Origin of the sequence: Pseudomonas palleroniana (assembly GCF_003031675.1) — a bacterium.
Classification (GTDB): Bacteria; Pseudomonadota; Gammaproteobacteria; order Pseudomonadales; family Pseudomonadaceae; genus Aquipseudomonas; species Aquipseudomonas palleroniana.
Genome location: NZ_PYWX01000011.1, coordinates 1 through 57,671, shown reverse-complemented (window position 1 = coordinate 57,671; position 57,671 = coordinate 1). Strand labels below are relative to the sequence as shown.

52 protein-coding genes and 1 tRNA gene (1 of these 53 running past the window's edge) are annotated in these 57,671 nt (G+C 60.6%); 24 read left to right on the top strand and 29 right to left on the bottom strand.

What is annotated here, in order from left to right; all coding sequences use genetic code 11:
• The 6 genes in view from C9383_RS03125 to C9383_RS03100 are tightly spaced (at most 36 nt apart) and all read left to right on the top strand, a layout consistent with a single transcriptional unit that may run on beyond the window.
• Positions 1-1,442, top strand: partial view of a chemotaxis protein CheA gene (locus tag C9383_RS03125; RefSeq protein ID WP_090369682.1) — the 3' portion only. The gene continues 598 nt to the left of window position 1, outside the view; 1,442 of the gene's 2,040 nt are visible here — the last part of the coding sequence; its start codon lies beyond the left edge, outside the window; it ends in the stop codon at positions 1,440-1,442.
• 29 nt (positions 1,443-1,471) lie between these two features.
• Positions 1,472-3,130 (top strand): methyl-accepting chemotaxis protein, encoded by a 1,659-nt coding sequence (locus C9383_RS03120; protein ID WP_090369680.1) that lies wholly within the window; start codon positions 1,472-1,474, stop codon positions 3,128-3,130.
• Between the two features lie 36 nt (positions 3,131-3,166).
• Positions 3,167-3,706: a chemotaxis protein CheW gene (locus C9383_RS03115; RefSeq protein WP_060755841.1), complete on the top strand. Its 540-nt coding sequence runs from the start codon at positions 3,167-3,169 to the stop codon at positions 3,704-3,706.
• Positions 3,707-3,715: 9 nt separating this feature from the next.
• A complete protein-coding gene (locus C9383_RS03110) occupies positions 3,716-4,525 on the top strand; it encodes a CheR family methyltransferase (protein WP_060755842.1) in 810 nt (269 codons plus the stop codon).
• Positions 4,522-5,025, top strand: coding sequence for a chemoreceptor glutamine deamidase CheD (cheD, locus tag C9383_RS03105; protein ID WP_090369678.1), 504 nt, complete (start codon positions 4,522-4,524; stop codon positions 5,023-5,025). Before C9383_RS03110 ends, cheD begins: the two co-directional genes overlap by 4 nt.
• Complete coding sequence (locus C9383_RS03100) at positions 5,018-6,100, top strand: protein-glutamate methylesterase/protein-glutamine glutaminase (RefSeq protein WP_060755844.1); 1,083 nt, start codon at positions 5,018-5,020, stop codon at positions 6,098-6,100. The genes cheD and C9383_RS03100 overlap by 8 nt, the downstream gene beginning before the upstream one ends.
• Positions 6,101-6,744: 644 nt before the next feature.
• Here the strand turns inward: C9383_RS03100 and C9383_RS03090 are convergent.
• The 6 genes from C9383_RS03090 to C9383_RS03065 form a co-directional block, all read right to left on the bottom strand.
• Positions 6,745-7,338, bottom strand: coding sequence for an RraA family protein (locus C9383_RS03090; RefSeq protein WP_235863233.1), 594 nt, complete (start codon positions 7,336-7,338; stop codon positions 6,745-6,747).
• An 86-nt stretch (positions 7,339-7,424) separates the two neighbouring features.
• Positions 7,425-8,480 (bottom strand): NAD(P)-dependent oxidoreductase, encoded by a 1,056-nt coding sequence (locus tag C9383_RS03085; protein WP_090369676.1) that lies wholly within the window; start codon positions 8,478-8,480, stop codon positions 7,425-7,427.
• A gap of 64 nt (positions 8,481-8,544) precedes the next feature.
• Positions 8,545-8,892, bottom strand: a complete 348-nt coding sequence (locus C9383_RS03080) for a hypothetical protein (RefSeq protein ID WP_143038198.1) — start codon at positions 8,890-8,892, stop codon at positions 8,545-8,547.
• The gene (locus C9383_RS03075; protein ID WP_235863229.1) at positions 8,828-9,397 is read right to left on the bottom strand and encodes a hypothetical protein; all 570 of its coding nucleotides are present in this window, start codon (positions 9,395-9,397) and stop codon (positions 8,828-8,830) included. The genes C9383_RS03080 and C9383_RS03075 overlap by 65 nt, the downstream gene beginning before the upstream one ends.
• A 649-nt stretch (positions 9,398-10,046) precedes the next feature.
• Positions 10,047-10,122, bottom strand: a tRNA-Asn gene (locus C9383_RS03070).
• Positions 10,123-10,207: 85 nt separating this feature from the next.
• Positions 10,208-11,092, bottom strand: a complete 885-nt coding sequence (locus tag C9383_RS03065) for a LysR family transcriptional regulator (protein WP_090369672.1) — start codon at positions 11,090-11,092, stop codon at positions 10,208-10,210.
• Positions 11,093-11,193: 101 nt separating this feature from the next.
• On the opposite strand from C9383_RS03065, the gene lldD reads away from it, so the two are divergent.
• Together lldD and C9383_RS03055 are read left to right on the top strand one after the other, a co-directional pair.
• Complete coding sequence (gene lldD / locus C9383_RS03060; protein WP_090369670.1) at positions 11,194-12,324, top strand: FMN-dependent L-lactate dehydrogenase LldD; 1,131 nt, start codon at positions 11,194-11,196, stop codon at positions 12,322-12,324.
• 303 nt (positions 12,325-12,627) lie between these two features.
• Positions 12,628-13,554, top strand: coding sequence for a GGDEF domain-containing protein (locus C9383_RS03055; protein ID WP_090369668.1), 927 nt, complete (start codon positions 12,628-12,630; stop codon positions 13,552-13,554).
• Between the two features lie 22 nt (positions 13,555-13,576).
• Here the strand turns inward: C9383_RS03055 and C9383_RS03050 are convergent, their stop codons facing one another.
• The 7 genes from C9383_RS03050 to C9383_RS03020 all read right to left on the bottom strand — a co-directional run bounded on the left by C9383_RS03050 (position 13,577) and on the right by C9383_RS03020 (position 21,293).
• Positions 13,577-14,350 (bottom strand): iron-containing redox enzyme family protein, encoded by a 774-nt coding sequence (locus tag C9383_RS03050; RefSeq protein ID WP_218580644.1) that lies wholly within the window; start codon positions 14,348-14,350, stop codon positions 13,577-13,579.
• Between the two features lie 78 nt (positions 14,351-14,428).
• Complete coding sequence (locus C9383_RS03045) at positions 14,429-16,891, bottom strand: EAL domain-containing protein (protein WP_090369666.1); 2,463 nt, start codon at positions 16,889-16,891, stop codon at positions 14,429-14,431.
• Positions 16,892-16,962: 71 nt separating this feature from the next.
• Complete coding sequence (locus C9383_RS03040; protein ID WP_060755928.1) at positions 16,963-18,780, bottom strand: ABC transporter ATP-binding protein; 1,818 nt, start codon at positions 18,778-18,780, stop codon at positions 16,963-16,965.
• Positions 18,773-19,375 (bottom strand): DsbA family protein, encoded by a 603-nt coding sequence (locus tag C9383_RS03035; RefSeq protein ID WP_174554057.1) that lies wholly within the window; start codon positions 19,373-19,375, stop codon positions 18,773-18,775. The genes C9383_RS03040 and C9383_RS03035 overlap by 8 nt, the downstream gene beginning before the upstream one ends.
• A 36-nt stretch (positions 19,376-19,411) precedes the next feature.
• Complete coding sequence (gene trhO / locus C9383_RS03030) at positions 19,412-20,353, bottom strand: oxygen-dependent tRNA uridine(34) hydroxylase TrhO (protein WP_090369661.1); 942 nt, start codon at positions 20,351-20,353, stop codon at positions 19,412-19,414.
• Positions 20,354-20,471: 118 nt separating this feature from the next.
• Positions 20,472-20,768: a BolA family protein gene (locus C9383_RS03025; RefSeq protein ID WP_060755931.1), complete on the bottom strand. Its 297-nt coding sequence runs from the start codon at positions 20,766-20,768 to the stop codon at positions 20,472-20,474.
• Positions 20,769-20,774: 6 nt separating this feature from the next.
• A complete protein-coding gene (locus tag C9383_RS03020; RefSeq protein ID WP_060755932.1) occupies positions 20,775-21,293 on the bottom strand; it encodes a DUF2059 domain-containing protein in 519 nt (172 codons plus the stop codon).
• 181 nt (positions 21,294-21,474) lie between these two features.
• Here C9383_RS03020 and C9383_RS03015 point away from each other — a divergent pair, with 181 nt between their 5' ends.
• Positions 21,475-22,857, top strand: a complete 1,383-nt coding sequence (locus C9383_RS03015) for a class II fumarate hydratase (protein WP_090369659.1) — start codon at positions 21,475-21,477, stop codon at positions 22,855-22,857.
• On the opposite strand, the gene C9383_RS03010 is transcribed toward C9383_RS03015, so the two are convergent.
• The 3 genes from C9383_RS03010 to pap form a co-directional block, all read right to left on the bottom strand.
• The gene (locus C9383_RS03010; RefSeq protein ID WP_090369657.1) at positions 22,854-23,810 is read right to left on the bottom strand and encodes a DMT family transporter; all 957 of its coding nucleotides are present in this window, start codon (positions 23,808-23,810) and stop codon (positions 22,854-22,856) included. The two genes, C9383_RS03015 and C9383_RS03010, sit on opposite strands and share 4 nt — an antisense overlap.
• Before the next feature lie 70 nt (positions 23,811-23,880).
• On the bottom strand, positions 23,881-25,065 hold the full coding sequence (locus C9383_RS03005) for a thiolase family protein (RefSeq protein WP_090369655.1): 1,185 nt from the start codon (positions 25,063-25,065) through the stop codon (positions 23,881-23,883).
• Positions 25,066-25,420: 355 nt separating this feature from the next.
• Entirely contained in the window at positions 25,421-26,929 is a 1,509-nt protein-coding gene (gene pap, locus C9383_RS03000; RefSeq protein ID WP_090369652.1) for a polyphosphate:AMP phosphotransferase, read from the bottom strand.
• 156 nt (positions 26,930-27,085) lie between these two features.
• Between pap and mnmC the strand changes: the two genes are divergently transcribed.
• Positions 27,086-29,062: a bifunctional tRNA (5-methylaminomethyl-2-thiouridine)(34)-methyltransferase MnmC2/FAD-dependent 5-carboxymethylaminomethyl-2-thiouridine(34) oxidoreductase MnmC1 gene (gene mnmC, locus C9383_RS02995; RefSeq protein ID WP_090369650.1), complete on the top strand. Its 1,977-nt coding sequence runs from the start codon at positions 27,086-27,088 to the stop codon at positions 29,060-29,062.
• A 7-nt stretch (positions 29,063-29,069) separates the two neighbouring features.
• Here mnmC and C9383_RS02990 read toward each other — a convergent pair whose 3' ends face one another.
• Complete coding sequence (locus C9383_RS02990) at positions 29,070-33,896, bottom strand: NEL-type E3 ubiquitin ligase domain-containing protein (protein ID WP_090369647.1); 4,827 nt, start codon at positions 33,894-33,896, stop codon at positions 29,070-29,072.
• A 309-nt stretch (positions 33,897-34,205) separates the two neighbouring features.
• Between C9383_RS02990 and C9383_RS02985 the strand changes: the two genes are divergently transcribed.
• From C9383_RS02985 to C9383_RS02970, 4 genes are all read left to right on the top strand, one after another.
• Positions 34,206-35,978, top strand: a complete 1,773-nt coding sequence (locus C9383_RS02985; RefSeq protein WP_090369645.1) for an N-acetylglutaminylglutamine amidotransferase — start codon at positions 34,206-34,208, stop codon at positions 35,976-35,978.
• A 3-nt stretch (positions 35,979-35,981) separates the two neighbouring features.
• The gene (ngg, locus tag C9383_RS02980; protein WP_060755939.1) at positions 35,982-37,715 is read left to right on the top strand and encodes an N-acetylglutaminylglutamine synthetase; all 1,734 of its coding nucleotides are present in this window, start codon (positions 35,982-35,984) and stop codon (positions 37,713-37,715) included.
• A gap of 23 nt (positions 37,716-37,738) precedes the next feature.
• Complete coding sequence (locus C9383_RS02975; RefSeq protein ID WP_090369643.1) at positions 37,739-38,923, top strand: osmoprotectant NAGGN system M42 family peptidase; 1,185 nt, start codon at positions 37,739-37,741, stop codon at positions 38,921-38,923.
• A gap of 62 nt (positions 38,924-38,985) precedes the next feature.
• Positions 38,986-39,213, top strand: a complete 228-nt coding sequence (locus C9383_RS02970; RefSeq protein WP_003192759.1) for a YheU family protein — start codon at positions 38,986-38,988, stop codon at positions 39,211-39,213.
• A gap of 7 nt (positions 39,214-39,220) precedes the next feature.
• Here the strand turns inward: C9383_RS02970 and csrA are convergent, their stop codons facing one another.
• On the bottom strand, positions 39,221-39,418 hold the full coding sequence (gene csrA / locus C9383_RS02965) for a carbon storage regulator CsrA (protein WP_060755941.1): 198 nt from the start codon (positions 39,416-39,418) through the stop codon (positions 39,221-39,223).
• Between the two features lie 127 nt (positions 39,419-39,545).
• Entirely contained in the window at positions 39,546-40,361 is an 816-nt protein-coding gene (locus tag C9383_RS02960; protein ID WP_090369641.1) for an SDR family oxidoreductase, read from the bottom strand.
• A 327-nt stretch (positions 40,362-40,688) separates the two neighbouring features.
• Between C9383_RS02960 and C9383_RS02955 the strand changes: the two genes are divergently transcribed.
• Complete coding sequence (locus tag C9383_RS02955) at positions 40,689-40,841, top strand: DUF3309 family protein (protein WP_015885095.1); 153 nt, start codon at positions 40,689-40,691, stop codon at positions 40,839-40,841.
• A 55-nt stretch (positions 40,842-40,896) separates the two neighbouring features.
• Here C9383_RS02955 and C9383_RS02950 read toward each other — a convergent pair whose 3' ends face one another.
• From C9383_RS02950 to C9383_RS02930, 5 genes are all read right to left on the bottom strand, one after another.
• Entirely contained in the window at positions 40,897-42,987 is a 2,091-nt protein-coding gene (locus C9383_RS02950) for an LTA synthase family protein (protein WP_090369638.1), read from the bottom strand.
• A gap of 381 nt (positions 42,988-43,368) precedes the next feature.
• Complete coding sequence (locus C9383_RS02945; protein WP_003172956.1) at positions 43,369-43,560, bottom strand: PLDc N-terminal domain-containing protein; 192 nt, start codon at positions 43,558-43,560, stop codon at positions 43,369-43,371.
• Positions 43,561-43,627: 67 nt separating this feature from the next.
• Positions 43,628-44,158 (bottom strand): hypothetical protein, encoded by a 531-nt coding sequence (locus tag C9383_RS02940; protein WP_090369635.1) that lies wholly within the window; start codon positions 44,156-44,158, stop codon positions 43,628-43,630.
• A 41-nt stretch (positions 44,159-44,199) separates the two neighbouring features.
• Positions 44,200-44,715, bottom strand: a complete 516-nt coding sequence (locus tag C9383_RS02935) for an ankyrin repeat domain-containing protein (RefSeq protein ID WP_090369632.1) — start codon at positions 44,713-44,715, stop codon at positions 44,200-44,202.
• A gap of 97 nt (positions 44,716-44,812) precedes the next feature.
• Positions 44,813-46,639 (bottom strand): long-chain-acyl-CoA synthetase, encoded by a 1,827-nt coding sequence (locus C9383_RS02930; protein WP_090369630.1) that lies wholly within the window; start codon positions 46,637-46,639, stop codon positions 44,813-44,815.
• Between the two features lie 393 nt (positions 46,640-47,032).
• Between C9383_RS02930 and C9383_RS02925 the strand changes: the two genes are divergently transcribed.
• Complete coding sequence (locus C9383_RS02925; protein WP_060755947.1) at positions 47,033-47,311, top strand: DUF3509 domain-containing protein; 279 nt, start codon at positions 47,033-47,035, stop codon at positions 47,309-47,311.
• A gap of 60 nt (positions 47,312-47,371) precedes the next feature.
• On the opposite strand, the gene C9383_RS02920 is transcribed toward C9383_RS02925, so the two are convergent.
• The 4 genes from C9383_RS02920 to aroC form a co-directional block, all read right to left on the bottom strand.
• Positions 47,372-47,641, bottom strand: a complete 270-nt coding sequence (locus C9383_RS02920) for a response regulator transcription factor (RefSeq protein ID WP_060755948.1) — start codon at positions 47,639-47,641, stop codon at positions 47,372-47,374.
• A 207-nt stretch (positions 47,642-47,848) separates the two neighbouring features.
• Positions 47,849-48,379, bottom strand: coding sequence for a 1,2-dihydroxy-3-keto-5-methylthiopentene dioxygenase (locus tag C9383_RS02915; RefSeq protein ID WP_090369628.1), 531 nt, complete (start codon positions 48,377-48,379; stop codon positions 47,849-47,851).
• A complete protein-coding gene (locus C9383_RS02910) occupies positions 48,376-49,539 on the bottom strand; it encodes an MFS transporter (protein WP_090369625.1) in 1,164 nt (387 codons plus the stop codon). Before C9383_RS02910 ends, C9383_RS02915 begins: the two co-directional genes overlap by 4 nt.
• A gap of 73 nt (positions 49,540-49,612) precedes the next feature.
• Complete coding sequence (aroC, locus tag C9383_RS02905) at positions 49,613-50,704, bottom strand: chorismate synthase (protein WP_060755951.1); 1,092 nt, start codon at positions 50,702-50,704, stop codon at positions 49,613-49,615.
• Positions 50,705-50,847: 143 nt separating this feature from the next.
• Here aroC and C9383_RS02900 point away from each other — a divergent pair, with 143 nt between their 5' ends.
• Together C9383_RS02900 and C9383_RS02895 are read left to right on the top strand one after the other, a co-directional pair.
• A complete protein-coding gene (locus tag C9383_RS02900; protein ID WP_090369623.1) occupies positions 50,848-51,810 on the top strand; it encodes an alpha/beta hydrolase in 963 nt (320 codons plus the stop codon).
• 99 nt (positions 51,811-51,909) lie between these two features.
• Complete coding sequence (locus tag C9383_RS02895) at positions 51,910-52,716, top strand: hypothetical protein (protein ID WP_090369621.1); 807 nt, start codon at positions 51,910-51,912, stop codon at positions 52,714-52,716.
• 74 nt (positions 52,717-52,790) lie between these two features.
• On the opposite strand, the gene prmB is transcribed toward C9383_RS02895, so the two are convergent.
• Positions 52,791-53,699 (bottom strand): 50S ribosomal protein L3 N(5)-glutamine methyltransferase, encoded by a 909-nt coding sequence (gene prmB, locus C9383_RS02890; RefSeq protein ID WP_060755954.1) that lies wholly within the window; start codon positions 53,697-53,699, stop codon positions 52,791-52,793.
• Positions 53,700-53,937: 238 nt separating this feature from the next.
• On the opposite strand from prmB, the gene C9383_RS02885 reads away from it, so the two are divergent.
• The 6 genes from C9383_RS02885 (at position 53,938) to C9383_RS02860 (ending at position 57,531) form a co-directional block, all read left to right on the top strand.
• The gene (locus C9383_RS02885; RefSeq protein ID WP_090369619.1) at positions 53,938-54,528 is read left to right on the top strand and encodes a cysteine hydrolase family protein; all 591 of its coding nucleotides are present in this window, start codon (positions 53,938-53,940) and stop codon (positions 54,526-54,528) included.
• A gap of 140 nt (positions 54,529-54,668) precedes the next feature.
• Positions 54,669-54,989 carry a hypothetical protein gene (locus C9383_RS02880; protein WP_090369617.1) on the top strand — a complete coding sequence of 107 codons (321 nt, stop codon included), beginning with the start codon at positions 54,669-54,671 and terminating at the stop codon, positions 54,987-54,989.
• Between the two features lie 75 nt (positions 54,990-55,064).
• Complete coding sequence (locus C9383_RS02875) at positions 55,065-55,622, top strand: Smr/MutS family protein (RefSeq protein ID WP_090369615.1); 558 nt, start codon at positions 55,065-55,067, stop codon at positions 55,620-55,622.
• Between the two features lie 205 nt (positions 55,623-55,827).
• Complete coding sequence (locus tag C9383_RS02870; protein WP_060755958.1) at positions 55,828-56,208, top strand: DUF1090 family protein; 381 nt, start codon at positions 55,828-55,830, stop codon at positions 56,206-56,208.
• 302 nt (positions 56,209-56,510) lie between these two features.
• Entirely contained in the window at positions 56,511-57,056 is a 546-nt protein-coding gene (gene folE, locus C9383_RS02865; protein WP_003175229.1) for a GTP cyclohydrolase I FolE, read from the top strand.
• Positions 57,057-57,159: 103 nt separating this feature from the next.
• Positions 57,160-57,531: a glutathione S-transferase N-terminal domain-containing protein gene (locus C9383_RS02860; RefSeq protein WP_060755959.1), complete on the top strand. Its 372-nt coding sequence runs from the start codon at positions 57,160-57,162 to the stop codon at positions 57,529-57,531.
• The last annotated feature ends 140 nt before the right edge of the window (positions 57,532-57,671 follow it).

Sequence of the window (57,671 nt, the reverse complement as noted above, 5' to 3'; positions counted from 1 at the left end):
CCTGGGACCCGGAAAGCTGCTACCTGGGCTTTGAAATCGACCTGCGTTCGAATGCCAGCCATGCCACCCTCAATGAAGTGTTCGACTTCGTACGCGATGACTGTGAGGTGCTCATCAGCGCCCTCGACGCGCCAGGCGACAGCAGCACCGCAGCCGGCACCGAGTTGGTCACCCAGACCCTTGCCAGCCCAGTGGCGACGACGCAACAGCGCGTCGCGACGACCAGCGACGTCAAGCCGCGGGATGGCAACTATGTACGGGTCAATGCCGACAAGCTCGATGAACTGATCAACCTGGTCGGTGAGCTGGTCATCGCCAGCGCCGGTGCCAGCCTGTTGGCGCGCTCCTGCAACAACGACCCGCTGGAAGAAGCCGCCTCGACCGTCTCCGGGCTGGTGGAAGAGATCCTCGATGGCGCGCTGCGCCTGCGCATGATCCCCATCGGCGATACCTTCAATCGTTTCCGCCGCGTGGTGCGCGATGTCAGTCAGGAACTGGGCAAGGATATCGACCTGATCATCAGCGGCGCGGAAACCGAGCTGGACAAGACCGTCGTCGAGAAAATCGGCGACCCGCTGATGCACTTGTTGCGCAATGCGATGGACCATGGCATCGAGAACGCCGAGGCCCGACGCGCCGCCGGTAAATCGACCAAGGGTCACCTGAGCCTGAATGCCTACCACGACTCGGGCAGCATCGTGATCGAAATCGCCGATGATGGCGCCGGACTCAACCGCGAACGTATCCTGGAAAAAGCCCAGGAACGCGGGCTGGTCGCCAGCGGTGCGGTGCTCAGCGACCAGGAAATCTACAACCTGATTTTCGAAGCCGGTTTCTCCACGGCCGAGGCGGTGACCAACCTTTCCGGACGCGGTGTCGGCATGGATGTGGTCAAACGAAATATCACCCTGTTGCGCGGCACCGTCGACCTCGACAGCCGCCCCGGCCAAGGCACCGTGGTGCGCATTCGCCTGCCGCTGACCCTGGCGATCATCAACGGATTCCTGGTCGGTATCGACCATTGCACCTACGTGATTCCGTTGGATATGGTCCAGGAATGCGTCGAGCTGGACGAACTCCAGCGCCAATCCAGCCGCGACCAGGGCTACCTGGATCTGCGCGGCGAGGTGCTGCCGCTGGTGCACCTGCGCGACCACTTCAACCATGAAGGCCCACCGGCCCGCCGCCAGAACGTGGTGGTGGTGCGCTATGCCGAACACAAGGCCGGGCTGGTGGTGGATGACCTGCTCGGCGAGTTCCAGACCGTCATCAAACCCTTGGGCAAGCTGTTCGGTGCGCTGCGCGGCATCAGCGGCTCGACCATTCTGGGCAGCGGCGCGGTGGCCCTGATCCTGGATATACCGGCGTTGCTCAACCAAATCGTACAACAGGAAGCCCGCACACCTCAGGCGCCCTCGTCGCCCACGGTCGGCGTGCGCTGACGCATTCGCAATTCCATGGAGGTTCCCCGATGAAATGGTTCTACGATCTTAAGATTTCCACCAAGTTGATCAGCGCATTCCTGGTGGTCCTGGCGCTCACGGCGGCCATGGGTGGGTTTGCAATCCTCCAGCTCGGTGCCGTCAACCAGGCAGCCCAGGAGATCAAGAGCGATTGGATGCCATCCATGCGCGCCGCAGCCGGCATGCGTTTTTTTGCAGCCAATTATCGCCTGAAGGAAAACCGCCACGTCACTACCGAGATCGCCGAAGAAAAGGCCCAGGCTGATCGCGAAGCCGATGAGACGCTGCAACAGTTCAATACCCGCATGGGCACCTACGAGCAATTGCTGTCGGGCGATGAAGAACGTCAGCTTCTGGTCGGTTTGAAAAGTGCCTGGTCCACCTACCTGGCGACCAGCAAGCAGTTACTCGACTTGTCCCGGCAGAACCAGGAAGCCGCTGCGACTACCCTGCTCAGAGGGGAGTCCAGGACGCATTTCGATGAGGTGACCAGCCGCTTGCAGAAAATGGTCGAGTTCAATGAAGCCGGCGCGATCCAAGTCGGTGACAAGGGCTCGGCGTTGTACGAAAGCGCACGCGTGTCGATCATCGCGGTGCTGGTCGCCGCCCTGTTGATCGGCCTGGGCCTGGCGGTGTTCATCGCGCGGATTATTTCGCGTCCGCTGAGGCTCGCCGCGACCGCCGCCGAGCAATTGGCTGAAGGCAACCTCAGCACCCCTATCGCGCCGGGCGGGAAAGATGAAACCGGCATGGTGCTCAATGCCATGCGCAACATGGTCGGCAAACTGGCGAATATCATCGGCGAAGTACGCAACGCTGCCGACAACCTGGCGAGCGCCTCGGAGCAAGTCAGCGCCACCGCACAGTCGATGAGCCAGGCCACCAGTGAACAGGCCGCCAGCGTCGAGGAAACCAGCGCGTCGGTGGAACAGATGAGCGCCAGCATCAATCAGAATACCGAAAACGCCAAGGTCACCGATGGCATGGCCAGCAAGGCGGCCAAGGAAGCCACCGACGGCGGAGAGTCGGTGCAACAAACGGTATTGGCAATGAAGAAAATCGCCCAGCGCATCAGCATCATCGATGACATTGCCTACCAGACCAACCTGCTGGCGCTCAACGCCGCGATTGAGGCTGCCCGGGCCGGCGAGCACGGCAAAGGTTTCGCGGTGGTCGCCGCCGAAGTCCGCAAACTGGCGGAGCGCAGCCAGGTGGCCGCGCAGGAAATCGGCGAACTGTCCTCAAGCAGCGTGGACATGGCGGAAAAGGCCGGCAAACTGCTCGACGAAATGGTCCCCTCGATCAACAAGACCTCCGACCTGGTGCAGGAAATCAGTGCCGCGTCCGAAGAGCAGGCGGCCGGCGTGGCGCAGATCAACACGGCCATGACCCAGCTCAACCAGGTGACCCAGCAGAACGCCTCCAGCAGCGAGGAACTGGCGGCGACCGCCGAAGAAATGAGCAGCCAGGCCGAGCAGTTGCAACAGGCGATGAGCTTTTTCGTACTCGACGCCACCTCCGGCGCCGCGGTTCAAACCAGCAGTGTGGACAGCCCTGGCAACAAGCCCAGCCGCCAGCCACCCCGCCCGGCACCGCAGCCCGCCCGCAAAGCGTTTGCCTACACGATGGCCAGCGCCCCGGACGAATCGGAATTTACCCGTTTCTGATGCGAGACATCGACGCGGGCTTACAGGGAGAGTGACATGGGTGCAGTGATGACTAACCGTCAGACCGCAGTGGCGGCGGATGAGGATGCGCAATACCTGACCTTCATGCTCGGTGGCGAGATGTTCGCGATCGGCATTCTGGGCATCAAGGAAATCATCGAATACGGCAGCCTGACCGTAGTACCGATGATGCCCGCGTTCGTGCGCGGTGTAATCAACCTGCGCGGCGCCGTGGTGCCGGTGGTTGATCTATCGGCGCGTTTCGGCCGGGCGAACTCGCCGATTACGCGCCGCTCCTGCGTGATCATCATCGAAGCGAGTACCGAAGATGGGCAGCCCCAGGACATCGGGTTGCTGGTGGATACGGTATCCGCCGTGCAGGAGATTCCGGCGGCCCAGATCGAACCCCCTCCCAGCTTCGGCGCGCGGATTCGTGCCGACTTCATCGGTGGCATGGCCAAGGTCGAAGGCAAGTTCGTGATTGTGCTGGAGGTGGGCAAAGTCCTTTCTATCGACGAGATGTCCAGCCTGGCCGAAAGCGCGCAGACACCGGCGCTCGACCTTGAGCAGCGTTGAGATACGATCATGGCCGACACTGCTTCGCTCGATGACCGTGAATTCGGTCAATTCCAATCCTGGTTGTACCGTGCGGCCGGCATCAACCTGTCGCCGGCCAAAAAAGCCTTGGTGGCCGGGCGCCTGTTCAAGCGCCTCCAGCATTATGAATTGGAGAGCTACGGGGACTATTTCAAACTGATCATGAACGACCAGCGCAAGGGCGAACTGCAAGTCGCGCTGGACCTGCTGACCACTAACGAAACCTACTTTTTTCGCGAGCCCAAGCACTTTGATTTCCTGCGTCAGCACGTCCTGCCCAAGGCCGCGCCGGGCAAAGTGTTTCGCGTGTGGAGCGCGGCCAGCTCCTCGGGCGAAGAGCCCTACAGCCTGGCGATGACACTGGCCGAGGCCCTGGGCACTACGCCTTGGGAAGTGATCGGCTCGGACATCAGCACTCAGATGCTGGCCAAGGCGCGTACCGGGCATTACTCGATGGAGCGCGTCGGCACCCTGCCCCAGCCGCTGCTCACCAAATACTGCCTCAAGGGCATCGGCCGCCAGGAAGGCACGTTCCTGATCGACAAGAGCCTGCGCAACCGCGTCAACTTCGTGCAAGTCAACCTGAACGAGCCGCTGCCAGGCCTGGGCGAGTTCGATGTGATCTTCCTGCGCAACGTGATGATTTATTTTGACCAGCAGACCAAGAGCCAAGTGGTCGCACGCTTGTTGCCGCAGCTCAAGCCCGGCGGCCATTTCATCATCAGCCACTCGGAGAGCCTCAATGGTGTGAACGACACCTTGAAGCTGGTGGCGCCGTCGATTTACCGCAAGCCATGAAAAAGCCTCTCGGTGCAGTCGAAGTGGTGTTGGCGCCCGGCCAAGTCACTTTTGCGACGCGGCCGACTCGCCTGCGCACCTTGCTCGGTTCCTGCGTGGCGTTCACCTTCTGGCATCCGCAACGGCGGATCGGCGGCATGTGCCATTTCATGCTGCCGGCACGCTTGCGGCATGGTCAGCCCCTGGATGGCAAATACGGCGACGAAGCGCTGGAGCTGCTGATTCGGCACGCGCGCGCCCATGGCACGCGGCCCCAGGACTATCAGGTGAAGGCGTTCGGCGGCGGCGAGATGTTCCCCACGCAGCATCGCCACCTACCGGCGCAAAATGTGGCCGCCCTGAACATCCGCGCCGCGCTGGCGCTTGCCAAACACCATCATTTGCACCTGGCGGCCCAGGACATGGGCAGTACCGGTTATCGCACTATCGTGTTCGACCTGTGGAACGGCAACGTCTGGGTCCGGCATCAACCAATGGGATTACTCAAAAACAATGCCTAATAAAAAAATCAGCGTATTGCTGGTCGATGACTCGGCCGTTGTCCGCCAAGTGCTGCTGGCGATTTTCAATGACACGCCGGATATCCACGTCATAGGCGCCGCCTCCGACCCGATTTTCGCCATGGACAAGCTCGCCCGTGAATGGCCGGATGTGATTGTGCTGGACGTGGAAATGCCGCGCATGGATGGCATCACCTTTCTCAGGAAAATCATGAGCGAGCGCCCGACACCGGTAGTGATCTGCTCGTCACTGACCCAGAAAGGCGCGGAAACCTCCCTGCAGGCTTTATCGGCCGGCGCCGTGGACATCATCACCAAACCCACCACAGGCCTGAAGAATTTCCTGATCGAATCGGGCCCGGAATTGATTGCGGCAATCCGTGCGGCGGCCAACTCCAATGTCAGTAACCTCGGCAAGCGCATCGCCAAGCCGACCCCGGCGCCCGCGGTCGCCGGCAAGCTGACGGCGGATGCGATCCTGCCCGCCGCCAATGGCCAGGCCATGGCCCAGACCACTGAACGCATTGTCGCCATCGGCACCTCCACCGGCGGCACCCAGGCGTTGGAGGCCGTGCTGACGGCACTGCCGAGGGTGTGCCCGGGCATGGTGATCGTGCAGCACATGCCGGAAAAGTTCACCGCCTCCTTCGCCGAGCGCCTGAACAGCGTGTGCCAGATCGAAGTGCGTGAAGCGCGCAACAACGACCGTATCCTGCCGGGCCTGGCTTTGATCGCTCCCGGCGGCAAGCACCTGATGGTCACACGCAGCGGCGCCTACTATCACACTCAGGTCATCGACGGGCCGCTGGTCAACCGCCATCGGCCATCAGTGGATGTGCTGTTTCGCTCAGTGGCCAAATTCGCCGGCAAGAACGCCACCGGCATCATCATGACCGGCATGGGCGACGACGGCGCCCGCGGCCTCAAGGAAATGCTCGTCGCCGGCGCCGCGACGGTCGCCCAGGACGAGGCCAGCTGCGTGGTATTCGGCATGCCCAAGGAAGCCATCAAACTCAACGCCGCACAGCGCATCATGGCGTTGCAGGATATTCACCAGGCGATCCTGCATAAGTGAAGTGGGGAGTAACTATCGGGGTCTGCTGACACAGCGGGCCAGTGAGATCGGGCCGTTACCGCCGCCTCCGTTCAGCGAACTTGAAGTGAACCGGGAAAACGCTTGCAACTCAGCTACCCGCTAATGGGTAATGCTCAATACGGCACGCATGACTATGGCCATCGCCTTTACATGTCCCATCCAGATACCGGTAGTTCACACGCACCGACTGGCCTTTTTTGGGCCACTCTCGGCGTGGGATCTGGCTTTGGTAATCAGTAGTTTCTGGGATAAACGTGAGGGTCGCCCCCTCTTCCGGGCACTCTGCCGTGGTCGATGTAGGGCTCACCTTCAGGATCTGCGCCTGCAGCTTGGGGTATGGATGTTTCAATACGTCAGTAACACGTAACTCCAGACTGCAAATTTGCCACGATGCTGCTTGTACTGGCTGGCACAACATGAAGAGAGGAAAAGCAAATAACGCGTAGCGAGCCACATGATTGCCCATTATTGACACTGCCTCGAATATTGATATTCAGGACACTATCAGATTTGAACTCATCGAATCATGGAACGATCAATCTCCTTATGCACATCCAGCCAAGTCGTTGCTCGAGCCGGCATCAACTGAAGCCGCACCCGCTGCGGCTCCTGCCGTGGGCCAGTCAGCGGCGCGGCGTCTGCAAGGCGTGGTAGCCGTAATCGGCGCGAGCTTTATGTAAAGGAACGCCCGCCTCGATAGCCGCACGAATATGCTCTTCGGCCTGGTGGATTTCTTCGGCCACCTCCAGCACTTGGCTCAGTGAGCCGGCCGGAATCACTACCAAGCCGTCACCATCTCCGCGCAACCAATCATCTGGTTGTACCCGCACGCCGCCCAGCGTCACGGGCGCCTGGATCGCTTCGACACGCACGCGATCCTTGCCGGTGCGCATCCAGTTACCCCGGGAAAATATCGGGTAGTCAAGTTCCAACGCACGGTCGACATCGCGGCAGATACCGTCAATCACCGTCCCGGCCAGCTGCTTGCGGGCGGCAGTAGAGGTCAGCAAATCGCCCCACACGGTGGTGTCGAGCCGCGCCTGGTTGTCGATCACTACCACCTGGCCGGCCTCAAGGTCGTCGATGTAGTCGCCCACCGAGCCGCCGTCCAGGCCAATAGGGCCGTAGCGCAGGGTCCAGGCTTTGCCTGTGAGGGTGAACGACCGGTCCAGAGGCATGATGTCGGTGCACTGGCAAACGATTTTCAGGCGGTCCATGCATCGCTGAGGTCGGTGCAACTCAGGGCGTTGAGACGGGTAAAAATAGAGGTCTGCATGATGTAGCCCTCCTTGTGTCCGGTAGGTTAACGCACGATGGCGGCGGCACTGAATGCATGGATCTTGTCGACGATCTGACGGGACGCCACCCTGATTGCCGTGGTGGTATTGCCGGCGATATGCGGCGTCAGTTGCGCGTTGGGAATGTCGGTCAGTGGCGAGTCGAACCGGTCTTTTTCCAGGGAAAAGGTATCGATGGCGACCGCCTTGATGTGCCTGGGAAACTGGCGCATGAAGGCTGCCAGCTGGTGTTCGTCGACGATCCCGCCGCGAGCGGTATTGATGAGGATTGAACCTTGGCGCATCTGCCCGAACTCGGCGGTGCCGAACAAGCCGCGGGTCAGCGTGGTGAGCGGCACGTGGATCGAGACGATGTGCGATTCAGCCAGTAACTGCGCAAGGCTTGCTCGTCGCTCAAGCTCAAGGCTGCGCGCTACCGATTCGGTAAAACGCTCGGACCCGGTAGCGATCACCTTGATGCCCAGCGCCGCCGCCTTACGTGCCACCTGCCGGGCAATGCTTCCGGTGCCCACCAGCCCAAGCGTGAGTTCGGCGTATTCGCAGGTGGGTGCCAAGGTGCCTTTTGCCCAATGGCCGTTGTGCGTTTCGGCGTTGTAATAATCCAGATCACGAGATAGAAACAGCGCCTGGGCCAGGACGTACTCGGCAACAGCGACCGCGTTGGAGCCTGGCGTGTTGAGTATCGTAACGCCGCACTGCTCGCATTCGAGCCGATCAATATGGTTAACCCCGGCGCCGGCCTGGGCAATGGCGCGCAGTGGCGTGGCCAACGCGGGCGAACTGGCGGCACGGATCAGGCTGGCACCGAGGGGGATGTTCAGGCGCGTCTTGAACACGCTGTAACCCCTGGCTCGACTCACGGCGGCAATAAAGGCAGGCTCGTCGTGACAGTCGATCTCGGCATATTCAATACGCGTAGTGTAGTGCTGCCGGATGCGCTCTTTATCCGCGAAATAGTGCAGGTTGAGAGTGACGTTCAGGCCCAGCGCAAGAAAGCGATCGACTTCCTCAAACAGCAATGGCGGGCTCGGGGCATCGAGTATCAGGATAGTAAATGCCATACAGTTGATCCTCTTGGAGGGTAGCGCCTGCCGATACCCAGGCTGCCCTGGGTATCGGGGCTAATCACCAGTTGAAATAGTGGGCGCTGGTGGGATCGACCAGACCTGCATCGGTACTCGCGGCCGCGAGGAACCCGCTGTAGAAATCATTCAGCGATGAGGGCTGGATGAACGCGGGATTGCTTTTGGCGTATATAAGAAACAACCGATAGATTCTCAGGTTCTTTTCCTTGCGGTAGACCTCTGCCTTGAGGCTAGGCCACAAGTTGAGCAAGCTGCTTTCCTTGATTTTCCAAGGATCCGCCGGCTCGGTGCCGGTGGTGGCCTTGTACACGAAGCGCTTACTTTCAATCACTTCCAGGTGCAGGCTGGCCAGCAGTTGTTCGGCCGTGCCGATGGCCACGGTCTTCAACGTGTTGTGCCAGTTTCTGCAAGACCAGCACGACAGAATGCTTGAGTTGGTCGGTCTCTTTGCACAGCAGCCCCAGGCTGATATTTACCCCGGACGGCGCTGCAATCAACTGCGAGTCGAGCGTGAGTAACTGACGGGGCAGGCTGGCTTGCGAAGCAATCTGGGTCGCCACACTCCTGACCGACAATTCGAACAGCAGTTGCTTGATCAGCAACAACTTCCAGAACGCCTCGACGTCTTTGCTGGAGCGGGACTCGAAGAATGCCTTACCCAAAGCAGCCGCCAATTTCGAATCAGCCTTGTCCAGATACGACAGCGTATCGATTTCGGCGTAGATCCTCAGGCAGGCTCGGGTGTGCGGGGTCTGGGAAGCGTCGTCCGTGTTTGCCTTGAGTGCGTGCTCAAGTGCTCGCCATAGAATGTCATGTAGTAAAGCGGGGTTGGTATGGCCGAGTGACGGGCGAGTTGATGCATTTTCCAGTATGGAGTTGATCACATGATTCATGGGTTCGAGCCTCGATAATTATACAAATCCCTTGTTTCGCATTGCGCCGAACAGACGCACGCAAAATCATCACTGTCCCAGGCTCAACCCACTGCGCCGCAACGAACGGAACTCACCTGTTCGCCGACAGAAAGCCCCCTTATCGGTGCCGAAAACGGCAAAAATGAAACAACTTGTTACATTTGTGCGCAATAAAGCATGCTCCGAAATTTTCAACAAAAGACCTTTTTGGAATAGACGGTTAGGAAAAAATAATAGGAAGCCAATAAAAACCACAGCACTGAATTCTGTTTCAGAGCCGATGTTTTTTCTAAAATCCTGATTATTCGAAATTTAAATCCATCCACTCAACAATGTTCGCCCCGGAAAAAATGTCGCGTAGGCACGATCTGCAAGCGCAACCTAAATAATTCTTCATAAACACGACTTTATGAAAAACAGCGCAGGCTCCTTGGATATCAATCAGAATCAGATCAATTGACGCCAACCCTGGTTTTACCCAGCGCGCCTTGGTTGAAACCACTGCAGCGATTTTCATGTAATCGCAGGATTAGAGACGCAGTCACGCTGGTCGCGCTGCGCGCTTTGATCACCCCGAAGAAATCCAGGGCAAAAAAAAAGCCTGCATCGCTGCAGGCTTTTCTCTATCTGGCTCCACGACCTGGACTCGAACCAGGGACCCAATGATTAACAGTCATTTGCTCTACCAACTGAGCTATCGCGGAATGCGCCGTATGTTACTGATTAAAAAGAAGAAGTCAAGCATCGGGATGCGTTTTGACGAATTCATCCTGATAAGCGGTAGTCGCCCTACTCCGAATGGGCCATTTCCTTGGCCAAATCCAGCCAGGCACGCGCCGCCGGCGGCAGGTGGGCGCTGGCGCGCCAGGCCAGGGCGATGTGCCAGTCGGTGTGGGGTTCGTCCAAGGGGATCAGGGCGATACCGGTGGGTTGATGCATGTGCGCCAGCATGCGCGGCAGGAACGCGACGCCCAGGCCCGCCGAGACCAAGTCGACGATAAAGTCGATCTGCCCGCTGCGGGCCGTGACCTTGGGAGTCACGCCCTTGCGCTCGCAGGCGGCGAGGATCTTGGCGTTCAGGGCAAAGCCTGCTTCGAACAGAATGAACGGTGAGTCCGCAAGGTCGGTGAAGTCGATGCGCTTGCGCCGGGCCAGCGGGTGGTTCATGGGTAACACGGCCATCAGGGGTTCATTGCGCACGGGTTGGAAGTCGAACCCTTCATCCGTGGGCAGCAGCAACGCCGCGAGGTCAATCTCCCCGGCTTCCAGGCACCCGCGCAGTTTCTTGCTGCCGTACTCGGTGAGTTCGATTTCGATGTCGGGGTAGCGCCTGCGGTAGGTGGCGAACATGGCCGCGAACAGCACGCCGCAACCCACCGGGGGCAGGCCGATGCGCAGTTGGCCACGCTTGAGGCCGCGCAAGTCATTGATCTCGGCCACCAGGTCATTGCTCTCGGCGAGCAGCACCTGGGCGCGACGGTAGACAATTTCACCGGCGGCGGTGAGTTCGTTACGGTGGCCCAGGCGATTAAAAAGCGGCGCGCCCAGTTCATCCTCCAGCGTCCTGACGGCCTTGCTCACGGAGGACTGAGTCAGCGACACCACCTCGGCAGCCTGGGAGAAGCCGCCCTGGCGTACCACTTCGACAAAGGCACGCAATGCTCGTAGGTTCATCGGTATTCCTTTTGCGACTGGCTACCATTGATAAAAGTTGTTTTTATCATGCCAGATTATTGCCTATCCTGAATTACCTTGCCCTGTGGAGCCCCTCTTCAATGATCATCTCGTCCGCCTCCGACTATCGCGCAGCCGCCAAGCGCAAGCTGCCGCGCTTCCTGTTCGACTACATCGACGGCGGTGCCTACGCCGAACACACGATGCGCGCCAACAGTTCGGACCTGGCCGAGATCAGCCTGCGCCAGCGTGTCCTGCGCAATGTGGATAGCCTGAGCCTCAAGACCACCCTGTTCGGCCAGCCCTTGGACATGCCGGTGATCCTCAGCCCGGTGGGCCTCACCGGCATGTATGCGCGGCGCGGCGAAGTGCAGGCGGCCAAGGCAGCCGCCAATAAAGGCATCCCCTTCTGCCTGTCGACGGTGTCGGTGTGTTCGATTGAAGAAGTGGCGTCTCAAAGCGCGCAATCAATCTGGTTCCAGCTGTATGTCCTCAAGGACCGTGGCTTCATGCGCAACGCGCTGGAACGGGCCCAGGCGGCCGGGGTGACGACACTGGTGTTCACCGTGGATATGCCCACGCCAGGCGCACGCTACCGCGATGCACACTCGGGCATGTCCGGGCCATTCGCGGCGTCGCGGCGCATGCTGCAAGCCGTCACCAAGCCGCAATGGGCGTTCGATGTGGGGTTGCTCGGCCGTCCACACGACCTGGGCAATATCTCCAGGTACCTGGGCAAACCCACCCACCTGGAAGACTACATCGGCTGGCTGGCCAACAACTTCGATCCCTCCATCAGCTGGAAAGACCTGGAATGGATCCGTGAGTTCTGGAAAGGCCCGATGATCATCAAAGGCATCCTCGATCCGCAGGATGCCAAGGACGCCGTGAGCTTCGGGGCCGATGGCATCGTGGTCTCCAACCATGGCGGGCGCCAGCTGGACGGCGTGCTGTCCACCGCCAAGGCCCTGCCACCGATTGCCGACAAGGTCGGCGATGACCTCACCGTGCTGGTGGACTCCGGCATCCGTTCGGGGCTGGACGTGGTGCGTATGCTCGCCTTGGGTGCCAAAGCATGTCTGCTGGGCCGCGCCACCGCCTATGCATTGGCTGCCGACGGCCAGCACGGGGTGGAGAACCTGCTGGATATCTTCGCCAAGGAGATGCGCGTGGCCATGACCCTGACCGGGGTCACCTCGATTGAGCAGATCGACCGCACGACCTTGGTCTAAGCCAGCTGTCAGCCAAATAACTGACGCAAGCAGGCGACAACCCCACTGAGTTATAAAAGCAATTAATTGATTTGTAAGACGTTTTATACGGCCAAAAGGATTTGGCACGAATCTCGCTCTAATCCCTGCCAAGCAGGTTAAGCGATGACAAGACGTGCGGCAGTGCCCCGGGGTTATAACCCGGACTAAAGCGGTTTAAACTGTTCCTATTGTTTTACGCAACTGACGGAACAGTAAGACGCTTGGCTTCTGCCATTCTCATCCAGCCTGTAAGACAGTTCAGTGCTTAGAGGCCGTCCAACTATGAAAACACCCACCCAGACCAACGCAATTGACTTCGACAGCGCCAAATTGCAACGTCTGGGGTTTGGTCAGCCCTCCCTGCGGCCGCAGCGCCCCATTACCCTTAACCAATTGCGCCAGCAACTGAACCAGCAATTGCAGGTCAGCCTGGAGCCGGAGCGTATCCTCGGCCTGTTCTTTCGCGAAATCCAGCGCCTGGTCCCGGTGGATGCCCTGCAGTACCGTCACGCAACCAGCGACCTGCGCCTGGAGTTCGGCCATCGCGGCCATCATTCAGTGAGCTACAGCCTGAGCCACGAAGGCGAGCACTTGGGTGAGCTGATCTTTCGCCGCAACCAGCGCTTCATGGAAGACGAACTGCACCAGCTCGAAACCCTGCTGGCTACCCTGCTCTATCCGATGCGCAACGCCCTGCTCTACCGCGCAGCCACGCGCAGCGCCCTGCGTGATCCATTGACTGAAACCGGCAACCGAATCGCCATGGACCAGACTCTGCAAAGGGAGATCGACATGGCCAAGCGGCACCTGAGCCCGTTGTCCTTGCTGATGCTGGACATCGACCACTTCAAGCGAATCAACGACACTCACGGTCATGCGGCTGGCGATAGCGTGCTGCGCGAAATCGCCACCACGATCAAAAACCAGTTGCGCAACGTGGACATGGTGTTTCGGTTTGGCGGGGAAGAGTTTCTGATCCTGCTGTCGAATACCGGCCGAGAGGCCGCCGCCATGGTCGGCGAGCGTTTGCGCCAGGCAGCACAGGCACAGGATTACTGGGTGGAGGGGACGCGGATCGAATTGACGGTGAGCCTCGGCTGCTCAACCTTGTTGGCCGCCGAGTCGGCTGAAAGCCTGCTGCGCCGGGCCGATAACGCTTTGTACGTGGCCAAGCGCGAAGGCCGCAACCGCTTGGCGATGGCGGGGTAAGCCCCCCGCCATCACGCTTGCATCACGCCTCGCTGGCGACGCGTGCCGGGCGCTCGCGAACGGCCGCGAGCATCTTGTCGTTGTCTTTTTCCAACCGCATGCAGCTTTCCAGAAACAGGTACATGTAGTCGTAGCTCTTGCAGACGGCCTGGCGCAGCTCGACCTGCAAGGCCTTGCTCGGGTTCATCCCGGCCAGGGTACAGATGATTTCCAGGGCCTCCCAGGGGTGGGCGTCGTCGTACTGGGCGTGCATCTTCAGCCACTTCATCGCGCGCTTGCGGTCTTCCTCGGGGAAGGCGGCGGCATAAACACCGGTCGAACACACCACGGCGGACCACTCCCCAGTCGCCCCCTCGATGGCATAATTGGTTGCGGCAATTGCAACGATCAGCGCATCGGACGAACTGGTATGCCAGCACCAGTGGCTCAGGGCATGCAATTCCGGAGGTACATTCTGCGCCTGCAACTCCTCCAGGCTCACGCCATGGGCACGCGCCCAATTCACCCAATAGTCAGCGTGGTTCAGTTCCACGCGAATATTGCGCATCAGCCAACGTCGCGCCATATCCTCCCCAGGATGGCGGGCAAACTTGGTCTTGGTGAGGTTCTGTGCCATGTACAAGGCAAACTGTTCCACCACCGGCCAGCCACCAATCAGGTAGTGGCGCATGGTCTTGGCGCTGAGCGTGTTGTCGCGCATGCGCTGGTACAGTTCGTGCTCGACAACTCGGCGCTTGCTCTCGCTACAGTCCTGGATCAATTGTTGCGCCCAGGCGGGGTAACTCGAGGCTTCCATAAGCGGGCCGGTTCTGTTGAATGTGTCGATCACTGTAGGGCTCCTTTTTTAGTGTGATAGTACAGACCAGCAAATGTTTCAGCGGAATGTGCCGGGCGCCTTGAATAACAGAGGCTGCGGACGCACAGGTCGACACTGCAAGCTATCAAAGGTAAACAATTGCGGGCGTTCAATCAGGTAGCCCTGAGCGTAATCCACACCGATCTCAAGTAACGCCTGTTCGATGTGCGTGGTTTCAACAAACTCGGCAATTGTGCGCTTACCCATGACGTGGCCGATGTGATTGATCACTTCGACCATGGCGCGGTTAATCGGGTCGTCCAGCATATCCTTTACGAAACTTCCATCGATCTTCAGGAAGTCTACAGGTAAATGTTTGAGATAAGCGAATGAGGACATTCCGGCGCAAAAGTCATCGAGGGAAAAATGGCAACCTAAGGCTTTGAGTTCATTAATAAAACGGATTGCACTGCCGAGATTGGCAATAGCACTCGTCTCGGTTATTTCAAAACATATCATTTCAGGCGGGATGTTATAAGCCGCGAATTTCTCATGTAGAAACCCCAGGAAATCGTCATCACCAATGGTAATGCCTGACAGATTGATCGCACACATAGCCATGGGCCGGCCCGGACGCTCATGCATGCACTTGGCGATGATCTTGAATACGTTCTCGACCACCCAGCGGTCCAGCGATGTCATCAGGCCGTAACGTTCGGCGGCCGGGATAAAGCTGTCGGGCAAGATGATGCGCCCCCCTTCATCGTGCAGTCGCAACAGGATTTCGATATGCCCACTGCCGGCGTCGGTATGGCCCAACGGCGAGATTTCCTGGGAGTACAGGCAAAAACGGTCTTCCTCCAACGCCATGTGCAGGCGCTGCACCCAGGCCATCTCACCGAAACGCAAAGACAATTCCGAGTCATCGGCATGGTAGACCTGCACCCGGTTGCGGCCCTTTTCCTTGGCCATGTAGCACGCCATATCTGCCGCCCGCAACGACGTTTCGAGGGTGGTCGGGGTTTGTGAGATATGCACCAGGCCGATACTGACGGTGGTCATGAACGGCCGTCCCTTCCACACAAAATGCAGGCTCTGCACGGTATGGCGCAGGCTTTCGGCGATTCTTTCCGCCACCGGCGCCGGACAGTTCTCCAGCAGGATGCCGAACTCGTCGCCGCCCAACCGAGCCAGCGTGTCGCCTTCGCGCAGGTCCGACTGCAGCAGCGCACAAATATGACGCAGCAGCTCGTCACCGGCCGCATGACCACAGGTGTCGTTGACCAGCTTGAACTGGTCCAGGTCGAGGAACATCAACGCATGCCGCCCACCCTGCTGGCGCCCCACTTGTTGCAGCACCTGCTCCAGGCGGTACTCGAACTCACGACGGTTGGCCAGGCCGGTCAAGGCATCATGGGTCGCTTGCCACGACAGGTTGGCGATGTACTGGCGCTCCTGGGTCATGTCGTGCAGCACCAGTACCGCACCGCTGACTTTGCCGGCGCTGCGGATCGGTGCCCCCACCAGCGTCACCGACACCGTACTGCCGTCCAGGCGCTGGATCAGCTTGGAATGTTCGCTGCCGCCACCAAGCCGGCCCTTGATGATGCGCTCGATCAGGGTAAAGCCGTCGGGCTCGGCGCTTTCGTCCAGCAGTTTGAACAACGCCGCCAGGGGCAGGCCTTGGGCCTGGGCGTTTTTCCAGTGGGTCAACGCCTCCGCCGCTGGGTTCATGTAGGTGATGGCGCCATCGACGTCGGTGGTGATCACCCCGTCGCCGATCGACTCCAGGGTGATCTGCGCCCGCTCCTTCTCGACTTGCAGGGCATTGGCGAAGGCATGGCGCTGGGCCAGAAGCTTGTGGGTACGCAGCAGCGCCAGAACAATCAGCCCCAACGCGGTGGTCAGGTTGGTGATCAGCAACAGCCGCAAAATCATCCGCGAGCCCTCGCCCAAGGCATCGCTGAATGCCTTGGCCGCCGGGGTCACGCCGTCATTGATCGCAATGATGTGCGCCTTCCAGTCGCGCACGTTGTCGCCACTGACTTGATTGGCGCTGATCGCCCGGTGCATCGACTGGGCCAGTTCATCCAGCTGCACCAGATAGCCATCGCCCACGGTCCACAGTGCGATGGCTTTTTCCAGGTAGCTGAAATGGCGAAAGTTGAGGTACAGCCAGATCAGGCTGGAAACGTCATCCGGGTGGTTGCCACCCTTGAGAATACCCAGGCGCGCCGCGGTGAGGTCGGGGACGGGACGGTCGAGGGCAATGCGCAGCTCGTGCCCACCCTGTGGCACGGCGATGGCGTGCTGATACTTGAGGTAAGTGGCTTCGTCGCGATTATCGGCGTAGAGGGTCAGGTAATAGATGGCATCTTTCTGCCCCTTGGACCAAAGACTTTCGCCAGCCACATAGCCACGCACCGCTGAAAGCACGTAGAGACTGACGCAACCCAACAATGCCTGGAACAGCACAACGGCAATAAAAGGCCAGACAATGCCCAACAACCGTGGTGTTCCGAGAGTTCGTTTTTGCTTCATGAAGTCCCTTGCACATGCACAGCTGAATACGCACGCGAAAATCCGCCCCCGACAGCACAGCCTAAGCTAACTCAACGCACTTGTTGCAGGTGACCATACAGCTTGGCGTACAACCCGCCATCGGCAATCAATTGCTGATGGTCGCCATCTTCGGCGATATGCCCACCATCGAACACCAGTACCCGATCGGCCTGTTTCACCGCCGACAGGCGATGGGCGATAATCAGTGTAGTACGCCCGCTGAGAAACCGCGCCAGCGCCTGATGCAGGTTGTACTCGGTGGCGGCATCCAAAGCGGAGGTCGCCTCATCCAGAATCACCACCTTCGGCTCGGCCAGCACCATCCGCGCTATCGCCAGGCGCTGGCGCTGGCCGCCGGAAAAGCGCACGCCGGAACGCCCCACCACGCTGTCCAAGCCCAAGGGCAGCGCCCTGACGGTAGCATCCAGCTGGGCGATCTCCAATGCCTGCCAGCAGGCCTGGTCGGAACGGGTACGGCCCATGGTCAGGTTGGCGCGCACGGTATCGTTGAACAACGCCGGATGCTGCAGCACCACCGCAACGTTTTCACGAATGGTTGCCAGGCCGATCTCCTGCTGGGTGGCACCGCCAAAACGGATACTGCCCGCCTGCGGGGTATACAAGCCCAGCAGCAGTTGTACCAAAGTACTCTTGCCGCCACCACTGGCACCGACGATGGCGACCTTCTCTCCGGGCGCAATACTCAGGTTAAGCTGGTCGAGGACTAAATCTTCGCCGTAGCCGAAATTGAGGCCCCGCACATCAATACCGACCGTTTCATGCCCGGTAAACGGATCTTCGCCACCGGCATATTGCGGCTCATCGGCGCGCGCCAGCAGCTCGTTGATCCGCGTCAGCGCCCCACCCGCCGCGTAGTAGGCGTATTGCAGGTTCAACAGCTGCTCCACCGGGCCGATCATGAACCACAGGTAACTGAACACGGCGAGCATCTGGCCAATCGACAGGTCGGAAAACAACACGGTGAGCATCGCCGCGGCCCGGAAGATGTCGATACCAAACTGGAACAACAACCCGCTGGCGCGGCTGGAGGCGTCGCTTTTCCATTGGGAATTGATCGCATAATCGCGCACTTCCAGGGCACGCTGGCCGAGGCGCCCGAGGAAAAAGCCCTGGCGGTTGCCGGCGCGCACTTCCTGGATGGCGTCCAGGGTTTCGGTCAGCGCTTGGGTAAAGCGTGAGGTGCTGTCGTTTTCCAGCTTCTTCAGGTGTTTGACGCGTTTGCCCAACTGCACCGTGGCGTAGATCACCAGCGGGTTGAACAGCAGGATCAACAACGCCAGTTGCCAATGCATCCACACCAGAATGGCCGAGGTGCCCACCAGAGTAAGCATGGCCACCAGGAAGCGGCTGAGGGTTTCACCGACAAATTTATCCAGAGTATCGAGGTCGGTGACCAGATGCGTGGTGACCGTGCCGCTGCCCAGGCTTTCATATTCGCCGAGGGAAATGCGCTTGAGCCGTTCGATCAGGCGCACGCGGATGCGGTACACGATGTCTTTGGCCAGCCGCGCGAACAGCCGCGCCTGCACGACGTTGAATACCAGCGCACCGCAGCGCAGCAGCAGGGTCACCAGCAGCATCAGGCCGATATAACCGGCGGCTTTCTGCCAGCCCAGCGGTAAGACGTGGTTCATCACCTTGAGCGCGGCGTCGCCGTGGCCCAGCAGTACTTCATCGACCAGCAGCGGCAACAGCAACGGAATGGGCACACTGCACAGGGTCGCCAGCACGGCGACGCCATTGGCGAGCCACAACGACTTCTTGTGACGCAGGGCCAGGCGACGGATTTCCGCCCAGGTCAGGCGATCAGTGCGTTTGCTCGGCTCGAGGTCAGGCTGGTCATGCACAGGTTGCTCGCTCCAGCCATCGAGCCAGCAACGGCGACAGCTCGGACAGCGGCTGGTAACCATTGGTCAGCAAGGCCAACTGGCCATTGCGCTCGGCCAACAGCGTCGGGAAACCGGCGATGCCCAGGTCCTGCACCCAGGTGAAATCGGCGGCCGTCGCCACGTGTTGCTCGGCGCGGTCAAACTCACCGGCAAACTCGATGCGCGGGATGCCCGCCTTCTCCGCCAACTCCACCAGCACACTGGCGAGGGTCACATCGCGGCCCTCGACATAAAACGCACGCTGGATCAGCCCCAGCAGCTTCCACGCGCAATCCGGCGCCAGGCTGCGGGCAGTGACGATGGCGCGGCAAGCAGGCTCGGTGTCATAGACGAAACCGTCGGGCAATGCGCCTTCAAGCTTGAACGGCTGGCCGGTGGCCTCGGTGACCGCCTGCCAGTGCTCCAGGATGTAGCGCCGGGTCGTAGGCTCCAGCGCCGCGCCGCTGCCGGTGCGCAAGCCGCCCACCACCAGGTGCAGCTCCACGCCGGCGGCCTGGGCCTGCTCCACCAACGCCTCGGCCACCGGGGCAAAGCCCCAGCACCAGGAACACATCGGGTCCATTACATAGAGCAGGCGCGCGGACATGGCTCAGGCCTCGGAAGGGGTTTGCTTGTAGTTGAAGCCAATCGGGTGCGGCATATTGCGGGCCTTGGCCAGTTCAATCTGCTTTTGCCGGTCGATCGCACTGCGACGGGTCTTCTCCGGCAGCTTATCCCAGCAATGCGGGCAACTGATGCCGGCCACATAGTGCTCGGACGCACGGTCTTCGACGCTTACCGGCGTGCGACAGGCATGACATTGATCGTAGTCGCCTTCGCTCAAGTCGTGGCGGACCGTCACGCGATTGTCGAATACAAAGCAGTCGCCCTGCCATTTGGTTTCTTCCTGGGGCACTTCTTCGAGGTACTTCAGGATGCCACCCTTGAGGTGGTAGACCTCATCGAAGCCTTCGCTGAGCATATAGCTCGACGCTTTCTCACACCGAATGCCGCCGGTGCAGAACATCGCGACCTTCTTGTGCTTGGCCGGGTCGAAGTTGGCTTTGATGTAGTCGGGAAATTCGCGAAAACTGGTGGTTTTCGGGTCGATCGCGCCTTCGAAGGTGCCAATGGAGACTTCGTAGTCGTTACGGGTGTCGATCAACAGCACTTCCGGGTCGCTGATCAACGCGTTCCAGTCCTTGGGGTCCACATAGGTGCCGACTTTCTTGTTCGGATCGACGCCTTCGACGCCCAGGGTCACGATCTCTTTCTTGAGCTTGACCTTGGTGCGGTAGAACGGCTGCTCGTCGCAGTACGATTCCTTGTGGTCGATGTCGACCATGCGCGGATCGTTCTTCAGCCAGGCGATCAGGCCATCGATGCCTTCGCGGCTCCCGGAAACAGTGCCGTTGATGCCTTCCTCGGCGATCAGCAAGGTGCCTTTGATGCCGTTGTCGACCATTGCCTGCAGCAGGGGTTCGCGCAGGGCGACGTAATCTTCGAGGGTGACGAACTTGTACAGTGCCGCCACGACAATCGGTTGAGTCATGGGTGTTCTCTCCAGGTGGCTACCCTCGTAAAGGGTGAACCGGATGCAAAAAAAACGCGCCGGCTAAGCGGCGCGTTGCGGATTCTAACAAATGCCCGGTGTCAGAGACACCCGCTCATTAATCATGCCCGCCGGCGCAGGTCGGCGAGGCCGGGGCTGCGTCGATTTTCGCCCATTCGTCAGGCGTGTAGGTATGCAGCGCCAGCGCATGAAACTCGCTCATCAGATCACCCAGGGTGGCGTAGACCTTCTGGTGGCGCTTGACGCGGTTGAGCCCCTCGAACTGCGGGCTGACCAGCACGGCCTTGAAATGGGTCTGCAACCCGCGGCTGTGCATGTGGCTTTCATCCAGCACACTCAGATGGTCGGAGCCCAGGGCGGCAAGCGCCGTTTCGATACGCTGTTGCATGGTCATTCCTGCTTACTTCTTCTTGGCCGGTGCGGCGGCTTTCGGCATCAGCTCGTTGGTCATGTCTTCCAACAGCTTGTTCACGACCGGCACGGCGCTTTCCAGCTTGGCCTGGGTCATCTGGGCCGATTGCTGGGTCAGTTGCGGCATTTTTTCCAGGACTTTCTTGCCCAGTGGCGACTGGTAGAAAGCGACCAGGTCCTTGAGCTCGGATTCGCTGAAGTTGCTGGTATAGAGCTTGACCATGTCCGGCTTCAGCTTCGGCCAGCCGATGGCCTGGTCCAGGGCGGCATTGGCCTTGGCCTGGTAGCTGTCCAGTACGGACTGCTTGGCGGCAGGCGCCTTGGTCTGTTCGAAACGCTGGGCGAACATTTGCTGCACTTGCATGTACACCGGGGTACCCAGCTTGTCGGCGTGGGCCAGGGTAAGGAAGGCTTCGGCACTGGCGTTGTGGCTGGCGGTATCGGCAAGAACCTGGCCGCTGGCGCAAACCAGAGCAACCGCGGTACAGATGGCACGAAGACGAGTCATCGAGTTTCCTTTTCTAGCAGGCGAGGTAAGACCCCAAGGGCGCCCATTCTGCGCCTAAAAAACCTTATGGCTCAACCCCGCCCCTTGTCGGACGTGGATTTGCCGATGAAAAGTCTTTTAGGGAACCCGCCCGGCCGATCACAGCCTAAACTGCGCAAACGAACCTGAAGGAGTGTGCCCGATGAGCCGTATCGAAACCGACAGCCTGGGGGAAGTTCATGTCCCGGAGGACGCTTACTGGGGCGCGCAGACCCAACGTTCGCTGGTGAATTTCGCCATCGGTGAACAACGCATGCCGCTTGCGGTGCTGCACGCCCTGGCCCTGATCAAGAAGGCCGCTGCACGGGTCAACGACCGCAACGGCGACCTGCCCGCCGATATCGCCCGCCTGATCGAACAGGCCGCCGACGAAGTGCTCGACGGGCAGCATGACGATCAATTCCCATTGGTGGTGTGGCAGACCGGCAGCGGCACCCAGAGCAATATGAACGCCAACGAAGTCATCGCCGGCCGTGCCAACGAGCTGGCGGGCAACAAGCGTGGCGGTAAAAGCCCGGTGCACCCCAACGACCACGTCAACCGCTCCCAGAGCTCCAACGACTGCTTCCCCACGGCCATGAGCATCGCCACCGTGCAGGCCGTGCATCAACGGCTGCTGCCCGCCATCGCCAATCTTTCCGGCGGTTTGGCGGAGCAAGCGGCCAGGCACATGAAGCTGGTGAAAACCGGTCGCACCCACATGATGGACGCAACGCCGATCACCTTCGGCCAGGAACTCTCGGCCTTTATTGCCCAACTCGACTACGCCGAACGCGCGATCCGTAGCGCCCTGCCCGCCGTGTGCGAGCTGGCCCAGGGCGGCACCGCCGTCGGCACCGGGCTCAATGCGCCCCACGGTTTTGGCGAGGCGATTGCTTCCGAGCTGGCGGCGTTGTCAGGCTTGCCGTTCGTCACGGCCCCCAACAAGTTCGCCGCCCTCTCCGGCCATGAGCCTTTGGTGACCTTGCACGGCGCGCTGAAAACCCTGGCCGTGGCGCTGATGAAAATCGCCAACGACCTGCGCCTGCTGGGCTCCGGCCCCCGCGCCGGGCTGGCCGAAGTGAAGTTGCCGGCCAACGAGCCGGGCAGCTCGATCATGCCGGGCAAGGTCAACCCGACCCAGTGCGAGGCGCTGACCATGCTGGCCTGCCAGGTACTGGGCAATGACGTGACCATCGGCCTTGCCGCCAGCCAAGGGCATTTGCAGTTGAACGTCTACAAACCGGTGATCATCCACAACCTGCTGGAATCGATCCGCCTGCTGGCCGATGGCTGCAATAACTTCCAGGAGCACTGTGTCGCCGGTCTCGAGCCTGACGCTACGCAGATGGCCGAGCACCTGGAGCGCGGGCTGATGCTGGTCACGGCACTCAACCCGCACATCGGCTATGACAAGTCGGCAGAGATCGCCAAGAAGGCTTACGCCGAAGGCCTCACACTACGGGAGGCCGCGCTGGAGCTGGGCTACCTTACCGATGAAGAGTTCGAGCAATGGGTCCGCCCTGAGGACATGCTCGGCAACTAGGAGGCCATGCGCACGCGCCGGGCCTTGAGCCCGGCGAGCAACGACGGAGCCAACGCCACCGTCGCCGAGCCCAGCACCACCACCAACGCCCCGGCATAGCCCAGGGCGTTGATCTCTTCGGCCTGCACAGCGTCCGGCCACCACCACGCGGCAAGGGCCACCGCGACAAATGTCACCAGGGGCGTGAGCGCCAGGGTCGCACTGACCCTGGACGCTTCCCAATGGGCCAACGCCTCGGCGAAAGCGCCATATGCCACCAGGGTGTTCATGCAGCAGGCCAGCAACAGCCAGCCTTGCAGCGGGCTCAGGTCCAGCGCTTCCAGTGGATGCGCCCAGGGTGTAAGCAGCAAGGCACAGAACAGGTAGATCACCATCATCACCTGCAGCGAATTCCACACCGTCAGCAGTTGTTTCTGGCCCAGGGCGTAGAACACCCAGATGGTGGTGGCCAGCAGGATGGTCAGCACCCCGGCGGTGTAGGCCCCAAGGGACGTCAGCAGTTCGTCCAGGCGCTGGTTGAAGAACAGGCCAAAGCCGATGATCAGCACCACCAGGCCCAGCCCCTGCCCCAGGCTGAAGCGCTCCTTGAACACAAACACGCTGGCGACCATCAGAAAGATTGGCCCCATCTGCACCACCAGTTGGGCGGTACCAGGGCTGAGCATCTTCAGGCCAACCAGATACAGCACGTAGTTGCCCACCAGGCCGCACGCCGCCATGACCACCAGCCAGCCGCCCCTGGGGCCGAGCACCTGGCGGCTGGGCAAGCGTTTGGTGAGGGCGAGGTAGACGAACAGACAACCGCCGGCCACCGTCAGGCGAAACCAGGTGACGGTGATCGGGTCCATGACCTGCAACACTTGCTTGAGTTTGATGGGCAGAATGCCCCACAGCAGCGCGGTCAGCAGGGTCAGGAGAAAACCATAGACCCAGCGGCCGGAAGAGATGTGCATGAGTGCCCCAGAAGCCAGAGGGAGTGGAGCCGCATTCTAGGGGCACCCGATGCACTTTGTGTAGCGAAGATCAGCGCACCGCTTCGAACAACCCGGTCGCGCCCATGCCGCCGCCCACGCACATGGTCACGATGCCATAACGCAGATTGCGTCGTTGCAACTCACGCACCAGGTGCCCCACCTGCCGCGAACCGGTCATGCCGAAGGGGTGCCCGATGGCGATCGAACCGCCGTTGACGTTGTACCTGGCATTGTCGATTTCCAGGCGATTACGCGCATACAGGCACTGCGAGGCAAACGCCTCGTTGAGTTCCCACAGGTCGATATCCGCCACCTGCAAGCCCTTGGCCTTGAGCAGCTTGGGCACCGAGAACACCGGGCCAATGCCCATCTCGTCCGGCTCACAGCCCGCCACCGTGAACCCACGGAAAAACGCCTTGGGCTTGAGCCCCAGCGCCAGGGCTTTTTCCAGGCTCATCACCAAGGTCATCGAGGCGCCGTCGGACAACTGCGACGAGTTGCCCGCCGTGACCGATCCATCCTCGGCAAATACCGGTTTCAAGCCTTGCAGGCTGGCCAGCGTGGTGTCCGGACGATTGCAATCATCACGGTCAACCACCCCCTCGAGCACCTGCACTTCACCCGTGTGCTTGTCCTCAACCTTGTACTTCACGACCATCGGCACGATTTCATCACTGAACAGACCTTCAGCCTGGGCCTGGGCCGTGCGCTGCTGGCTCTGCAGGGCATACAGGTCCTGCTCTTCACGGCTGACGTGATAACGGCGCGCGACGATCTCGGCGGTCTGGCCCATGGGAAAATACAGACCCGGCACCTGCTCCTTGAGCAACGGGTTGATCAGGTGATCGGTGTTGACGCTTTTCATGGTCAGGCTGATGGACTCGACGCCACCGGCAATAATGATATCGCTGCAACCCGAAGCGATCTGGTTGGCCGCAATGGCAATCGCCTGCAAACCCGACGAACAGAACCGGTTGAGGGTCATGCCTGCCGTCCCGGTGCCCAACTGCGAGAGCACCGCCACGTTACGCCCGATGTTGTAGCCCTGGGCGCCTTCGTTGGAGCCGGCGCCGACAATGCAATCCTCCACACTCGCCGGATCGATGCCATTGCGTGCGAGCAGCGCGTTGACGCAATGGGCCGCCATGTCATCGGGGCGGGTCTGGTTGAACTTGCCGCGAAAGGATTTGGCCAGGCCGGTTCGCACACTGTCGACGATCACTACTTCACGCATGGGCTACCTCGATCTTGTCATTATTGGGAGAGCCTTCGAGGATAGATCCAGGCCCTCCCAACCGCGACGATCATTCACCCCGCGTATGCAAAACCATGATGGTGTAGTGAGCGGGCTTGCCGCGCTGGGTGGCGCAGCCGCCCCAAAACCAGACACCGCGGTCTTTCTGAAACACCACAGTTGCTGGGTTTCATGGATAAATTGTGGGAGGGGCGGTGCGACGATTCGACTTGCTCCCGATGGCCTGCGTAGCAGGCCCACTTTTGAGGCCGCTGCGCGGCCTATCGGGAGCAAGCCCCCTCCCACAGTGACCGCGTTAATCCTTAACTGACTGGCATTAGGGCAAGCCCGCTCACTACCGTTTCTTGTCGTGCTTGTGGGATTTGGCGAACGCGTCTTCCAGCGCCCGGTTGATCGTGCGCAGCACCTTGACCCGCGCCCAGCGCTTGTCATTGGCCTCCACCAGGGTCCAGGGCGAAACTTCGGTGCTGGTGCGGTCGACCATATCGCCCACGGCGGCGCGGTAGTCGTCCCACTTGTCGCGGTTGCGCCAATCGTCTTCGGTGATCTTGAAACGTTTGAAAGGGATATCTTCACGGGCCTGGAAGCGCTCCAACTGCGTCTCCTTGTCGATGGCCAGCCAGAACTTGACCACAATCACGCCCGCGTCGCGCAGTTGCTCTTCGAAGTCGTTGATCTCGCCGTAGGCACGCATCCAGTCGGCCGGCGAACAGAAACCCTCGACGCGCTCCACCAGTACGCGGCCATACCAGGAACGGTCGAACACGGTGAACATGCCGCGTGCCGGTATTTTCTGCCAGAACCGCCACAGGTAAGGCTGGGCGCGCTCGTCCTCACTGGGCGCGGCAATCGGCACGATATGGTATTGGCGTGGGTCGAGCGCCGCCGCCACACGACGGATCGCCCCGCCCTTGCCCGCCGCATCATTGCCTTCAAACACGGTGACCAACGCGTGCTTGCGCATGCGCTTGTCGCGCATCAGGCCGGAGAAACGCGCCTGTTCGGTAATCAGCTGTTCTTCGTAATCTTCTTTTTCCAGACGCTGGGTCAGATCGAGGGCGTCCAGCACGCTCTTCTTGTCCACCGAAGCGATCAAGGGCGCCGGGTTCATGCCGCTGGATTTACCCTTGGCCAGCTTCAAGGCGTTTTGCAACCCTTCGAGCAGCAGCTTGCCCACCGTGAGGCTGCGATAATGGGCATCGACCCCTTCGATCACATGCCACGGCGCGTAGTCGCGACTGGTTCGGCGCAGGATACGTTCACCGAAATGCACGAACTTGTCGTAGGTCTTGGATTGCTGCCAGTCCAGCGGGCTGATGCGCCAGCTGTGCAATGGGTCATCCGCCAGCGCCTTGAGGCGAGCCTTCATCTGCTTCTTGGATAGGTGAAACCAGAACTTGAAGATCAGTGCCCCTTCATCACAGAGCATCTTTTCCAGGCGCTCGGCACCGGCAATGGCCTGATCGAGACGGGCGTCCTTGATCTCGCCGTGCACCCGGCCTTGCAGCATCTGGCTGTACCAATTGCCGAAGAACACCCCCATGCGCCCCTTGGCAGGCAACTGGCGCCAGTAGCGCCAGGCCGGAGGCCGGGCCAATTCTTCATCGGTCTGCTGGTCGAAGGTGCGCACCTCGATCAGGCGCGGGTCCATCCACTCATTGAGCAGCTTGACCGTCTCGCCCTTGCCGGCACCTTCGATGCCGTTGATCAGAATGATCACCGGAAAACGCTTCTGCTGCTGCAGTTCATACTGCACTTCCAACAGCGCTTCGCGCAGCGCCGGCACTTCGGCGTCGTAAGTGTCTTTGTCGATGGCGTGACCGATTTCGGCGGATTCGAACATGGGGCAGCTCCGTTTCAAGATGGCTCAAGACTAGCGGATTGGGCTGCAGTGCGCGGGAGGAAATTCGATGTGCACTTGCCTTGGGTCAATTCAACGCCCCGTGATCGGCTAGAATGGCCGCCTTGCCTTTGCCTGCTGTTTTTTTATGAGCTGCCCATGACTCCCATCACCCACGCCCAGCTCGACTGGGATGACCAAGGCCGCCCGCACTCGCGGGTGTTCGACGATGTGTACTTCTCCGATCAGTCGGGCCTTGAAGAAACCCGTTATGTGTTCCTTGAACAAAACCGTTTGCAGGAGCGCTTTGCCGCCTTGCCGGTAGGCGAGCATCTGGTGATTGGTGAAACCGGGTTTGGCACCGGCTTGAATTTCCTGTGCGCCTGGCAACTGTTCGAGCAGCACGCGGTAGCCGGTGCACGGCTGCATTTCGTCAGCGTGGAAAAATACCCCCTCAGCCACGCCGACCTGCGACGTGCCCTCGCCCTCTGGCCCGAACTGCAACCGTTCGCCGAACAACTGCTGGCGCAGTACATTGCCATCCACCCGGGTTTTCAGCGCCTGGTGCTGGATAATGGCCGCGTGACCCTGACGCTGTTGATCGGTGATGTACTGGAACAATTGCCGCAACTGGACGCGCAGATCGATGCGTGGTTCCTCGACGGTTTCGCCCCGGCGAAAAACCCAGAGATGTGGACAGCCGAGTTGTTTGCCGAACTGGCACGCCTGGCCGCGCCGGGTTCGACCATCAGCACCTTCACCAGCACCGGCTGGGTGCGCCGCCTGATCAATGCCGCCGGGTTCAAGATGAAGCGCACGCCGGGTATCGGCCACAAGTGGGAAATCCTGCGCGGTGAATTTCGCGGTTGGCCGAGCGATGCGACCCCCCCGCCGGCAACCAAGCCCTGGTTCGCGCGACCGGCGCGTGGTGCCCACGGCGAACGCAAAGCCCTGGTGATCGGTGGCGGCCTGGCCGGTTGCGCCACCGCCGCCAGCCTGGCTGCACGCGGTTGGCAGGTGCACCTGCTGGAGCGCCATGAGGCACTCGCCCAGGAGGCTTCCGGCAATCCGCAAGGCGTGCTTTACCTCAAGCTTTCAGCCCACGGCACTGCCTTGTCCCAGATGATCGTCTCCGGGTTCGGGTACACCCGTCGTTTGCTGGAACATCTGCAGCGCGGGGTGGACTGGGATGACTGCGGTGTGTTGCAACTGGCCTTCGATGCCAAGGAAGGTCAGCGCCAGGCGCAACTGGCCAATGCGTTTGCCCCGCAGTTGCTGCACCCGCTGAACCGGGAACAGGCGCAAGCCAAGGCGGGAGTGGCACTGGCACACGGCGGGCTGTTTTACCCCGAAGGCGGTTGGGTACACCCGCCCGCCCTGTGTGACTGGCAAGCGCGTCAGCCTGGCATCTGCGTGCAGCCTCTTCACGAGGCGCTCGAACTGCGCAAGGTCGATGGTCAATGGCAGGCCTGGGGCGGTGAACAGCTGCTGGCCAGTGCACCGGTGGTGGTATTGGCCGGTGCGGCCGAAGTCCAACGCTTCGCCGACCTGCCGCTCAAGCGCATCCGCGGGCAAATCACCCGTTTGCCGCAAACTGTCGAGAGCGCCGCACTCAAGACGGTGGTGTGCGCCGAAGGCTATGTGGCCCCGCCGCGCCTGAGCGAACACACCTTGGGCGCCAGCTTCGACTTCAAGAACGATGACCTCACGCCCACGGCCGCCGATCACGCCGGCAACCTGGCGCTGCTCCAGGACATCAGCGCAGACCTCGCCCAACGCCTGCATGCCGAAGCCCTCGACCCTGCCCATCTGCAGGGTCGCGCAGCCTTTCGCTGCACCAGCCCGGACTACCTGCCCATCGTCGGCCCGCTGGTTGATCGCGCGGCGTTTGACCGGGCCTACGGCATATTGCGTAAAGACGCCCGCCAGGTTCCGGATGCGCCCTGCCCCTGGCTCGACGGCTTGTACGTCAACAGCGGCCACGGCTCTCGCGGCCTGATCACCGCGCCACTGTCCGCAGAACTGCTGGCGGCCTGGATCAATGACGAGCCACTGCCGGTTGCCGCCAGTATCGCCGAAGCCTGCCATCCGAACCGCTTTGCCGTGCGCGCGTTGATTCGCGCAAAAGCAGGCTGAGCGCCCCTCAGGGCAAGGGGCAGATCCCCAGGTCATCGATGCGCAAGGCATCCTCGCTCAGGCGCCGGATCTCGGCCGCCTGGGCTTGTTCCTGCTCGTGCAGGATCACGTTCATCTGGTCGCGATAATCGATGTCACTCAGCGTCAGGCTCAAGTCGAACACCTCGTTCACACGCCGGTTGTACGGCTGATTCAAACGCTCGAAACGGCTGCCGAAGACGCGCTTCAGATAGTCTGTCCAGAACGGCAGCTCGACCAGATAATTCAACAGGCGCGACGACATTTCAGCCGTCTTGACTTGCTGCTCGGCGCTGTCCAGCGCACTGAGCGTCACCCCACCCAGGCGCGCAAAGCGCATATGCAGGGGTTGCCCCGGCAGGTGGAAGCGGTCGACCAGCCCAGTGCGGTAAGCGAGGCTGACTTCCAGCGGATCGACCGCAGGGTTGCTGTCACTGTGGCGGCGCGCGATACCTTCCAACTGGTCCAGTCGAAACAATCCCCTGGCCAGTTTCAGCAGCGGTTTGGCCGTCAGTACCCGGCCCTCGATCAAGCGCGTGGCGTCGCTGATCTCCGTGAGCACTTCAAGCGTGCTGAAATTGTTGGCCGCCGCATCATCGCAACGCAGCGGTGTGGCGGCGCGCTGAAATACCTCCTCACGCAAATCCTCGTCGTCGGCGGCGGCCATCAGCACGCGCCACACTCGCCGATCAAGGTCTTCATGTACAAAGTGCGCATCCGCTGTGCCGCCCAGTTCGGCAAGCAAGTTGAACAGGCCGTCGGAGCCCGGCTCATCCGCAAGGCCTTGCCACACCCGGTTCTTTTCAGCGTAATGGCTCACCCCGTCATCGCCTAACCACAGCTCCCGGGCGCGCTGTTCGCTCAAGCGCACAAGGTCATCCTCAAGGAAACCCATGCCGGTGCCGTGGTTGAGCCGATAATTCTTCAGCGCCAGTCGGCTGGAGAATGACAGCGGGTTGAGCCGCAGGTTGAATGCCTCGGTAAACCGTCGGGGCATGGTGAACAACCAGTCCGGCAATACCTTGATTTCGTTCTGGCGCAAGTCGACATGCTCCAGCCACGGCAACCGCCGGCAACCCTCGGGAAAGTCGGTGAGCTTGCAATTGCGCAGCAGCAGTTCGCGAAGGTCGAGCATCTTCCCCACTTGCGGCACGTCAATCAGCGGGTTTTCGCTCAGGTTCAGCGAGTGCAGGTTGCGCAGGCCGGCCAGCTTGCGAAGGGTGTGTTCAGTCAACTGCAACTGATTGTTGGCCATGTGCAACCGCACCAACTGCGGCATTTGCCCGAGTACTTCGGGCAGCCGCGTGATGTGATTCTGTGTCAGGTCGAGGGTGTGCACCGCCTTGAAGTGCTTGAGAAAATACGCAACGTCATCGCCCAGGCGCATATTTCTCAACGACAAACGCTGAACATGCTCGAATTGAATGGACGACGGCAACGTCGGCAAGCCTCCCAACAGCATGCCGTCGAGTTCAAGGGTCGGCACACGCAAGCCGTGCTCGTCGCGCGCCAGGCTCATCCGCCGCCAGCACCGCTCGATCAGGTTCATGGCCTGGAGCCGGCTCAGGCGCTGATCCCAGGGCGCAATCGCTTCGCTGTTACTCGGTGCCCGCTGATTGCTCCAGGTTTTCAGCGCACCGTGCAGTGAAGCGAACTCACCTTCAAGCGCCTCCACCCTCATGGCCCGGGACACGTGGTCGTGGCCGGCATCCTCGATCAATCGTGAAATTTCCACGTCGCTCAAAAGCGGATACAACTTTTTAAGCTTACGCACCAGCGCCGGCGGATGCGCGGCGGGCGTCCTCAGTTGCGCTTGAATACAGGACGTCGGCGCGGCTTCAGGCATGCCCCGCTCTGGCCACAGGTAGCCCTTCACGCGATGTCGTTCGCCCTGGGACTTGAAACGCAGTTGGCTGCGCAGTTGACTGCCGGTGCGCGCGCCGGCCAGGCGCAAGGCAGTGCGCTGGGTATCCAACAGGCAATCGACGATTGCCTGATACAAACCGTCCGGGCCGGTGATGTGCGCGCCGAGATTATGGCCTTGCTCGTCAAACACCTGAAAACCCTCGGCGGACTCGACGATCGTACGGCGCACTGCCGCTCCGGCAGGCCCGACCTGCTCAAGGAGGCGTCCGGTCAAATGCCCTTCGCGCACTTGGAACGAAAAATCCCGCGGCCAACCCGGCAAACGCTCAAGCGTGCCCAGCGCAATACGTCGCGTCCCCGTGTTGGCCAATTGCGGCCAAACCAGGCCCATCAGTGCCTGGTCCTCGTGCAATTTATTCAGAGCCTGTCGGGCTTTGCGCGCCAGGCGCAACGGAACGCGGCCGCTCTCATGCAAGACCCGGCGATCAGTCGTGCGGGCCTGGGAGGCCAGTTCCCTGGCCACTCGACGTGGCAACTGGGGATATAGCGCGATCAAAGGCTCCAGTTCCCCCTGAGCAACGCCTTCGTAATCCTGATAAAGACGACGATGCAACTGCGCATGCTGTGTGTTGACGGTCGCCAGCAGCTGCTTTCGAAGCACCTCGGGCGCCTGTTCCCGCGCAACGGTTTGCCCAAGCAGCTGTGTACGTTCTTCACTGCTGAGCGCTTGCAGCAGCACGTCCATCACCTGACCCTCCTTGAGCTGTTGCTCGGTGACAGGAACAGGCAGGCCCTCATCGTCGAAGGGTTCCCGGAACGCCAGGCTTTCGAGCACATTGCCCGGCTCGTCGCGCACCTCAAAAAAGCGCCCCTTGGGCCACCCCGGCATCAACGGCAAGGCGAGCATTTGCACACGCGCGGTGGCAGCATCGGCGCGCGCGCCCTGCTCAAGCGTATAGGTCAGCGCGCCGATTTTATGATGCAGGCGCCAGCGCGCCACGGCGTTCTGAACTCGCTCCGGCAAGGGTTCGTGCTCCAGGGCCAGGTGTTGCATGTCGGCCAGTGCCAGTTCGGTGATGGCCGCGAGGCTGTTCAACGGGTCCTCGGGCACTGCGCTCAACGCGGGATCGATCCGCCTCAGGTTATAAGAGGGCGAATACCAGTCCTGCGGACGCTCGAATGCGTGCTGCCAGCCACCCTGCCGGTTATGCTCCAGGGGCGGGCGCCAGGCCTCAGGTCGTCGCGGGTGCAGGGCGCGCCACTTGCCCATGACCGGATCAAAGCTGATCGCATACAGGGCGCCATCGATGTTCGCATAGGCGCTCCCGTTGGCCTGGTAGATGCCTCTGGAGTCGACGTCCCATCCGCGCTGGAACATTTCCGGCGGCTGGCTGTACGGCGCCAGCCGCGGGCGCCACAGCCTCGGGCTCTGATCCTGCAAGGCGATGGGCTCGACTTTTTCAAAGAACCGCGAAGACCGAGTGAGCTGGCGTTTGAGGCTGCCAACGACTTTCCCGCCTGCGGCGAACAGCATCATGCCCACAATGTTTTCCGCCACGTTGAACAGGTGGTGGAGCGCCTCGTCCTTCTCGCCGTGAGCCCAGTCCTCGACGCCTTCAAACACCTCGCCGAGCAGTTGGCCGACAGCCACGCCCATCATCAGTTGGCCCAGTACCGGGACGACAAAACCCGCTACGTTGAGCGCGTTCAGCCCGATATCCAGATAGGTTTGCCGGCGTTGCTGCCAGGCCTCTTCATCCACTTCGGCCTTGGGCACCGCCAATACCAGGGCATCGAGCTGGATCTTGCCGATACAGGCCTGAACCAGGAAATCCGACAACCGTACCTGTATCGGGATCACTCGTAACGGGCCGACCTTGCGCGCCGTATCGTAGCGCTGGAAAAACTCCAGGCGCTCAGACTCATCCAGATAAGCCCCGAACGTTTTGCGGTAAGACTGCGCTTGCAACATCAGGCTCAGATAAAGCGTGAAGTCCTCCAGGTGCGCGTATTCGTACCAGGGGCGCAGCGGCTCGTTGGGCATGTAGACCACAAAATGCCTGGTCGGCAATTGGCCGGGGGGCTCCCGGCTGAACAGCATGACGCCCCACAGGCAGACGCTGTCGATATTCAGGCCTTGCCAGATCCACGGCTCATTGGCCGGAATCGAACTTTGCGATTCATCCGCCGGCTGGTCAGCCTTGATCAGGTTGAGCAACCCGTCGTAGGTCGGCTCGCCGAGGTAACCCTTGGCATAGGCGATATGCAGGTCCATTTGCAGGTCGAGGCTTTTGGATTCGCCAAGATCAAAGATTGTCCGATTGAAACCCTGCCCATCGGCGCCCGGCCCCCGCAGGTTGAATACGCTGCGCACGTGAGCCTGGTAGGCCGCCCCCAGATCCAGCTCACGGCAGTAGCCGACAAACTCGGTAACCGTCATGCCGGCGATGGCCTGCCCGGTAGCCGCGCTGCGCAGCAGCGCCGAAGCGGACAAGCCACCAGGTTCGGCCTGGCTCTCGGAAAAGTTTTTCATCGCCGCCTGCACCAGGCTGAGGGTCTCGACCGTCACGGTCTCTTGCAGGGCGCCTCCCAGGTCCGCGCCGACGCCCGACAAGCTGCGTTTTGACAGCTCCAGCGTGTCACGCTCCACTTCCACGCCCGCTACGCCCTTGCCCAGTAAAAAAGTGCTTAATCGCTCAATGCAAAACCTGTCCAGCGACTGCAGGCGCCCGAGCCGTTGCTGAGCACGCAGGCGCGTCTCCTGGCTGTCACGGTGGGTTTGTTCGATCGCTCGCAGAGTAGTGGACTTGGCCTCCAGCAGCCAATGCGGCAGCGTGGCCTGCAGCGCCCGGGCCTTGCCCAGGTCGCCGGTCATCTCCAGCAGGGCAGCCTCCATCTCGGCTTGGGTCACAGGCTTTGCGGCATTGAGCAACTCGCGTCTCGGCACCATCGACAACGTCTTCCTTTGCGTTGAATAACGATGGATACGATAAGCGCGAAATACAGGAAAACAGATTCGAATACCCCTGCATTGTCCTGTGCGATCAATGCAGATTTTCTATGCAAACTTGCGTTATTTGACGCCAATTCGCTGCACACCGCGCCCGACAAGGACCGGGCAAAAACCGATCGCGGCCACTTGCCTTATAACTTATCGGTCTAAAACTCCCACAAATGCCTCGGGTCAGTTTCAGGGTATGCGCCCTTTCGGCGCTGTGAGTTTTTTAGTCTCCCCAACGGAAAAACCGGTAAGGAATTTATGTGTGGATTAGCTGGCGAGCTACGTTTTGATCATCAACCTGCCGACCTGGCAGCAATAGAACGCATCACCCATCACTTGGCCCCGCGCGGGCCGGATGCCTGGGGCTTCCACGCCCAGGGCCCGATTGCGCTTGGCCACCGTCGCCTGAAAATCATGGACCTGTCGGACGGCTCGGCCCAACCGATGGTCGACGCCCATCTGGGCCTGTCCCTGGCCTTCAACGGCGCCATCTACAACTTCCCGGAACTCAGGACAGAACTGGAAGCTCTGGGCTACGTCTTCTACTCCGGCGGCGACACCGAGGTGCTGCTCAAGGGCTATCACGCCTGGGGCGAAGCGCTGTTGCCCAAGCTCAATGGCATGTTTGCATTTGCCATTTGGGAGCGGGATGCCCAGCGCCTGTTTATTGCGCGTGACCGTCTCGGCGTGAAGCCGTTGTACCTGTCGCGCACCGGTCAGCGCTTGCGCTTTGCTTCGGCGTTGCCGGCACTGCTCAAGGGGGGTGACATCAACCCGATCCTTGACCCGGTGGCACTCAACCATTACCTGAATTTCCACGCCGTGGTGCCGGCGCCGCGTACCTTGCTGGCCGGCATTGAAAAGCTGCCACCGGCCAGCTGGATGCGCATCGACGCCAACGGCAAGACCGAGCAGAAAACCTGGTGGACCCTGCCTTACGGCCCGCATGAGGATGAACGCAACCTCACCCTCGAAGACTGGACCGATCGCGTCCTCGACAGCACCCGCGAAGCCGTGGCGATCCGCCAACGTGCCGCCGTGGATGTCGGTGTGCTGCTCTCCGGCGGCGTCGACTCGAGCATGCTCGTCGGCCTGCTGCGCGAAGTCGGCGTAGAGGGCCTGTCGACCTTCTCCATCGGTTTTGAAGATGCAGGCGGCGAGCGTGGCGACGAGTTCCAGTACTCGGACCTGATCGCCCGGCACTACAACACCCGCCACCACCAGTTGCGCATCGCCGAAAGCGAGATTATCGAGCAACTGCCTGCGGCCTTCCGCGCCATGAGCGAGCCGATGGTCAGCCACGACTGCATCGCCTTCTACCTGCTGTCTCGGGAAGTGGCCAAGCATTGCAAAGTGGTGCAGAGCGGCCAGGGCGCCGATGAGTTGTTCGCCGGTTACCACTGGTATCCGCAGGTGGACGGCGCCAGCGATCCCTACAGCGCCTACCGCGAGGCGTTCTTCGACCGCAGCTACGACGACTACGCCGCCACCGTCGCCCCGAAATGGTTGACCGCCAACGACGCTGCGGGCGACTTCGTACGCGATCATTTCGCGATGCCGGGGGCGGATGCTGCAGTGGACAAGGCGCTGCGCCTGGACAGCACCGTGATGCTGGTGGACGACCCGGTCAAACGCGTCGACAACATGACCATGGCCTGGGGCCTGGAAGCGCGTACACCGTTCCTGGACTACCGCCTGGTGGAACTGTCGGCTCGCGTGCCAGGCCAGTTCAAATTGCCCGATGGCGGCAAACAGGTGTTGAAAGAGGCGGCGCGCCGCGTCATCCCCAGCGAGGTCATCGACCGCAAGAAAGGTTACTTCCCGGTGCCCGGTCTCAAGCATTTGCAGGGTGATACCCTCAATTGGGTGCGCGACCTGCTGCTGGACCCCAGCCAGGACCGAGGCCTGTTCAACCCGGCCACACTGGACCGCCTGCTCACCGACCCGCAAGGTCAACTGACCCCGTTGCGCGGCTCAAAACTGTGGCAACTGGCGGCGCTGAACCTGTGGCTCAGCGAACAAGGAATCTGATCGATGAAACCCCATGCAGCGGCTTACAGCCAACGTTTGCTCAAGGGCCAGGCGCCGTCCTACGAGCGCCTGCAAGCCCGACTGGCCGAGGATGGCAACCCGCACCACGCTGAACCGATTGCCGTGCATTGCGGCTGGGGCCGGTTACTGATCGGCCATACGTTTCCCGACCCCGCCAGCCTGGCCGAAGAACTGCTCAAGGAGCAGCCTGGGGAGCGCGATATCGCGCTGTACGTGGCCGCGCCTCAGCAGATTCTCGGGCTCGACCCGCAACAATTGTTCCTCGACCCCTCCGACACCCTGCGCCTTTGGTTTACCGACTATCGCCCGGCCACCCGCGTATTTCGCGGCTTTCGCATACGCCGCGTACAGACCGATGCCGACTGGCAGGCGGTCAACCTGCTGTACCAGGGACGCGGCATGTTGCCCGTCGACGCGGCCCGTCTCACGCCCCGCCACCAAGGCGGCCCGGTGTATTGGCTGGCCGAAGACGAAGACAGCGGCGCGGTGATCGGCAGCGTAATGGGCCTCAATCATCAGAAAGCCTTTCACGACCCGGAACACGGCAGCAGCCTGTGGTGCCTGGCGGTCGACCCGCAGTGCACTCGCCCCGGCGTGGGTGAAGTACTGGTGCGCCACTTGGTCGAGCATTTCATGAGCCGTGGCCTGAGTTATCTCGACCTGTCGGTGCTGCACGATAACCGCCAGGCCAAGAACCTTTACACCAAGCTGGGTTTCAGGGCGCTGACCACGTTTGCGATCAAGCGCAAGAATGGCATCAACCAACCATTGTTTCTGGGGCCGGGTCCGCAGGCGCAATTCAACCCCTATGCACGGATCATCGTCGAAGAAGCCCATCGCCGGGGCATCGATGTACAGGTCGATGATGCCGAGGCCGGCTTGTTCACCCTCAGCCATGGCGGGCGCCGTGTGCGCTGTCGTGAATCCCTCAGCGACCTGACCAGCGCGATCAGCATGACCTTGTGCCAGGACAAAAGCCTGACCCACAAAGTACTCAAGGCGGCGGGTTTGAACTTGCCGGCACAACAATTGGCAGGCAGTGCCGATGACAACCTCGAGTTTCTCGATGAGCACCAGCGCATCGTGGTCAAGCCGCTGGACGGCGAGCAAGGCCAGGGCGTGGCGGTGGACTTGCAGACCATCGAAGACGTGCAACAGGCCATCGAGGCGGCACGCCAGTTCGACAGCCGGGTGTTGCTTGAGAGCTTTCACCAAGGCCTGGACCTGCGCATTCTGGTGATCGGCTTTGAAGTGGTCGCCGCCGCGATCCGTCGCCCGGCCGAAGTCACCGGCGATGGTCACCACAGCATCCGCGCCTTAATCGAGGCCCAAAGCCGTCGCCGCCAAGCGGCCACCGATGGCGAAAGCAAGATCCCGCTCGATGGCGAAACCGAGCGCACACTGCATGCCGCCGGCTATGACTACGACAGCATCCTGCCACCTGGCCAGACCCTGGCGGTGCGCCGCACGGCCAACCTGCACACCGGTGGCTGCCTGGAAGATGTCACCGCGATCCTGCATCCCACCCTGGCGGATGCCGCCGTGCGAGCCGCCCGTGCCCTGGACATCCCGATGGTGGGCCTGGACCTGATGGTGCCCGCGGCAGACCAGCCCGAGTACGTGTTTATCGAAGCCAATGAGCGCGCCGGCCTGGCCAACCATGAGCCGCAACCCACTGCGCAAAAATTTGTGGACTTGCTGTTTCCCCACAGCTGAACGATCCGACCTTAGGAGTCTTTATGAGCCGAACCATCCCCGAACCGGATCTGAACTACCTGCAAAAAGTCCTCCTGGAAATGCTCGCCATTCCCAGCCCGACCGGATTTACCGACACCATCGTGCGCTACGTCGCCGAGCGCCTGGAAGAACTGGGCATTCCGTTCGAAATGACCCGGCGCGGCACCATTCGCGCCACCCTGAAGGGTCAGAAAAACAGCCCGGACCGCGCCGTCTCTGCGCACCTGGACACCATCGGTGCGGCGGTACGGGCGATCAAGGACAATGGTCGCCTGAGCCTGGCGCCGGTGGGCTGCTGGTCGAGCCGGTTTGCCGAAGGCAGCCGGGTCAGCCTGTTTACCGACAACGGTGTGATTCGCGGCAGTGTGTTGCCGCTGATGGCCTCCGGGCATGCCTTCAACACCGCAGTGGATGAAATGCCGGTGAGTTGGGACCATGTGGAACTGCGCCTGGACGCCTACTGCGCCACCCGCGCCGACTGCGATTCGCTGGGCATCAGCGTGGGCGACTATGTGGCCTTCGACCCATTGCCCGAATTCACCGAGAGCGGGCATATCAGCGCCCGCCACCTGGACGATAAAGCCGGCGTCGCGGCCTTGCTCGCCGCCCTCAAGGCCATCGTCGACAGTGGCGAACCGTTGCTGATCGACTGTCACCCGCTGTTCACCATCACCGAAGAAACCGGCAGTGGCGCGGCGGCCGCCCTACCCTGGGATGTCAGTGAATTCGTGGGGATCGACATCGCGCCGGTCGCACCCGGCCAGCACTCCAGCGAGCACGCCGTGAGCGTTGCGATGCAGGACTCCGGTGGGCCGTATGACTATCACCTGTCTCGCCACCTGCTGCGCCTGGCCAATGACAACGAGCTGCCGGTACGCCGCGACTTGTTCCGTTACTACTTCAGCGATGCCCACTCGGCCGTCACCGCCGGCCACGACATCCGCACCGCCCTGCTGGCCTTCGGCTGCGACGCCACCCACGGCTACGAACGTACGCACATCGACAGCCTGGCCGCGCTCAGCCGCCTGTTGGGCGCTTATATTCTCAGCCCGCCGGTATTCGCCAGCGATGCACAGCCGGCCCAGGGCTCTCTGGACAGATTCAGCCATCAACTGGAACACGAGACGCAGATGGAGAGCGACACTCGCGTGCCGTCGGTGGACAGCCTGGTCGGTCAGAAGTCCTGACGCTGCTGGTAACCAGGGCCCCGGCGCAGTAGGATCGCCGGGACCCTACCTCTGAGGCTTGTATGCTGATTCCCTACGATGCACTTGAAGTCGATACCCTGACCCGGCTCATCGAAGACTTCGTCACCCGCGACGGCACCGACAATGGCGACGACACGCCGCTGGAAACCCGCGTACTGCGCGTACGTCAAGCCCTGACCAAGGGCCAGGCGCTGATCGTATTCGACCCCGAGAGCGAGCAATGCCAGTTGATGCTCAAGCACGATGTGCCCAAGCATCTGTTCGACTGAGGACGTTTCAGGGGTTGGTGGCGGTGTGGGGTTGGGCTGCCTGGCGTTCGAGTATCTTCTGGTAGACCTCGGCACGGTGCACCTTGACGCCCACGGGCGCCGCGATACCGAATTTTACCTGGGTACCGTTCAGTTCGAGGATATGCAAAGCGATGTCATCGCCGATGGAGATGATTTCGCCTATGGCGCGGCTTAAGACCAGCATGGCGGTTGTCCTTTTGGAGTGACAGGACCTTGACCATGCGCGCTTGAATAGGGCCCAGCAATGGCTTGCGGTCAAATCAGGCACTACCTACATCAACAGGTAATTTGCCTGACAGACTGCACGCTAATCAGCCCTTAACGGCTTGCGCCTTGGCCCGCATCTTGTCGGCCATCAGCGTCATTTCGTCGTAGAGCAATTGCGGGTTCTTTTGCTTCAAGGCCCAGGCCATCCGCCCCTGCTCATGGGGCAGAATCATGAATTCACCTGCGGCCACGCGCTGGTAGATGTAATCGGCAATGTCTGCCGCCGAGATCGGCGAGCTTTCCAGCAACTTGCCCACCTGCGCCTTCATCGCCGGGGTCGGCCCCCGGAAAGAGTCGAGCAGGTTGGTCTGGAAAAACGACGGGCACACCACATGCACACCCACTTCCTGCTGCTTGAGTTCCACCAGCAGGCTTTCCGACAGCGCCACCACACCGGCCTTGGCCACGTTGTAGTTGCTCATCGCCGGCCCCTGCATCAGCGCCGCCATCGAGGCGATGTTGATGATCCGGCCCTTGCTCTTCTCCAACAGCGGCAGGAACGCCTTGCATCCCTTGACCACGCCCATCAGATTGATTGCAATCTGCCAGTCCCAATCCTCCAGGGACAATTCGGCGAAGAAGCCGCCCGACGCGACCCCGGCATTATTGACGATGACATCAATGCCGCCGAGCTTCACCTCGCACGCTTGGGCAAGCGCCGTGAGCTGGCTGTAGTCACGCACATCACAGCGCTGGGTGAAGCCATCACCACCGGCCTCGCGCACCTGCTTGAGGGTTTCCTGCAAGCCCGGCTCGCTGACATCCGACAAGGCCAACTGCCAACCTTCACGGGCCCAGCGCAGAGCGATTTCACGACCCAGCCCGGACCCGGCGCCAGTGATCATCATGCGATTTTGCATAGAGAAGTTGCCTTGTGTTCTCGGAAGTAGTGCTCGGCAGTGTAGCGAAGGTTTTTCGCGTACCCACGCACCATCCAATTGATGAATGCCTCGGGCAAACCGGCGAGCGGGTACGAGGCTGGCTTATCGGGTAAGTTCAATCTTTTTCAACTAAGCCTGGCTATTTGCGAGCGCATTAAAAGAAATAAGAAAGTTTGCAAAATGCTTTAAAGAAACAGGGAATTTTCTTTAAAGGGGCACAGTCGGAGTTATCAAGGCGTCCGTGAACAACTGGCGGGCCTCTCGTTAAACAACCGGTCTTTACCCAAGGCCAATAAGGAAGAAAATATGAGCCTCATTCTGATCATTATCCTGATCCTGCTGTTGGTCGGCGGCTTGCCGGTGTTCCCTCACTCGCGTAATTGGGGCTATGGCCCATCGGGTATCCTGGGTGTCGTGCTGGTCGTTCTGCTGGTGTTGCTGTTGCTCGGTCGCATATAAGCGCCGCCCAAAAAAAGAGGCCTCATATAGAGGCCTCTTTTTTATTGCCGGTTAGTTAGTCCGGCTTGCCATCCACCACACCGGCCGTGTTATCCAGCAGGCTCTTGGTTGCGGTTTGCAGGAACGACTCAAGCTTCTGCTTCAAGGCCGCCTCATCCGGCGAGTCCGGAATGACTTTGCCTGTCGGGTTTTCGCCCAACTCGTATTGCCACAGCTTCGGTGGCATTTCCTTAGGCAATACCAGCACGCGGTCGTCGGTGAGCAAGGCGACGGTCTGGTCGCTGCCCGATGGCTTGATCACGCCGAAGCCCTTGTCGCCTTCCGGCAGGTTCAGCAAGTCACGGCCCCAGCACTGGTGCAGGGTGTCACCGCCGAGGCGGCCCATGATGGTCGGCACGATGTCGATCTGGGTGCCCACGGTGTGGTCACGCACGCCGAACTTCTCCTGCATGCCCGGTGCGATCATCAGCATTGGCACGTTGAAGCGGCCCAGGTCCATCTCGGTGATCTGCTGTTCGTTACCAAAACCGTGGTCGCCCACGATCACGAACAGGGTTTCCTTGAAGTACGGCTCTTTACGGGCTTTTTCAAAGAACTGGCCCAAGGCCCAGTCGGAGTATCGCATGGCGGTCAAATGCTCGTTGAGGCTGCCACGGTCGGTGACTTTCTCTACCGGCAATGGCGTCGGCAACGCGTACGGCGTGTGGTTGGACAGGGTTTGCAGCAGTGCGTAGAACGGCTTGCCGCCTTCGCGGGCTTTCAACTCTTCCAGGCCACGGTTGAACATGTCCTGGTCGGACACGCCCCAGGTCGGGTCGGAGAACACCGGGTTGACGAAGTCGTTACGCCCGATGAAGTTGGTCATGCCCTGGTTGCTGAAGAAGCCCGACTGGTTGTCCCAGGCGAAATCGCCGTTGTAGACATACACGTCGTCAAACTTGCGGGCGCTGAGCAACTGCGGCAGGCCCGATAGCTTGTGGCTGCCTTCGGGTGTCTGCATCAGGTATTCGAAACCCGGCAGGTTCGGGAAGCAGGCCATGGTGGCGAACATACCCTGGTGGGTGTGGGTGCCGTTAGAGAAGAAGCGATCGAACAGCAAGCCTTCCTTGGACAGTTTGTCGAAGTACGGCGTGATATTGCCCGGACGCCCCAAGGCGCCTACCGAGTGACCGGCAAAGCTCTCCATCAGGATCACCACGACGTTCTTGATCGGCAGGGTCTTCTCGGCCGGTGGCGTGAAGTCACGGCGCACGGCGGCGCTGGCGGTGTCTACCAGCTTCTCATGGGCCGGCAGCAGCAACATGTCGCGCACGGTCCGGGTCGCCAGCGGCTGGTCCAGGGTGGCCTTCCAGATGTTGGTACGCTCTTCGGAGAAACGCGCCTTGGCGGCGGCAATCAGCGACAGGGTGCCGTTCAAACCCAGCTGGTTGGCGAAATTCGAGTCGGTGGTGTAGACATCCCCCCAACGCAGCGGCGGGCCCTGGCGCAGGGTGCCGCGAATGGCGACGGTAGCGATCAACAGGCAGACCACGAACACCGCAATGCGGGTGTACCACGGCGCCACCTGGCGCGTGCCGATGCTGCCGCCGCTGAACGGGCCACGGGGGCGCGTTGCGCGGTCGGCACCTTTGAAGGCCATGCTCAGGATCAGCGTACCCACGGCCCAGGCCAGCAGGTAACGCACCACCGGGAAACCGTACCAGAGCATGCTCATCACGGTTTTCGGGTCTTCCTTCACGTATTGGAAGACCAGGCCGTTGAGGCGCTGGTGGAACTCGCGGTAGAAGTCCATTTCCATCAGGCCCAGGAACAGGGCAATGCTGGACGCGACGGTCAGCCACAAACGGAAGAACCCCCGCGCCGCCATGGCTCGCACGCTGAACAACGCCAGCAGCAGCGGCACCAGCGCATACATCACAAAGCGGATGTCGAAGCGCGTACCGTTGGCGAACGCTTCGAGAAAGGTCGAGGCCGGCGTATCGAGGATCATCTCACGGTTGTAGACCAGCAGCGCCAGGCGCAGCAGGGAGAACATCACCATCATGACCAGTGCGCAAAGCAGTGTGTACGCCAGATGGGATTTGACGGTCGGTTGCAGCAGGCGATTTGAAGCTCGCTGCTGATTCAGGGCGTCCGGGTTTGCCATGTCGTTTCAGGACCCATTGGAAGTTTAAGTTTCGAAGTAATGCAGTGGCGCGAATGGTGCCCGATCAACGGCGGCAAGGCTATTAATTACTGAACGCGCACCACTGCCCCACCGTGAATGGCACTCGAAATAGAGCCTTTGGATGGGAGATGAAGCCGGCGAATTGTCTTGGATGAGATGTGAAAATTTCGTGCACCGAATATTTCGACACACAAATTTCCCAACTACTGGGAAAGCAAATGTGGGAGGGGGCTTGCTCCCGATGGCGGTGTAACAGTCAACGAATGTGTTAACTGAAACACCGCCATCGGGAGCAAGCCCCCTCCCACATTATTCACTGTAGCCATATATGGACTGTGGCCACTCCAATGGAGTGACTTGTCAGATCCGCACGTTGCCGCGCGGCCCGGCAATTGCCCAGATGATCAGGCCCAATACCGGCAGCAACAGGATCAACAAGATCCACAGCACTTTGGCGCCCGTGCTCGCGCCGCTTTTGAACACGTTGATGATCGCCCAGATATCCAGCGCCAGAATGATCAGGCCGATCAGGCCATTAAAAGTGGAACCCATGGTGTCGCTCCTAAGTGAGGGCATGCACTTGTAGGATAGTCAGCCCTGGCAGGGGTTCCGTTTTATTTCAGACGTGTACGGCAACGCGCAGGGCTTCCAGGGACGGCTCGGCCTTGATCCCCACTTGCGCGCACAGTTCCAGCACCCGTGGCAGGTCGTTGCCGTACACCAGCACCGCCTGGATTTCGTCATCGAGCAATTGGCTGAAATTCATCAGCACGTAACCGCCCTCTTCCTGGCTGAGGGCACTCATCTGGATCTGAATGCGGTTCAGCGCGGTGAGATCGTCGGTCTTGGCCAGTTGCTTGGGTTTGAGGTTGAACGGCACGCCCGGACCGAACGAGGCAACGATCTGCGCAAACAGGTCGCCGTAGGTGTCGGCCTGGAACAGTGCAGTCTCCGGCAGGCTGCCGACCACCACCCACTCACCCAACGGGATAGGAAACGTATCGTCGTAGTTGATATCCGGGTTGGCGGCCAGAAAAGCCACAGGGTCGGCGTAGGCCTGGGCCGCCTCGTTGGCGATGCGCGCCACTTCGTCCTCGCCCATGACGCCGGCGCTGATTTTGCTGATGAGTTCGACGAGGGCGGTTTTCATGGGCGGATCCTGTGGCGGGCGGGTTTTCGAGGGCGCGTAGCCTACACCAGTTTCTGCAAATGCGCCGCCGTATCCACCGCCCCCATGGTCTGCGCCGCCGCCAGCGCGGTCGCGCCCTGGGCATCGACCGCCTTGGGGTCAGCGCCCTGGCCGAGCAGGTAATCGACCATTTCAACGCGATTGAACATCGCCGCCATCATCAACGCCGTGCGGCCGTCCGAGGACGCGGCATCCACTGGCGTGCCGCCTTCGATCAGCGCCTTGACCACCGGCAGGTTGCCCTTGAACGCTGCGCCGGCGATCGGCAGTTGGTTCTTGTCATTGGCGATCTGCGGGTCAGCCTTGAATTCCAGCAGCACCTTAACCGCCTCGGCATGACCATGGTAGGCCGCGAGCATCAGCAACGTGTCGCCGTTATGGTTGCGAAAGTTGGCCGGCAAGCCTTTCGCCAGCAACGCCGCGAGCATGGCGGCATCGCCTTTGCGGGCCACGTCGAAGACCTGTTCGGCAAATTCGGCGGCTTCTTCTTCGGTCATTTGTTTGGCGTGGTCTGACATGCGAGGGCTCCATAAGGGGGTGCTGTATAGGGTGCCAGTGTGGCGGCTGAGTTCCTCACGGTCATGGCTTTTTTGTCAAAAGCCCTCATAGGCAGAATCAATAGCGGAACTGGCCACCCTGAATCTGCGCCAGCAATTGCCCGGTCATCGGCACGTAGCAGTCCGAACCCGGCAGCCACGCGTAGACGGGGTCATTGCCCGACTTGCCAGGGTCGAAGGCCTCTTCCTTGAGCTTGACCTTCTGGTATTTGAAGGTACCGGTGGTTTCCATCTGCACCTTGATCCGCAGGAACAACGGTACTGCATAGTGTGGCAACTGGCCGTGGGCGAATTGCAGCAACTCACGCATATCCAATGACGCCAAGGACTCGCTGGGCGTGATCGCGACCATGCCCGCACGGCCATTGGTGTTTTCGATCTCGACGCCGTAGGCCACCACTTCGGCGATCTGCGGGTGCTGCAGCAGCACGTTCTCCACTTCGGTGGTCGACACATTTTCGCCCTTCCAGCGATAGGTATCGCCGAGGCGGTCGACGAATTGCGCATGGCCGAAGCCGATACTGCGCAACAAGTCACCCGTGTTGAAATAGCGGTCACCCTTCTCGAACACGTCGGTGAGCACCACCTTGCGGTTCTTCTCCGGGTCGGTGTAACCGTCGAAGGGCGACTTTTCATCGATCCTGGCCAGCAGCAACCCCTGCCCACCCGTTTGCACCTTGCGCATCAAGCCGTCGTGGCCACGCAGCGGCTCGCCCGAGTCGTGGGCGTAGTCCACCAGCGCCCAGTGCTGCAGGCAAAAACCGATGGTATTGTCGAAATTCAAGACATTGGTGAAGCCGATGTTGCCATCACTGGCGGCATACAGTTCACAGACATGCTCAACCCCGTAGCGTTGCTTGAACTGCGCCCACACCCCCGGACGCAGGCCATTGCCAACCATCTTGGTCACCCGATTATCGAGGTCTTGCACGCTGGGCGGCTGGTCGAGCAGGTAACGGCACAGCTCACCGACATAGCCCAGGGTGGTTGCGTTGAATTTGCGTGCATCGTCCCAGAACTGGCTGGCGCTGAATTTGCGGCGAATGGCGAACCCCGACGCCCCGACGATCGCCGAACCCCAGCACACACACAAGCCGGTGCCGTGATACAGCGGCAAGGTGCAATACAGGACGTCGTCCGTGCCCATGTCCAGGGCAATGCTGCCGAAGCTGACGGCGGTTTTGGTCCAGCGCCCGTGTTTCATGATCCCGGCCTTGGGCAAACCGGTGGTCCCGGAGGTGTAGATATAGAAGCAGGGATCGTTGCAGAAGATGTGCCCGGTGCTGTCGGGGTTGTCCACCGAACAGCCGACGCTGGCGGCCATCAGGTCAACATAGCCATCCGGTACCGCGCTCGTGGCTTGATCCGCGACAAACCAGGTCCTGGCCGCTTCGATCGCTACCTGATCACGCACCGCCGTGTGAGCGGCCACCAACTCTGCGCCCACGACGATCGCCACCGGGCTTACCAGGTTCAGGCTGTGCACCAGCGTCGCCTGGGTTTGGGACGTATTGAGCATGGCACAAACCCCGCCCAGCTTGGCCACGGCCAGCACGGTCAGGAGCAATTCGGGACGGTTTTCGATAAACACGGCAACCACATCCCCCTTGGCGACGCCCTGGGCGCGCAGGTGGTGCGCAATACGGTTGGCGCGCTGGTTGGTTTCGCTGTAACTGAGCACACTGTCGCCGTACAACAGTGCGGGGCCGTGTGGATTACGCAGCACCGCCTGTTCGAAATGCCAACCGAGCCCGCACGGCTGTCGGGGGTCAGTGACATTCGCCGCACGCATGCCCCGCACCACCCGTGGCAGGGCTCGAACGATGGCAGGCACCTTACGCAGCATCATGCCCCAGGTGATCATGTCGTCTTGCTGATGGCTCATGGCGGACGTCCTTTTTCTTATTCTTGGTCTGACCCACAACAACGCTGCTCCTGTAGGCAGGAGCCCAAACGTCTTGCAGGAAAATACGCCAGCGATTCTGTGGGTGTACACGCAGGATTTGAAAAGTTTTGTATCCCGGCCAGGCAAGACACAAAAACGGAATTTTGCGGCGAGCCAGCAGTCATTAACCGTAAGCGCAGTACGAAATGTTCTGCCTCGATAACGCAAAATGCAGGATGCACGATGGCCATTCATGCAAATTGCACGAAACCGAAAATCTAGAAATTTTATAAATTATTGATTTATAAAGACTTTTTAATCATCGCAATACTGGCACAATCACTGCACCTATCACTCCATGCTTGCCCACTTGAGCCAACGGAGCTGATAGACATGAGCCTGATCCAAGACAAATTCGCCTCTGTATTCTCCCAATACGAAGTCACCACTCAGCCGCGTCCCGATGGCGGTATCCTGTTGACCCTGCGCAACAGCGAAGGTAAACAGGTCAAGCGTTCGATTTCCTATCAGCAACTGCACACCGCCGATCAACTGACCTGGGTGATCAGCGCTATTCGCCGTGACCTGGCCGAACAAGCCAGTGAGCTACCGCAGATTTCGATGCTGCAAAGCCAGAACCGCTTTGCCCTGCCGACTTACCATTCGGCATAAACCCCACGTATACAAAAGGGCCGCGACGCCATCCAGCGTCGCGGCCCTTTTTGCTGTGCGTCAGCATAAGCCCTGGCGGGCGGCTTCGTTCATCGCCTGTACCCGGTTGGTCACGTCCAACTTGCCATAGATATTGCGCAGGTGGAATTTCACCGTCGCTTCGGAAGTGGCGCGGATCTGGCTGATCTCCCACACCGTCTTGCCCTCCGAGGCCCAGCGCAGGATCTCCAGTTCCGCTGGGGTCAAAGGTTTGCCGGACAAACTCATGCGCTTTCTGATCGCCGTCGGCAGGCTGACCAGCGGGTGACCTGACTTGACGGGGCCACTCATTGCTCTCTCCTTTGGTTTACAGAATCCTTGTCACCCTTCGGATTCCTCCTATTGACAGGCGACATAAACATCGAATCTGGAGAGAGTTACATAACGAATGGAATGAAAGCGCAGAACACAAAATAAACAGTCAAACCTTACAAGCAATTAAGCTTGTTCCCACAGCAATTTCAAACTTACCGGGGTTGAACATTCAAATACTGGTGGTTAGTCATCCAACCCTGGAAAAAGACGTGCAAGGGTGTCACCGGTAAAATCAGGCACTTGCCCTTCAACCGTGTTGAACAAGCGCAGCGTCACACAGTGCGGGTTGTCCCCCATGTCGAACCAATGGGGCAGGCCGGCGGGGATCACCAGCAGGTCATTTTTTTCACAGCGCACGCCGTACACGTAGTCGCCAATGTGCAGGCTGAACAGGCCTTGGCCCGCGATGAAGAAACGCGCTTCATCTTCGCTGTAACGGCGCTCGTCAAGGAACTGGGCGCGCAACTCATCCTTCTGTGGGTGGTCACGGGTCACGCTGGCCACCTCTGCGGCCGCATAGCCCAGGGTGTCGATCTGCGGCTGATAGGCCGCGATCATGGCCGTGTCGCTGGCGCCCTTTTCAATGACGCCAGGCTGCCAGCGCTCAAACCGCACGCCGTGTTCAGCCAGGGTCGAGCGGATATCGTCAAAGTGGGTCAACACCTTGTTCGGGGTATCGGGTGTGGCGACGGGGTAGACGGCTACATAACTCATTGCACGGTTCCTTGGTTCGGCTCTTGCAATCGAAGGCCCATGATAACGGCAGCGGCCAGGGCTGCGACGCTGGCAATACTAAAGGTGAAGGTCGGCCCCAACAGGTTCCAGCTGTAACCGGAGTACAGGGCGCCGACCGCCCCGCCCGTGCCGGCCAAGGCTGCGTACAATGCCTGGCCCTGGCCTTGCTGGCGGTCGCCGAAGCTGCGTTGCACAAAGGCAATCGCCGCGGCATGAAAACTGCCGAACGTGGCGGCGTGCATCACTTGCGCCAGCAACAGCACCCAGAAAAACTCAGCCAGTGTCCCCAGCAGCAACCAGCGCAGCGCTGCCAACAGGAAACTGGCCAGCAGCACCCGGCGTACCGAAAAGCGCGCGAGGATGCGGCTCATGGCCAGGAACATCAGTACTTCGGCGACCACCCCCATCGCCCACAGCAGGCCGATCACACCTCGGCTGTAGCCCAAGTGTTCAAGGTGCAGCGTGAGGAAGGTGTAATACGGCCCGTGGCTCATTTGCATCAAGGCCACGCAGAGATAAAACGCCAGCACCCCGGGACTGCGCAATTGCCTGAGAAACCCGTCACCGGCCAGGCGGTTGCCCTGGGTGGCTGGCTGCGCGTTGGGCACCCACAGGCTGGCGCCGATGATGCCGGCCATGATCACCACGACCACCACCGGGTAAATATCCAGGCTCAGCCAGTCGAACAGGCGCCCCATGATGACCACGGTCAAGATGAAGCCGATGGAGCCCCACAGGCGGATCTGACTGTAACGCGAGGTCTGTTTTTGCAGGTGGGCCAAGGTGATCACTTCAAACTGCGGCAGTACCGCGTGCCAGAAGAACGCATGCAGCGCCATCACCATGGCCAGCCAGGCGTAGGTCTTGCTGACGAATATCAGTGAAAAGCTCGCCAGGGTGCACACCGCGCCAAACCGCACGATGGCCAGCCGCCGGCCACTGTAGTCGCCGAGCCAGCCCCACAGGTTCGGCGCCACGCAGCGCATCAACATGGGGATGGCCACCAATTCGCCGATCCGTGCGCTGGGGAACCCCAGGTGATCGAAGTACAACGCCAGGAATGGCGCCGTCGCCCCAAGCAGGGCGAAATAGAACAGGTAGAAGCTGGAGAGGCGCCAGTATGGGAGGACGGGACTCATGCGTAGGGCTGCTTCGCGGCCCAGCGCGAGCAAGCTCGCTCGCCACAGTAAGCTCGCTCAACAGCACTGGACGTCACAGCTGGCCCAGCACCGGGGTACTCACCTGTACATCGGCGTTCTGCCCACGATTGCGCAGCAGGTGGTCCATCAGCACGATGGCCATCATCGCCTCGGCGATCGGTGTGGCGCGGATGCCCACGCACGGGTCATGACGGCCCTTGGTGATCACATCCACCGGGTTGCCGTGCACGTCGATCGAACGGCCAGGCGTGGTGATGCTCGATGTAGCCTTGAGCGCCAGGTGCGCAACAATCGGCTGGCCGGAAGAAATACCGCCCAGGATGCCGCCTGCGTTGTTGCTCAGGAAACCTTGCGGCGTCAGTTCATCACGATGCTCGGTGCCGCGCTGGGATACGCAGGCGAAACCGGCGCCGATTTCCACGCCCTTCACCGCGTTGATGCTCATCAGGGCGTGGGCCAGCTCAGCGTCCAGGCGGTCGAAGATCGGCTCGCCCAGGCCCGGCTTGACGCCCTCGGCGACCACGGTGATCCGGGCGCCGACGGAGTCCTGATCGCGGCGCAACTGGTCCATGTAGGCTTCCAGTTCCGGCACCTTGTCCGGGTCGGGGCTGAAGAAGGCGTTGTCTTCAACGCTGTCCCAGGTCTTGAACGGGATTTCGATCGGGCCCAGTTGGCTCATGTAGCCACGGATGACGATGCCCTGGGTGGCCAGGTATTTCTTGGCGATGGCACCGGCCGCCACGCGCATTGCGGTTTCGCGGGCCGAGCTGCGGCCACCGCCGCGGTAGTCGCGTTCGCCGTATTTGTGATGGTAGGTGTAGTCGGCGTGGGCCGGGCGGAACAGATCCTTGATCGCCGAGTAGTCCTTGGACTTCTGGTCGGTGTTGCGGATCAACAGGCCGATGGCGCAACCGGTGGTGCGGCCTTCGAAGACGCCGGAAAGGATTTCGACTTCGTCGGGCTCTTGACGCTGGGTGGTGTGACGGCTGGTGCCGGGCTTGCGGCGGTCCAGGTCACGCTGCAAGTCCTCCAGGGACAGCTCGAGGCCAGGCGGGCAGCCGTCGACAATGGCGACCAACGCCGGGCCATGGCTTTCGCCCGCGGTGGTGACAGTGAACAGCTTGCCGAAGGTATTGCCGGACATGCAGGGCGCTCCGTGAAATCAGTTGAATCAAGTCAACCGTAATAACTTAAGGCGGCCAGTATACGCAGGCTATCGGACTAGTTCATCCTCGAAACCTTACCGGTAGACGTTGGTCCAACCGGCACCTTCCTGATAATGGCGCGATGATGCTACGAGTTTTGCTTTTGACCCTCACCCTGTTTTCCAGCCTTGGCTTCGCCGCCTCCCCTGTCGTGCTGCAACGGCCTATCAGCCTGGACACCGGCAGCGGCGAGTTATTCGGTTCGCTCCTGCTGCCCAAATCCGACAAGCCGGTGCCGGTGGTACTGATCATCGCCGGCTCCGGCCCCACTGACCGCAACGGCAACAGCGCTGACGGCGCACGCAACGACAGCCTCAAGCGCCTGGCCTGGGTGCTGGCCCGCAATAACATTGCCAGCGTGCGCTACGACAAGCGCGGGGTGGCCGCCAGCCTCGCCGCAACCCCGGACGAGCGCAACCTGACCCTCGACGCCTATGTGGCCGACGCCGTGGCCTGGGGCAAGCTGCTCAAGCACGACACCCGCCTGGGCCCGCTGATCGTGCTGGGCCATAGCGAAGGCGCGCTGGTGGCCGCCCTCGCCGCGCCGCAACTTGACCCGGCGGGCGTCATTTCCCTCTCCGGCAGCGCCCGGCCGGTAGACCAGGTGATTCGCCAGCAACTGGCCAACCATCTACCTCCGGCCCTGCTGCTGCGCAGTAATGAGATCCTCGATCACCTCAAGGCCGGTCAAGTGGATGCCGATGTGCCTCGCCCGCTGGAAGGTATTTTCCGACCCAGCGTGCAGCCTTACCTGATCAGCCTGTTCCGCGCCGATCCTTCGGCCGCGTTCGCCAGATTGAAGATGCCGGCGCTGATCATCCAGGGCACCCACGACATTCAGGTCGGCGTCGCCGATGCCCAACTGTTGAAAAAAGCCAAGCCGGACGCGCAACTCACGGTAATCGAGGGGATGAACCACGTGATGCGCATCATCCCCAAGGATGTAAAGGAACAACTGGAGTCCTACAACGACCCGCAACTGCCCCTCGCGGCCGAGCTGGGCCAGCGCATCGTGCGCTTTATCGACGGACTTGGGCCCCGTTAAGCGACTATTTGCCTCCAGTCCTGAAGAACGCGGCCGATAAGCCCAGAGTCGATAGTAAAAAGACTGCCGACTCGCAAGGCTTGGACAGGATCGCGCCGCATGACAACCACCGAAGCTACACCAGAACCTACCGCCGACACCCCGGCTGAAAAAACCGAGGCCGTCGAGGCGGCGGCGCTGCCGTGGGCGGACGTACAGGCCGAACATTTCAAGATGCTGCGCCTGGCGCCGCTGACCACGGACCGCGCGACCGGCGCACGGCCCTTGCGCTTTGTGCAGTTCGGTTATGCCGAGCGCCACGACAAACATCGCAGCCTGTTGCGCATGGTCATCCAGTTGCCGGCGCAACGCGTGCGCCGTGAGCAGAACCACCTGGATATCTGGGTCGATCACGATACCCACCGCGTGCACTTCGGCCCGGGCAACAGCCTGGAAATCGAACCGGCCAACCGTGGCCTCGGCCGTTTCCTGGTCGCCCAGGGCGCGGCATGGGCCAAAAAGAAGTGGTCACACTACCGCGTCGACGGCGTGGACCTGGCCAACAAAGACGCCCTGAATGAAGCCACGCGCCTGCGCCGTGATCATTTCCTGCGCATCCAGGGTTTTGACGTGGCCTACGCCGACGTACAGCACCTCAAAGGCAACGTGCAGCCGAGCAAAGTCAGCGAAGTACTCGACAGCTGGAACACCGAGAAGGTGCAGTTCGTGGAGATTCTCGAGGCCGCACAGATGCTGCAACAGGCCGAGCACAACCTGGCCGAGCATGAAGTGAAGTTGCGCAAGGAAGAGGAGAAGGTCACCAAGTTCAAGCGTGAGGACAGCGGGTTGCGCTTCACCATCACTTGCCTGGTTGCGTTTACCGTGTTTCAGGCAGGCTTGCTGATCTGGATTGCCACGCACCGCTGACAGCGGGATGAAATGCAATAAACAGTGGGAGGGGCTTTCCCCCTCCCACATTGATCGGGTTCACACTAACCGGCTTAGACCCTGGCAGCAAACACTGCCTGATGCGCCCGGCACTGTTCTGCCGTGAGCATGAATACGCCGTGGCCACCGCGCTGGAAATCCAGCCAGGCGAAGTCCACTTCCGGGTACAACGCCTCGACGTGCACCTGGCTGTTGCCGACCTCGACGATCAGCAAGCCCTTCTCGGTCAAGTGGTCCGCCGCCTCGGCCAGCATGCGCCGCACCAGGTTCAAGCCATCATCACCACAAGCCAGGCCCAGCTCCGGCTCGTGCTGGTATTCCTCCGGCATATCGGCAAAATCTTCAGCATCCACATACGGCGGGTTGGACACGATCAGGTCGAACCGCTGACCCGGCAGGCCGTCAAAGCCATCCCCTTGCACGGTGTAGACACGCTCATCGACGCCATGGCGCTCGATGTTCTGGTTGGCGACTTCCAATGCCTCAAAAGACAAGTCGGCCAGCACCACCTCGGCCTCCTGGAATTCATAAGCACAAGCAATACCAATGCAGCCGGAGCCCGTACACAGGTCGAGAATGCGCGCCGGTGGCTGGGCCAACCAGGGTTCGAAGCGGTTTTCGATCAGTTCGCCGATCGGCGAGCGCGGGATCAACACGCGCTCGTCGACAATAAACGACAGGCCACAGAACCAAGCCTCTTTCAGCAGGTAAGCCGTGGGTAGACGCTCGTGGATGCGGCGATGCAACAAACGCTGCACATGGGAGATTTCCTCTTCTTCGAGGTTGCAGTCCAGGTAGCTGTCGGCAATTTCCCAGGGCAGGTGCAAGGCGCCGAGCACCAATTGCCGGGCTTCGTCCCAGGCATTGTCGGTGCCATGGCCGAAAAACAGATCTTCCCCATGGAAACGGCTGACAGCCCAACGGATATGGTCGCGCAAAGTGCGCAGGCGGGATGTAATCACGGGGCAGACTCCTGGAAAAAACGACTGGCGATTCTAACAGCCTTCGCCTGTCCCTTCGATGTACGAAAACACCTCACCACCCGTCGGATTTCATTCCATTTGCCATCATTGGACTCAACAAGCCACCCTCTTGACATCGCTGCACGTCAACAACGGCGTACCTTACGATGGTAGCGATTCACAGAACCGCTCAGCCAGTGGACAATGTCACAAAAGCCCCCCTCACAGGAGCCCCAGAATGTCCGTTCCAAAGACGATGTTTCAACTCAGCGGTCGTGGTTATGCAGCAGCCAACCTGAATCATGCGACCCTCGTGATCATCGACGCCCAAAAGGAATACCTCAGCGGTCCGCTTGCCCTCTCCGGCATGGATGCAGCCGTCAGTCATATCAAGCAACTGGTGTCATCAGCCCGCAACGCCGGGCGCCCGATCGTGCATGTGCGCCACCTCGGTACCGTCGGCGGCCTCTTTGACCCGCAAGGCGAGCGCGGCGAATTCATTCCGGGCCTGGAACCGCTCGGTGACGAAACCGTTATCGGCAAGCTGTTGCCCAGCGCCTTCCACGGGACCGGCCTGGAAAAACACCTGCAGGACCTTGGCTCCCTGGACTTGATCGTCTGCGGTTTCATGAGCCACTCCAGCGTCAGCACCACCGTGCGCGCCGCCAAGAACCTGGGCTTTCGCTGCACCCTGGTGGAAGACGCCTGCGCCACCCGCGACCTGCCTTACAAAGGTGGCGTCCTGAGTGCCGAGCACGTGCAACAGACCGAAATGGCCATCATGGCCGACAACTTTGCGACCTTGGCGTTGACCGAAGATCTGATCTGATCGACATCTGATGAGCGGCGTGGCGTATTAATCGCCCCGCTCATCCGCAATGCCCTCTCATTTGGCGCATTTACCTCTCTCCCAGGAACAAGTTGTGTATCTTCCGGTCGAAGGGCCGATACCCTGGAGGAAAGGTCGGAATGAAGATATCCGATGGTTTTGATGCTCGTCGCTTGCGCCCCAAGGGCCCGAGCAACTGGCGTCTGCGCCTGGTCGCCGGCTTTGCCGCGCTGGTGGCGATAGTAGGTCTGCTGTTGGCCGGCGCTGGTGGTGCCGGTTTGTCGGGGCACTCACCCGCCCTGGGTGAGCTGAATACCAGCCCTGGCGGTTCGGCCATTTTGTTGGTCACCGGCCTGTTGGTGCTGTGGTTGGGCGTGTGGTTGTGGCGTCGCAGCCGTCGACGGATGCGCCAACCCTTGTCTCTGAACATCGCTGCACACCTGATGAAAAAGCACGACTGATGGCGCTTGGATAGCGTTTCCTGCGCCCTGGCCGCCGCGATTTAGGTAAACTGCCCGCCCTTCGCGGAGGCCGATATGCAAGACGACGATTTCTCCCTGTTCAAAAACGAGCTGCGCGGCGTCAAGCCGATCAAGCACGACCGCGCCGACACCGGCAAACCCAAGACCGACCGGGCGCAGATTGCCAAGTTGCGCCAGGCCGCGACCGTGCGCACCGATGCCACCACGGTCGACGGTCTGTCTGACCAGTTCGTGATCGATGTCGGCCCCGAAGACGAGTTGATGTGGGCCCGCGACGGCGTGCAGGAAAGCCAGATGCGCAAGCTCAAGGTCGGGCAGATCCCGTTCGAAGGCAGCCTTGACCTGCACGGCATGAACGTCGAAAAAGCCCGCGAAACCCTCTGGGCCTTCCTGGCCGAAGCGACGAAATTCGAAATCCGTTGCGTGCGCGTCACCCACGGCAAGGCGGTGCGGCTCGACGGCAAGCGTCCGATGATCAAGAGCCACGTCAACACCTGGCTGCGCCAGCACCCCCAGGTACTCGGTTTTACCTCATGCCAGGCCCGCCACGGCGGCGCCGGCGCGGTGTATGTAATGCTCAAGCGCACCATGATGGAAGGGCGCGACGAGTAACCGGAATAAGGCGAAAACCCTGAGTTGTTCGTTTTTCGTAGCGGCCGGATAACGTGAAAGGCCGCACATTTACGAAAATCGAATATTGAAGCTCAAAAATTGACCAAATAGTATTTCGCTCCAACCGAGCGCTCACCTTATGGATATCGTCCTGCACCCGCTCGGTGCCCAGGTTTGTGCGGACGATTAAACATTGAGGTTTGCCATGCGTCTTTCCAAGCTCGCTCCATCCGCAGCACTGCTGAGTCTGATCTGCCTCCCCATCCATGCCGCTGACTTGACCGCACTGACGGGCGCTCTCTCGTCTGCTCTGGGTGGAGCAAACACCAACAACAACACCAACAACGCCAGTATCGCCTCCTGCCAGCAACAGATCCGCGACCTGCAGGCGAACCTCAACGCGGCGAATGCCAAGGGCGATACGTTGCGCGCCAGCGCGTTTCAAGCCGCGCTGACGCAGACAAACAAAACCTGCAGCAATACCGGCTATAACGCCCAAGCCCAAGTGAACACCGACCCACAGCGACAGCAAAACGTGAATAAGGCCGCCGATGCGATCAATGCCATCGGCGGCCTTTTCAAGTAAGCCCTGAGTCATCTGAAAAGCCCGCGATTGCGGGCTTTTTTTCAACTGCAAACTGGCTGGTCACGAGCAGCAGGTGCGTCACGCTACCGCACCGAAAAACGGGCATCCGGACGCATGCAGAAGGGGTTTTCGGACCGACAAACCCTGCACGCGGCGCTCGTCGCATTGAAGGGCAATACAACTGCCGCCACACTTACGCTACCATGTGCCCAATGGCAGGTATGAACCAACGCTTGATTGGTAAACATTTTTGGTACAGGCAGAAACCGTACCCTTCTAGAACCCATACGGAATAAAGCTCTGTGACATTGGAACAGAATTACACCGCGATCCTCGGCCAGCTCGGCGAGGACGTTTCCCGCGAGGGCCTGCTCGACACGCCAAAGCGTGCCGCCAAGGCGATGCAGTACCTTTGCCGCGGCTATGAACAGACCCTGGAAGAAGTCACCAACGGTGCCTTGTTCAGCTCTGACAACAGCGAAATGGTGCTGGTCAAGGACATCGAGTTGTACTCGCTGTGCGAACACCACCTGTTGCCGTTTATCGGCAAGGCCCATGTTGCCTACATCCCGAGCGGCAAAGTGCTGGGCCTGTCGAAGGTCGCGCGGATTGTCGACATGTATGCGCGTCGCCTGCAGATCCAGGAAAACCTCAGCCGCCAGATCGCCGATGCCGTGTTGCAAGTCACAGGCGCCCTTGGCGTGGCGGTGGTGATCGAGGCCAAGCACATGTGCATGATGATGCGCGGTGTGGAGAAACAGAATTCCTCGATGATCACTTCGGTGATGCTCGGTGAATTCCGCGAAAACGCGGCCACCCGCAGCGAATTCCTCAGCCTGATCAAATAACAGGTTGAGTAAGAAAAAACCGGCATTCATCGCCGGTTTTTTTTTCGCCCGCAAAATTCAGGTAAGCTGCGGCCCCTTCTGTATCGGGCAAGAGGTTTAAGCCATGTTCGTCAAAGCACTTCGAGTGGGCCTCGGCCACGTCATCATCGCGGGTGACTTGCTTACCCGTCCGCGCAAAAAGCAGCGCCCTGCCGAACAACAGGCCAAGGTCAACGCCGCCGCCAAGGACCTGACCCTGTATCAGTTCCATGCCTGCCCGTTCTGTGTGAAGACCCGTCGCACCCTGCACCGCCTGAATGTGCCGGTGGCGTTGAAGGACGCGAAGAATAACGAGCACGACCGCCAGACCCTGCTGGAACAAGGGGGCAAGATCAAAGTGCCGTGCCTGCGCATTGAAGAAAACGGCGAGACCACCTGGATGTATGACTCCAAGGTGATCATCGATTACCTGGACAAGCGTTTCGCCGCGATCTGACTGACCGATACCAATCAACTGGTGGGAGGGGGCTTGCCCCATCAGTCAGTTAAAGCTTAACGCTGTCACTGTGGGAGGGGGCTTGCTCCCGATGGCGGTGTGTCAGTCACGGTTTCTGAACCTGACACACCGCTATCGGG

Coding starts and splice junctions, on each gene's coding strand:
- C9383_RS03120 (WP_090369680.1), top strand. CDS start 1,472: ATGAAATGGTTCTACGATCTTAAGATTTCCACCAAGTTGATCAGCGCA.
- C9383_RS03115 (WP_060755841.1), top strand. CDS start 3,167: ATGGGTGCAGTGATGACTAACCGTCAGACCGCAGTGGCGGCGGATGAG.
- C9383_RS03110 (WP_060755842.1), top strand. CDS start 3,716: ATGGCCGACACTGCTTCGCTCGATGACCGTGAATTCGGTCAATTCCAA.
- cheD (WP_090369678.1), top strand. CDS start 4,522: ATGAAAAAGCCTCTCGGTGCAGTCGAAGTGGTGTTGGCGCCCGGCCAA.
- C9383_RS03100 (WP_060755844.1), top strand. CDS start 5,018: ATGCCTAATAAAAAAATCAGCGTATTGCTGGTCGATGACTCGGCCGTT.
- C9383_RS03090 (WP_235863233.1), bottom strand. CDS start 7,338: ATGGACCGCCTGAAAATCGTTTGCCAGTGCACCGACATCATGCCTCTG.
- C9383_RS03085 (WP_090369676.1), bottom strand. CDS start 8,480: ATGGCATTTACTATCCTGATACTCGATGCCCCGAGCCCGCCATTGCTG.
- C9383_RS03075 (WP_235863229.1), bottom strand. CDS start 9,397: ATGAATCATGTGATCAACTCCATACTGGAAAATGCATCAACTCGCCCG.
- C9383_RS03065 (WP_090369672.1), bottom strand. CDS start 11,092: ATGAACCTACGAGCATTGCGTGCCTTTGTCGAAGTGGTACGCCAGGGC.
- lldD (WP_090369670.1), top strand. CDS start 11,194: ATGATCATCTCGTCCGCCTCCGACTATCGCGCAGCCGCCAAGCGCAAG.
- C9383_RS03055 (WP_090369668.1), top strand. CDS start 12,628: ATGAAAACACCCACCCAGACCAACGCAATTGACTTCGACAGCGCCAAA.
- C9383_RS03050 (WP_218580644.1), bottom strand. CDS start 14,350: ATGGAAGCCTCGAGTTACCCCGCCTGGGCGCAACAATTGATCCAGGAC.
- C9383_RS03045 (WP_090369666.1), bottom strand. CDS start 16,891: ATGAAGCAAAAACGAACTCTCGGAACACCACGGTTGTTGGGCATTGTC.
- C9383_RS03035 (WP_174554057.1), bottom strand. CDS start 19,375: ATGTGTTCCTGGTGCTGGGGCTTTGCCCCGGTGGCCGAGGCGTTGGTG.
- trhO (WP_090369661.1), bottom strand. CDS start 20,353: ATGACTCAACCGATTGTCGTGGCGGCACTGTACAAGTTCGTCACCCTC.
- C9383_RS03025 (WP_060755931.1), bottom strand. CDS start 20,768: ATGACCATGCAACAGCGTATCGAAACGGCGCTTGCCGCCCTGGGCTCC.
- C9383_RS03020 (WP_060755932.1), bottom strand. CDS start 21,293: ATGACTCGTCTTCGTGCCATCTGTACCGCGGTTGCTCTGGTTTGCGCC.
- C9383_RS03015 (WP_090369659.1), top strand. CDS start 21,475: ATGAGCCGTATCGAAACCGACAGCCTGGGGGAAGTTCATGTCCCGGAG.
- C9383_RS03010 (WP_090369657.1), bottom strand. CDS start 23,810: ATGCACATCTCTTCCGGCCGCTGGGTCTATGGTTTTCTCCTGACCCTG.
- C9383_RS03005 (WP_090369655.1), bottom strand. CDS start 25,065: ATGCGTGAAGTAGTGATCGTCGACAGTGTGCGAACCGGCCTGGCCAAA.
- pap (WP_090369652.1), bottom strand. CDS start 26,929: ATGTTCGAATCCGCCGAAATCGGTCACGCCATCGACAAAGACACTTAC.
- mnmC (WP_090369650.1), top strand. CDS start 27,086: ATGACTCCCATCACCCACGCCCAGCTCGACTGGGATGACCAAGGCCGC.
- C9383_RS02990 (WP_090369647.1), bottom strand. CDS start 33,896: ATGGTGCCGAGACGCGAGTTGCTCAATGCCGCAAAGCCTGTGACCCAA.
- C9383_RS02985 (WP_090369645.1), top strand. CDS start 34,206: ATGTGTGGATTAGCTGGCGAGCTACGTTTTGATCATCAACCTGCCGAC.
- ngg (WP_060755939.1), top strand. CDS start 35,982: ATGAAACCCCATGCAGCGGCTTACAGCCAACGTTTGCTCAAGGGCCAG.
- C9383_RS02975 (WP_090369643.1), top strand. CDS start 37,739: ATGAGCCGAACCATCCCCGAACCGGATCTGAACTACCTGCAAAAAGTC.
- C9383_RS02970 (WP_003192759.1), top strand. CDS start 38,986: ATGCTGATTCCCTACGATGCACTTGAAGTCGATACCCTGACCCGGCTC.
- csrA (WP_060755941.1), bottom strand. CDS start 39,418: ATGCTGGTCTTAAGCCGCGCCATAGGCGAAATCATCTCCATCGGCGAT.
- C9383_RS02960 (WP_090369641.1), bottom strand. CDS start 40,361: ATGCAAAATCGCATGATGATCACTGGCGCCGGGTCCGGGCTGGGTCGT.
- C9383_RS02955 (WP_015885095.1), top strand. CDS start 40,689: ATGAGCCTCATTCTGATCATTATCCTGATCCTGCTGTTGGTCGGCGGC.
- C9383_RS02950 (WP_090369638.1), bottom strand. CDS start 42,987: ATGGCAAACCCGGACGCCCTGAATCAGCAGCGAGCTTCAAATCGCCTG.
- C9383_RS02945 (WP_003172956.1), bottom strand. CDS start 43,560: ATGGGTTCCACTTTTAATGGCCTGATCGGCCTGATCATTCTGGCGCTG.
- C9383_RS02940 (WP_090369635.1), bottom strand. CDS start 44,158: ATGAAAACCGCCCTCGTCGAACTCATCAGCAAAATCAGCGCCGGCGTC.
- C9383_RS02935 (WP_090369632.1), bottom strand. CDS start 44,715: ATGTCAGACCACGCCAAACAAATGACCGAAGAAGAAGCCGCCGAATTT.
- C9383_RS02930 (WP_090369630.1), bottom strand. CDS start 46,639: ATGAGCCATCAGCAAGACGACATGATCACCTGGGGCATGATGCTGCGT.
- C9383_RS02925 (WP_060755947.1), top strand. CDS start 47,033: ATGAGCCTGATCCAAGACAAATTCGCCTCTGTATTCTCCCAATACGAA.
- C9383_RS02920 (WP_060755948.1), bottom strand. CDS start 47,641: ATGAGTGGCCCCGTCAAGTCAGGTCACCCGCTGGTCAGCCTGCCGACG.
- C9383_RS02915 (WP_090369628.1), bottom strand. CDS start 48,379: ATGAGTTATGTAGCCGTCTACCCCGTCGCCACACCCGATACCCCGAAC.
- C9383_RS02910 (WP_090369625.1), bottom strand. CDS start 49,539: ATGAGTCCCGTCCTCCCATACTGGCGCCTCTCCAGCTTCTACCTGTTC.
- aroC (WP_060755951.1), bottom strand. CDS start 50,704: ATGTCCGGCAATACCTTCGGCAAGCTGTTCACTGTCACCACCGCGGGC.
- C9383_RS02900 (WP_090369623.1), top strand. CDS start 50,848: ATGATGCTACGAGTTTTGCTTTTGACCCTCACCCTGTTTTCCAGCCTT.
- C9383_RS02895 (WP_090369621.1), top strand. CDS start 51,910: ATGACAACCACCGAAGCTACACCAGAACCTACCGCCGACACCCCGGCT.
- C9383_RS02885 (WP_090369619.1), top strand. CDS start 53,938: ATGTCCGTTCCAAAGACGATGTTTCAACTCAGCGGTCGTGGTTATGCA.
- C9383_RS02880 (WP_090369617.1), top strand. CDS start 54,669: ATGAAGATATCCGATGGTTTTGATGCTCGTCGCTTGCGCCCCAAGGGC.
- C9383_RS02875 (WP_090369615.1), top strand. CDS start 55,065: ATGCAAGACGACGATTTCTCCCTGTTCAAAAACGAGCTGCGCGGCGTC.
- C9383_RS02870 (WP_060755958.1), top strand. CDS start 55,828: ATGCGTCTTTCCAAGCTCGCTCCATCCGCAGCACTGCTGAGTCTGATC.
- C9383_RS02860 (WP_060755959.1), top strand. CDS start 57,160: ATGTTCGTCAAAGCACTTCGAGTGGGCCTCGGCCACGTCATCATCGCG.